The organism is Curtobacterium sp. MMLR14_006 (assembly GCF_001864985.1).
Lineage (GTDB): Bacteria > Actinomycetota > Actinomycetes > Actinomycetales > Microbacteriaceae > Curtobacterium.
In genome coordinates, this window is the sequence record NZ_MJGU01000023.1 from 341,163 (window position 1) to 397,717 (window position 56,555).

54 protein-coding genes and 4 tRNA genes (2 of these 58 cut by a window edge) are annotated in these 56,555 nt (G+C 72.0%); 43 read left to right on the forward strand and 15 right to left on the reverse strand.

Annotation, left to right across the window (positions count from 1 at the left end):
• A protein-coding gene (gene ccsB, locus BIU94_RS13475) for a c-type cytochrome biogenesis protein CcsB (protein ID WP_254783004.1) crosses the window boundary here: on the forward strand, positions 1-47 show its end. The gene continues 985 nt to the left of window position 1, outside the view; 47 of the gene's 1,032 nt are visible here — the last part of the coding sequence; its start codon lies beyond the left edge, outside the window; it ends in the stop codon at positions 45-47.
• Positions 48-514: 467 nt separating this feature from the next.
• Here the strand turns inward: ccsB and BIU94_RS13480 are convergent, their stop codons facing one another.
• On the reverse strand, positions 515-1,495 hold the full coding sequence (locus BIU94_RS13480) for an o-succinylbenzoate synthase (protein WP_254783003.1): 981 nt from the start codon (positions 1,493-1,495) through the stop codon (positions 515-517).
• A gap of 133 nt (positions 1,496-1,628) precedes the next feature.
• On the opposite strand from BIU94_RS13480, the gene BIU94_RS13485 reads away from it, so the two are divergent.
• From BIU94_RS13485 to BIU94_RS13500, 4 genes are read left to right on the forward strand one after another with little or no spacing between them, the layout of a single operon-like run.
• Complete coding sequence (locus BIU94_RS13485; RefSeq protein WP_139196064.1) at positions 1,629-2,165, forward strand: hypothetical protein; 537 nt, start codon at positions 1,629-1,631, stop codon at positions 2,163-2,165.
• A gap of 49 nt (positions 2,166-2,214) precedes the next feature.
• Complete coding sequence (locus tag BIU94_RS13490) at positions 2,215-3,144, forward strand: 1,4-dihydroxy-2-naphthoyl-CoA synthase (protein ID WP_071261151.1); 930 nt, start codon at positions 2,215-2,217, stop codon at positions 3,142-3,144.
• Entirely contained in the window at positions 3,144-4,274 is a 1,131-nt protein-coding gene (locus BIU94_RS13495; protein ID WP_071261153.1) for an AMP-binding protein, read from the forward strand. Before BIU94_RS13490 ends, BIU94_RS13495 begins: the two co-directional genes overlap by 1 nt.
• A gap of 37 nt (positions 4,275-4,311) precedes the next feature.
• Positions 4,312-5,313, forward strand: a complete 1,002-nt coding sequence (locus BIU94_RS13500) for a 1,4-dihydroxy-2-naphthoate polyprenyltransferase (protein WP_071261155.1) — start codon at positions 4,312-4,314, stop codon at positions 5,311-5,313.
• 27 nt (positions 5,314-5,340) lie between these two features.
• Here BIU94_RS13500 and BIU94_RS13505 read toward each other — a convergent pair whose 3' ends face one another.
• Positions 5,341-5,676, reverse strand: a complete 336-nt coding sequence (locus BIU94_RS13505; protein ID WP_071261157.1) for a DUF4229 domain-containing protein — start codon at positions 5,674-5,676, stop codon at positions 5,341-5,343.
• Between the two features lie 64 nt (positions 5,677-5,740).
• On the opposite strand from BIU94_RS13505, the gene BIU94_RS13510 reads away from it, so the two are divergent.
• Together BIU94_RS13510 and menD are read left to right on the forward strand one after the other, a co-directional pair.
• On the forward strand, positions 5,741-6,100 hold the full coding sequence (locus tag BIU94_RS13510) for a PLDc N-terminal domain-containing protein (protein WP_071261159.1): 360 nt from the start codon (positions 5,741-5,743) through the stop codon (positions 6,098-6,100).
• A gap of 49 nt (positions 6,101-6,149) precedes the next feature.
• Positions 6,150-7,841 (forward strand): 2-succinyl-5-enolpyruvyl-6-hydroxy-3-cyclohexene-1-carboxylic-acid synthase, encoded by a 1,692-nt coding sequence (gene menD / locus BIU94_RS13515; protein WP_368086424.1) that lies wholly within the window; start codon positions 6,150-6,152, stop codon positions 7,839-7,841.
• A 240-nt stretch (positions 7,842-8,081) separates the two neighbouring features.
• On the opposite strand, the gene BIU94_RS13520 is transcribed toward menD, so the two are convergent.
• The gene (locus BIU94_RS13520; protein WP_071262098.1) at positions 8,082-9,341 is read right to left on the reverse strand and encodes an isochorismate synthase MenF; all 1,260 of its coding nucleotides are present in this window, start codon (positions 9,339-9,341) and stop codon (positions 8,082-8,084) included.
• Between the two features lie 207 nt (positions 9,342-9,548).
• Between BIU94_RS13520 and BIU94_RS13525 the strand changes: the two genes are divergently transcribed.
• The 4 genes from BIU94_RS13525 (at position 9,549) to BIU94_RS13540 (ending at position 14,016) form a co-directional block, all read left to right on the forward strand.
• A complete protein-coding gene (locus BIU94_RS13525) occupies positions 9,549-10,337 on the forward strand; it encodes a demethylmenaquinone methyltransferase (protein WP_071261161.1) in 789 nt (262 codons plus the stop codon).
• 31 nt (positions 10,338-10,368) lie between these two features.
• Positions 10,369-11,445, forward strand: coding sequence for a polyprenyl synthetase family protein (locus tag BIU94_RS13530; RefSeq protein WP_071261163.1), 1,077 nt, complete (start codon positions 10,369-10,371; stop codon positions 11,443-11,445).
• A gap of 79 nt (positions 11,446-11,524) precedes the next feature.
• Entirely contained in the window at positions 11,525-12,895 is a 1,371-nt protein-coding gene (locus BIU94_RS13535) for an FAD-dependent oxidoreductase (protein WP_071261165.1), read from the forward strand.
• Between the two features lie 5 nt (positions 12,896-12,900).
• Complete coding sequence (locus tag BIU94_RS13540; protein WP_071261167.1) at positions 12,901-14,016, forward strand: heparan-alpha-glucosaminide N-acetyltransferase domain-containing protein; 1,116 nt, start codon at positions 12,901-12,903, stop codon at positions 14,014-14,016.
• A gap of 403 nt (positions 14,017-14,419) precedes the next feature.
• On the opposite strand, the gene cls is transcribed toward BIU94_RS13540, so the two are convergent.
• Complete coding sequence (cls, locus tag BIU94_RS13545; protein WP_071261169.1) at positions 14,420-15,880, reverse strand: cardiolipin synthase; 1,461 nt, start codon at positions 15,878-15,880, stop codon at positions 14,420-14,422.
• A 37-nt stretch (positions 15,881-15,917) separates the two neighbouring features.
• Positions 15,918-16,406: a YajQ family cyclic di-GMP-binding protein gene (locus BIU94_RS13550; RefSeq protein WP_071261171.1), complete on the reverse strand. Its 489-nt coding sequence runs from the start codon at positions 16,404-16,406 to the stop codon at positions 15,918-15,920.
• A gap of 136 nt (positions 16,407-16,542) precedes the next feature.
• Between BIU94_RS13550 and BIU94_RS13555 the strand changes: the two genes are divergently transcribed.
• The 5 genes from BIU94_RS13555 to BIU94_RS13575 all read left to right on the forward strand — a co-directional run bounded on the left by BIU94_RS13555 (position 16,543) and on the right by BIU94_RS13575 (position 19,075).
• Positions 16,543-16,627 (forward strand) — tRNA-Tyr (locus BIU94_RS13555).
• Positions 16,628-16,684: 57 nt separating this feature from the next.
• Positions 16,685-17,506 (forward strand): inositol monophosphatase family protein, encoded by an 822-nt coding sequence (locus BIU94_RS13560; protein WP_071261173.1) that lies wholly within the window; start codon positions 16,685-16,687, stop codon positions 17,504-17,506.
• Positions 17,507-17,649: 143 nt separating this feature from the next.
• On the forward strand, positions 17,650-18,804 hold the full coding sequence (locus BIU94_RS13565; RefSeq protein ID WP_071261175.1) for a M23 family metallopeptidase: 1,155 nt from the start codon (positions 17,650-17,652) through the stop codon (positions 18,802-18,804).
• Positions 18,805-18,897: 93 nt separating this feature from the next.
• A tRNA-Thr gene (locus BIU94_RS13570) sits at positions 18,898-18,969 on the forward strand.
• 32 nt (positions 18,970-19,001) lie between these two features.
• Positions 19,002-19,075 (forward strand) — tRNA-Met (locus BIU94_RS13575).
• A gap of 122 nt (positions 19,076-19,197) precedes the next feature.
• On the opposite strand, the gene BIU94_RS13580 is transcribed toward BIU94_RS13575, so the two are convergent.
• Positions 19,198-19,584 carry a hypothetical protein gene (locus tag BIU94_RS13580; RefSeq protein WP_071261177.1) on the reverse strand — a complete coding sequence of 129 codons (387 nt, stop codon included), beginning with the start codon at positions 19,582-19,584 and terminating at the stop codon, positions 19,198-19,200.
• A gap of 110 nt (positions 19,585-19,694) precedes the next feature.
• Between BIU94_RS13580 and BIU94_RS13585 the strand changes: the two genes are divergently transcribed.
• From BIU94_RS13585 to BIU94_RS13595, 3 genes are read left to right on the forward strand one after another with little or no spacing between them, the layout of a single operon-like run.
• Positions 19,695-20,144 (forward strand): MaoC family dehydratase N-terminal domain-containing protein, encoded by a 450-nt coding sequence (locus BIU94_RS13585; RefSeq protein ID WP_083404835.1) that lies wholly within the window; start codon positions 19,695-19,697, stop codon positions 20,142-20,144.
• Positions 20,141-20,566 (forward strand): MaoC/PaaZ C-terminal domain-containing protein, encoded by a 426-nt coding sequence (locus BIU94_RS13590; protein ID WP_071262101.1) that lies wholly within the window; start codon positions 20,141-20,143, stop codon positions 20,564-20,566. Before BIU94_RS13585 ends, BIU94_RS13590 begins: the two co-directional genes overlap by 4 nt.
• Before the next feature lie 2 nt (positions 20,567-20,568).
• Positions 20,569-21,597, forward strand: coding sequence for a UDP-N-acetylmuramate dehydrogenase (locus BIU94_RS13595; RefSeq protein WP_083404836.1), 1,029 nt, complete (start codon positions 20,569-20,571; stop codon positions 21,595-21,597).
• Positions 21,598-21,700: 103 nt separating this feature from the next.
• On the opposite strand, the gene BIU94_RS13600 is transcribed toward BIU94_RS13595, so the two are convergent.
• Positions 21,701-22,951 carry a pyridoxal phosphate-dependent aminotransferase gene (locus BIU94_RS13600; RefSeq protein WP_175472225.1) on the reverse strand — a complete coding sequence of 417 codons (1,251 nt, stop codon included), beginning with the start codon at positions 22,949-22,951 and terminating at the stop codon, positions 21,701-21,703.
• A gap of 114 nt (positions 22,952-23,065) precedes the next feature.
• On the opposite strand from BIU94_RS13600, the gene BIU94_RS13605 reads away from it, so the two are divergent.
• From BIU94_RS13605 to BIU94_RS13630, 6 genes are all read left to right on the forward strand, one after another.
• Positions 23,066-23,138 (forward strand) — tRNA-Trp (locus tag BIU94_RS13605).
• 21 nt (positions 23,139-23,159) lie between these two features.
• Positions 23,160-23,438 carry a preprotein translocase subunit SecE gene (gene secE / locus BIU94_RS13610; RefSeq protein WP_071261181.1) on the forward strand — a complete coding sequence of 93 codons (279 nt, stop codon included), beginning with the start codon at positions 23,160-23,162 and terminating at the stop codon, positions 23,436-23,438.
• 119 nt (positions 23,439-23,557) lie between these two features.
• Positions 23,558-24,622, forward strand: coding sequence for a transcription termination/antitermination protein NusG (gene nusG / locus BIU94_RS13615; protein WP_071261185.1), 1,065 nt, complete (start codon positions 23,558-23,560; stop codon positions 24,620-24,622).
• Positions 24,623-24,780: 158 nt separating this feature from the next.
• The gene (rplK, locus tag BIU94_RS13620; RefSeq protein WP_017888638.1) at positions 24,781-25,212 is read left to right on the forward strand and encodes a 50S ribosomal protein L11; all 432 of its coding nucleotides are present in this window, start codon (positions 24,781-24,783) and stop codon (positions 25,210-25,212) included.
• A gap of 90 nt (positions 25,213-25,302) precedes the next feature.
• A complete protein-coding gene (gene rplA / locus BIU94_RS13625) occupies positions 25,303-25,992 on the forward strand; it encodes a 50S ribosomal protein L1 (protein ID WP_071261187.1) in 690 nt (229 codons plus the stop codon).
• An 86-nt stretch (positions 25,993-26,078) separates the two neighbouring features.
• A complete protein-coding gene (locus BIU94_RS13630; protein ID WP_083404838.1) occupies positions 26,079-26,687 on the forward strand; it encodes a Pr6Pr family membrane protein in 609 nt (202 codons plus the stop codon).
• Positions 26,688-26,700: 13 nt separating this feature from the next.
• Here the strand turns inward: BIU94_RS13630 and BIU94_RS13635 are convergent, their stop codons facing one another.
• Together BIU94_RS13635 and BIU94_RS13640 are read right to left on the reverse strand one after the other, a co-directional pair.
• Positions 26,701-27,279, reverse strand: a complete 579-nt coding sequence (locus tag BIU94_RS13635; RefSeq protein WP_254783011.1) for a YqaJ viral recombinase family protein — start codon at positions 27,277-27,279, stop codon at positions 26,701-26,703.
• A gap of 252 nt (positions 27,280-27,531) precedes the next feature.
• On the reverse strand, positions 27,532-28,743 hold the full coding sequence (locus tag BIU94_RS13640) for an ROK family transcriptional regulator (RefSeq protein ID WP_175472226.1): 1,212 nt from the start codon (positions 28,741-28,743) through the stop codon (positions 27,532-27,534).
• Positions 28,744-28,885: 142 nt separating this feature from the next.
• Between BIU94_RS13640 and BIU94_RS13645 the strand changes: the two genes are divergently transcribed.
• From BIU94_RS13645 to BIU94_RS13670, 6 genes are all read left to right on the forward strand, one after another.
• Positions 28,886-29,632, forward strand: a complete 747-nt coding sequence (locus BIU94_RS13645) for a sugar phosphate isomerase/epimerase (protein ID WP_071261189.1) — start codon at positions 28,886-28,888, stop codon at positions 29,630-29,632.
• Complete coding sequence (locus tag BIU94_RS13650; protein WP_071261190.1) at positions 29,629-30,786, forward strand: Gfo/Idh/MocA family protein; 1,158 nt, start codon at positions 29,629-29,631, stop codon at positions 30,784-30,786. Before BIU94_RS13645 ends, BIU94_RS13650 begins: the two co-directional genes overlap by 4 nt.
• Positions 30,787-30,920: 134 nt before the next feature.
• Complete coding sequence (locus tag BIU94_RS13655) at positions 30,921-32,219, forward strand: ABC transporter substrate-binding protein (protein WP_071261191.1); 1,299 nt, start codon at positions 30,921-30,923, stop codon at positions 32,217-32,219.
• Positions 32,220-32,397: 178 nt separating this feature from the next.
• A complete protein-coding gene (locus BIU94_RS13660) occupies positions 32,398-33,393 on the forward strand; it encodes a carbohydrate ABC transporter permease (RefSeq protein WP_071261192.1) in 996 nt (331 codons plus the stop codon).
• On the forward strand, positions 33,386-34,225 hold the full coding sequence (locus tag BIU94_RS13665; protein WP_071261195.1) for a carbohydrate ABC transporter permease: 840 nt from the start codon (positions 33,386-33,388) through the stop codon (positions 34,223-34,225). Before BIU94_RS13660 ends, BIU94_RS13665 begins: the two co-directional genes overlap by 8 nt.
• A 107-nt stretch (positions 34,226-34,332) precedes the next feature.
• Positions 34,333-35,259, forward strand: a complete 927-nt coding sequence (locus tag BIU94_RS13670; protein WP_071261202.1) for a hypothetical protein — start codon at positions 34,333-34,335, stop codon at positions 35,257-35,259.
• Positions 35,260-35,292: 33 nt separating this feature from the next.
• Here BIU94_RS13670 and BIU94_RS13675 read toward each other — a convergent pair whose 3' ends face one another.
• Positions 35,293-35,970 carry an ABC transporter ATP-binding protein gene (locus BIU94_RS13675; RefSeq protein WP_071262119.1) on the reverse strand — a complete coding sequence of 226 codons (678 nt, stop codon included), beginning with the start codon at positions 35,968-35,970 and terminating at the stop codon, positions 35,293-35,295.
• Between the two features lie 158 nt (positions 35,971-36,128).
• Positions 36,129-37,667, reverse strand: a complete 1,539-nt coding sequence (locus tag BIU94_RS13680) for an ABC transporter permease (protein WP_071261205.1) — start codon at positions 37,665-37,667, stop codon at positions 36,129-36,131.
• A 160-nt stretch (positions 37,668-37,827) separates the two neighbouring features.
• Here BIU94_RS13680 and BIU94_RS13685 point away from each other — a divergent pair, with 160 nt between their 5' ends.
• Positions 37,828-39,261: an oligosaccharide flippase family protein gene (locus BIU94_RS13685; protein ID WP_175472227.1), complete on the forward strand. Its 1,434-nt coding sequence runs from the start codon at positions 37,828-37,830 to the stop codon at positions 39,259-39,261.
• A complete protein-coding gene (locus BIU94_RS17865; protein WP_071261209.1) occupies positions 39,258-40,148 on the forward strand; it encodes a glycosyltransferase family 2 protein in 891 nt (296 codons plus the stop codon). Before BIU94_RS13685 ends, BIU94_RS17865 begins: the two co-directional genes overlap by 4 nt.
• Positions 40,149-40,182: 34 nt before the next feature.
• On the opposite strand, the gene BIU94_RS13695 is transcribed toward BIU94_RS17865, so the two are convergent.
• From BIU94_RS13695 to BIU94_RS13705, 3 genes are read right to left on the reverse strand one after another with little or no spacing between them, the layout of a single operon-like run.
• Entirely contained in the window at positions 40,183-40,884 is a 702-nt protein-coding gene (locus BIU94_RS13695; protein WP_071261211.1) for a glycosyltransferase, read from the reverse strand.
• The gene (locus BIU94_RS13700) at positions 40,881-42,236 is read right to left on the reverse strand and encodes a bifunctional PIG-L family deacetylase/class I SAM-dependent methyltransferase (RefSeq protein WP_254783001.1); all 1,356 of its coding nucleotides are present in this window, start codon (positions 42,234-42,236) and stop codon (positions 40,881-40,883) included. Before BIU94_RS13700 ends, BIU94_RS13695 begins: the two co-directional genes overlap by 4 nt.
• Entirely contained in the window at positions 42,233-43,273 is a 1,041-nt protein-coding gene (locus tag BIU94_RS13705) for an acyl-CoA dehydrogenase family protein (protein WP_071261218.1), read from the reverse strand. Before BIU94_RS13705 ends, BIU94_RS13700 begins: the two co-directional genes overlap by 4 nt.
• A gap of 96 nt (positions 43,274-43,369) precedes the next feature.
• Here BIU94_RS13705 and BIU94_RS13710 point away from each other — a divergent pair, with 96 nt between their 5' ends.
• The 6 genes from BIU94_RS13710 to BIU94_RS13735 all read left to right on the forward strand — a co-directional run bounded on the left by BIU94_RS13710 (position 43,370) and on the right by BIU94_RS13735 (position 49,607).
• The gene (locus BIU94_RS13710) at positions 43,370-44,803 is read left to right on the forward strand and encodes an oligosaccharide flippase family protein (protein ID WP_071261220.1); all 1,434 of its coding nucleotides are present in this window, start codon (positions 43,370-43,372) and stop codon (positions 44,801-44,803) included.
• Between the two features lie 75 nt (positions 44,804-44,878).
• Entirely contained in the window at positions 44,879-45,613 is a 735-nt protein-coding gene (locus BIU94_RS13715) for a response regulator transcription factor (protein WP_368086425.1), read from the forward strand.
• Positions 45,610-47,094, forward strand: coding sequence for a cell wall metabolism sensor histidine kinase WalK (locus BIU94_RS13720; protein ID WP_071261225.1), 1,485 nt, complete (start codon positions 45,610-45,612; stop codon positions 47,092-47,094). The genes BIU94_RS13715 and BIU94_RS13720 overlap by 4 nt, the downstream gene beginning before the upstream one ends.
• Positions 47,095-47,476: 382 nt before the next feature.
• Positions 47,477-47,992 carry a 50S ribosomal protein L10 gene (gene rplJ / locus BIU94_RS13725; protein WP_070418388.1) on the forward strand — a complete coding sequence of 172 codons (516 nt, stop codon included), beginning with the start codon at positions 47,477-47,479 and terminating at the stop codon, positions 47,990-47,992.
• Positions 47,993-48,043: 51 nt separating this feature from the next.
• The gene (rplL, locus tag BIU94_RS13730; protein WP_071261227.1) at positions 48,044-48,427 is read left to right on the forward strand and encodes a 50S ribosomal protein L7/L12; all 384 of its coding nucleotides are present in this window, start codon (positions 48,044-48,046) and stop codon (positions 48,425-48,427) included.
• Positions 48,428-48,689: 262 nt separating this feature from the next.
• A complete protein-coding gene (locus BIU94_RS13735; protein ID WP_071261232.1) occupies positions 48,690-49,607 on the forward strand; it encodes a hypothetical protein in 918 nt (305 codons plus the stop codon).
• A 344-nt stretch (positions 49,608-49,951) separates the two neighbouring features.
• Here BIU94_RS13735 and BIU94_RS13740 read toward each other — a convergent pair whose 3' ends face one another.
• Entirely contained in the window at positions 49,952-51,376 is a 1,425-nt protein-coding gene (locus BIU94_RS13740; protein WP_071261234.1) for an amino acid permease, read from the reverse strand.
• A gap of 115 nt (positions 51,377-51,491) precedes the next feature.
• On the opposite strand from BIU94_RS13740, the gene BIU94_RS13745 reads away from it, so the two are divergent.
• From BIU94_RS13745 to BIU94_RS13760, 4 genes are all read left to right on the forward strand, one after another.
• Positions 51,492-53,375 (forward strand): ABC transporter ATP-binding protein, encoded by a 1,884-nt coding sequence (locus tag BIU94_RS13745; RefSeq protein WP_071262125.1) that lies wholly within the window; start codon positions 51,492-51,494, stop codon positions 53,373-53,375.
• 93 nt (positions 53,376-53,468) lie between these two features.
• Positions 53,469-54,833, forward strand: a complete 1,365-nt coding sequence (locus BIU94_RS13750; protein ID WP_071261236.1) for a cystathionine beta-synthase — start codon at positions 53,469-53,471, stop codon at positions 54,831-54,833.
• Between the two features lie 82 nt (positions 54,834-54,915).
• Entirely contained in the window at positions 54,916-56,061 is a 1,146-nt protein-coding gene (locus BIU94_RS13755; RefSeq protein ID WP_071261240.1) for a cystathionine gamma-synthase, read from the forward strand.
• 51 nt (positions 56,062-56,112) lie between these two features.
• A protein-coding gene (locus tag BIU94_RS13760) for an MFS transporter (RefSeq protein WP_071261243.1) crosses the window boundary here: on the forward strand, positions 56,113-56,555 show its 5' end (the start). The gene runs 937 nt beyond the window's last position; the window shows 443 of its 1,380 coding nt (coding positions 1-443); its start codon is at positions 56,113-56,115; the stop codon falls past the right edge of the window.

Here is a 56,555-nt window from a genome sequence, read left to right on the forward strand (position 1 = left end):
TGGTCAACGTCTTCTTCAAGGGGCTGCACAGCTACTCCGGTCTGTGAGTCGCCGGGTCCGCTGACGGGGCCGGGTCGCCACCACGACCGGACGGGAGGCACGGTGCCAGCTGGCACCGTGCCTCCCGTCCGTCGTCCGGCCCGATCCGCGCAGGTGCCGGCCCCGTCCGGACCGTTGGCGCGCAGTCGCTCGGCGGAGCGCCGAGGTCGCACGATCTGCCGCTCCGGGCGTCGCCGAGCGGCCGGACGTGCGACCTGGGCGGACGCGAGCGGCGTGTCGTGCGACCGCGGCGCGCGCGATCGGCTCGGTCGGCGGGGCACCGGCCGGCCGGCCGCCCGGCCACCCGCCGGCCGGCCGGCTGCCCCTCGAGGCCGCGCGATCTGCCGCTCCGTCCGCCGCCGAGCGGCCGGACGTGCGACCCCGGCGGACGCGAGCGGCGCGTCGTGCGACCCCGGCCGAGCGCGATCGGCCCGCGCGGCCGCCCGCCCGGCCACCCGCCGCTCGGCTGCCGCGCCTACGCGTCCGCGAGCACCGCGTGCACGCGCTCGAGCCGTGCCTGCCACCACGCCGTGCGCTCGGGCGAGGCCGCGTTCCGCTCGAGCAGGTCACGGGACACCGCGGCGCGGCGCACCGGCACCCGGCCGTCAACGGGCAGCAGGGGCTCGGTCGTGACGTCGGTGTCGAACATCGCGGCCGTGCCGAGCCCGGCGGCGTAGCCCGGCGACATCGCGGCGGCCGCGAGGAACGCCCCCATGCCGAGCCCGACCGACGTGTCGAGTGCACTGGACACCACGCAGGGCAGCCCGGCCTCGGCGACCAGGGAGCGGGCAGCGGTGATGCCGCCGAGCGGTTGCGCCTTGACCACGAGCACGTCCGCGGCACCGGCCCGGGCGACCGCGAGCGGGTCGGAGGCACGGCGGACGCTCTCGTCGGCGGCGATCCGGACGCCGAGCCCGGCGGTGCGGGAGCGGAGTTCGGCGAGCTCCGGCACGGTGCCGCACGGCTGCTCGGCGTACTGCAGGTCGTAGGGGGCGAGCCGCTCCAGGGCGGCGGTGGCCCGGTCGACGCTCCAGAGCCCGTTGGCGTCGACCCGCACCGTGGCCGAGGGACCCATCACCCGGCGGACCTCGGCGACCCGGGCGACGTCGTCGTCGAGCGTGGTGCCGGGTTCGGCGACCTTGACCTTCGCGGTCGTGCAGCCCGGGTAGCGCGCGAGCAGGTCGGCGACGGCACCGGGGGCGATCGCCGGGACGGTCGCGTTCACCGGCACCGACTCGGCGGCGGCGGCGTGGTCGGTCCAGCCGAAGTCGATCGCGGCCCGGAGCCAGGACGCGGCCTCGGCGTCGTCGTACTCGACGAAGGGCGAGAACTCGGTCCAGCCGGCCGGCCCGCGGAGCACCAGGGCCTCGCGGGTGGTGATGCCGCGGAACCGGACGCGCATGGGCAGGGCGACGACGTGCGCATCGGCGAGGAGGTCGGCGAGGTCGGGGAGCACGTCGCCATCATCCCAGTCCGGACGCCGTCCAGCCCACCCGCCGGTTCCTCGGAGCCGACCGCCAGGGCAGGGCACTAGCATGCACCGGTCGGCCCAGGTCGACGGTGGAACGAACCGGAACGAGGGAGGCTCGGTGGCGCCGGATCCGCAGCAGCGTGCGTCGACACCGCGCTCGTCGAACTCGCGCTCGTCGAACCCGCGACCGACCGGCTCGTCGCGACCGGAGACCGGGCGAGCGCCCGCCCCGTCGGTCGCCCGCAACCCCGGCGCCCGCGGAGCCGCCGCGAAGGCCCCGGGCCGCGACCCCGACGAGTTCTCGCGCCTGCTCCAGCAGAACACCGTCGACGTCCGGCACACCGCCGACCGTCGTCGCCGCAACCCGGTCGTCGGCAAGATCGCCCTCGGCCTCGCGGTGGTGTCGGCAGCGGTCGACGCCAGCGCGTTCGCGGTCTTCATGGGCGGCGACACGAACTTCGCGTTCGGCATCTGCTTCGTCGTCGTGTTCCTCACCCTCATCGCCGCCGTGCTCGGCTTCGTCGCCGCCGTCGGGTCCTTCGGCCGGTGGTACGGAGCGGTCGGGGTCGTCGTGGCGTTCTTCGCGAACCCCGTGATCCTCATCGTGATCCTGGTGTTCGTGGCCCCCGAGGTCCTCACCGACATGGGCGGCTGACCCGCACCGACCGCGACGCCCGCCCGTGCCGCGGCGGTACGTTGGGAGCATGGCTGCCCCCGTCTCCGACCTGTTCGATCCCGCCGTCTGGGCCGAGGCCCCGATCGCCGAGCACTTCACGGACATCACGTACCACAAGCACGTCTCGAAGGGCATCGTCCGCGTCGCGTTCGACCGCCCCGAGGTGCGCAACGCGTTCCGCCCGCGCACGGTCGACGAGCTGTACCGGGCCCTCGACGACGCCCGTCAGGACCCCCGCGTCGGCGTCGTCCTGCTCACCGGCAACGGCCCGAGCCCGAAGGACGGCGGCTGGGCGTTCTGCTCCGGCGGCGACCAGCGCATCCGTGGCCGGAGCGGCTACCAGTACGTCGGCGACGAGGGCGCACCGCCCGAGGGCGTCGACCCCGCCGCGGCGCAGGCGTCGATGGGCCGACTGCACATCCTCGAGGTGCAGCGCCTGATCCGCATGATGCCGAAGGTCGTCATCGCCGTGGTCCCCGGGTGGGCGGCGGGCGGCGGGCACTCGCTGCACGCCATCTGCGACCTGACCATCGCGAGCGCCGAGCACGGCAGGTTCAAGCAGACCGACGCCGACGTCGGCTCGTTCGACGGCGGGTACGGCAGCGCGTACTACGCGAAGCAGATCGGTCAGAAGCTCGCGCGCGAGGTCTTCTTCCTCGCCGAGGAGTACTCGGCGCAGCGCGCGTACGAGATGGGCGCGGTGAACAAGGTCGTGCCGCACGCGGACCTCGAACGCGAGGCCGTCCGCTGGGGCGAGACCATCCTCGGCAAGTCACCGACGGCGATCCGGATGCTCAAGTACGCCTTCAACGCGGTCGACGACGGCATGGTCGGCCAGCAGGTCTTCGCCGGCGAGGCGACCCGCCTGGCCTACGGCACCGACGAGGCCGTCGAGGGGCGCGACTCCTTCCTCGAGAAGCGCGCGCCCGAGTGGACCGCGTTCCCCTGGCACTACTGATGCCCCGTCCGCTGGTCGCGCTCGGCACGTCGGATCCGCTGGTCGTGCTCCGCGGCCTGGAGGCTGCCCTCGCCGGCGGCCCCGCACTGCTCCCCGTCGCGCCGGACGCCCCGGCGCTGCCGAGCCCGCCACCGGCCGACGTCCGACAGGGGGTCGCCCTGGTCGTCGAGACGAGCGGGTCCACCGGCACCGGCAAGCGCGTGGCGCTCTCGTCCGAGGCCCTGCTCGCCGGTGCCGCGGCAGCGGACGCCGCACTGGGCGGCCCCGGCGGCTGGGTGCTCGCGCTGCCGACCCACTACATCGCCGGCCTCAACGTGCTGACCCGGTCGATCACCGCCGGGACCGAACCCGCGGTCGTCCCGCCGGGGCACTTCGACGCGGCGGCGTTCGCGGACGCCGCCGACCGGCTCGTCACGGGGCCGGCCGCCCCGCGCCGGTACACGTCGCTCGTGCCCGTCCAGCTCGCCCGGGTGCTCGACGACGAGCGTGCGACGGCGGCCCTCGCCGGCTTCGACGCGGTGCTCGTGGGCGGACAGGCCACCCCGGCGGCGCTCCGGGAACGGGCGCTCGGGGCCGGGGTCCGCGTCGTGACCACGTACGGGGCGAGCGAGACGAGCGGTGGCTGCGTGTACGACGGCACGCCGCTCGGCACCGTGCGGACCGCGCTCGACGACGGCGAGCTGCTGCTGTCCGGTCCGATGCTGGCCGAGGGGTACCTCGACGACGACCGCCGGACGGCCGCGGCCTTCGTCGAGCGCGACAACGCCCGCTGGTACCGGACGGGGGACGCCGCGACGCTCGACGACGGCCGCGTCCAGGTCCTCGGTCGACTCGACGACGTCGTCATCTCCGGCGGCGAGAAGGTCCAGCTCGGCGCGGTGGAACGACTCGTGCGGGACCTGCCCGGGCAGGACGGCGCGGTCGTCACGCGGCGGTCGTCGGGGGAGTGGGGCGAGGTCCCGGTCGTCGTGACGGAGCGCCCGCTCGACCTCGACACCGTGCGCGAGCACGTCGGGTCCGCCCTCGGCCGCGCTGCCCGACCGACCGCCGTCGTCCTGGTGGAGCGGATGCCGATGCTCCCGACCGGCAAACCCGACCGACGCGCGGTCCAGGCCCTCGCGTCCGATTGACGGCGACCCCGGCGCCGCCGGGTCGCGGATAGGATCGATGGTTGTGGCACGAACGAAGAACGCGACCCAGAAGAAGGGCCGGTCCGGCAACCCGGCGAAGGCCGCTGCCCCCCAGCGAGCGAGGGGCGGCGCGACGGCTCGCGACTGGATCGGCGGCGCCCGCCTCCGCACCCTGACGCTCGGCGTGGTGCCGGTGGTGCTCGGCACCACAGTCGCGTTCGTCGACAGCACGACCCCCGGTGACTTCGGCTCGTGGATCGGGCAGGACGGGCACCTCACGATCGCCTTGCTCGCCCTGGCGGTCGCACTGTTCCTGCAGATCGGCGTGAACTACAGCAACGACTACTCGGACGGCGTCCGGGGCACCGACGAGTTCCGCGTCGGACCGGCCCGCCTGACCGGTGCCGGGATGGCGAAGCCGCGGACGGTCCTCACCGTCGCCCTGACCTTCTTCGGGCTCGCGGCCGTCGCCGGACTGGTCATCGTCGTCCTCACCCAGCTGTGGTGGCTGCTGCTCGTCGGTGCCGCCGCGATCGTCGCGGCGTGGTTCTACACCGGCGGCAAGAAGCCCTACGGGTACAACGCCCTCGGTGAGGTCTTCGTGTTCGTCTTCTTCGGACTCGTCGCCGTCCTCGGCACGCAGTTCGTCCTCATCGAGCAGGTGACGGTCAGCGGGTGGGCGGCCGCGGTCGCGGCCGGGTTCTTCGCCTGCGCCGTGCTCATGGTGAACAACATCCGCGACATCGACGAGGACACCGCGGCCGGCAAGCGCACGCTCGCGGTCGTGGTCGGCCGACCGGTCGCCCGCGTGCTCTACGGCCTGTTCCTGATGCTGCCGTACGTGGTGCTGCTCTGGTTCGTGCTGCTCTACTTCCGCAGCGGGTTCACGTACTTCTCGCTGCTGCTGGCCCTGCCGGCACTCGTGATCGGGGTGACCTCGCGCAAGCCCCGGGAACTCATCACGGCGCTGCAGCTCTCATCGTTCGCGTCGCTCGTCTTCGGTGTCGTGCTCGGCATCACCCTGGCCGTCCAGCCCTGAGCGGCGCGGCCGGCCGCGCCTGACGGGTCAGCGCGCGCCGTCGTCCTTGCGCGCCGCGTGCCGGTCGGCGTCGGAGACCGGACGCACCTCGGGCGCGAACCGCTGGTCGGCGGCCGAGGCGTCGACGACGCCGTCCTCGAAGTCGGAGTCCGCGTCGGCGGCCGGCGCGGTGCGGCGGTTCGCCAGGCTCGTCGCGACCTGCGTGCGGAGCCGCGCCAGCGCGATGTAGGAGACGAGCAGCCCGACGAGCGCGGCGACGATCGTCGCCCAGTACCACGGCATCGGGGTCAGCGCGAGGAGCAGCACCAGGGCTGCCGCGAAGATGCCGAGCCGGGCGAGGGTGTACAGGAGCCACGCTTTCACGCGGCAAGTCTACGGACGGTCGGCGGGCAGGACGATCACAGGGTCGGCTCCTAGACTCGCCGGCATGGTCCGACTGTGGTTGATCGTCGCCGTGGCAGCCGTCGCCTTCACGGTGTACGCGGCCATCGACTGCGCCACCATGCCCCGTGAGCGCATCCGCTCCCTGCGGCGCGGCATCTGGATCCTCCTCGTGATCGTCCTCCCCGTGCTCGGCGGACTGCTCTGGTTCCTGCTCGGCCGCGCACCGGCGACCGACCCCGGCACCGGGCGCCGGTACCGTGGACCGGAAGACGACCCGGACTTCCTCGGCGGCACGCCTGCGCCGGGCTCCACCCTCACGGACAAGGACCAGGACGACGCCACCCTCCGAGACCTCGAAGACCAGTTCCACGACCGCGACGACGACGGCCGCGCCGATCGCTGACGGCCCCGTCGGGTCGGGCAGCCCGGCGACCGACGCCGCGCTGGCGCTGCTGCAGGAACTCGCCCGCGCCGGCGTGACCGACGTCGTCGTCAGCCCGGGTTCGCGCTCCCAGGCGCTCGCCCTGGCCGCCGTCGCCCTCGAGCGTGCCGGCGGCATCTCCGTGCACGTGCGGCTCGACGAGCGCACCGCAGGGTTCTTCGCCCTCGGCCTCGCGGTCGAGAGCAACCGGCCGGCCGCGGTCGTGACGACGTCGGGCACGGCCGTCGCGAACCTGCACCCCGCCGTGCTCGAGGCGCACCACTCGGGCGTCCCGATGATCGTGCTCAGCGCCGACCGTCCCGACGAGCTCCGGGGGATCGGCAGCAACCAGACCACCGTCCAGCCCGGGATCTTCGGCCCGGCCGTGCCGTTCGTCCGCGACGTCGAGGCCCCGTCCGCGCACGGACTCGACGAGTCCGCGCGCACCGCGCTGCGCACCCTCGCGCGACAGGCCGTGGCGGCCGCCGCCGGACACACCGGACAGCCGGGTCCGGCGCAGCTCAACGTGGCCTTCCGCGAACCGCTCTCCGCCGGGCTCCCGGACGAGGGCGTCGACGGCGTCCCCGACGACGAGGTCGACCTGGCACACGCCACCCGTCGTGCACACACCGGCCTGCCCGTCGCGGACCTCATGCCCGACGACGAGCCGGCCACCGTGGTGATCGCCGGGCACGACGCCGGCGAGGACGCCGAGCGCATCGCGTGGGAGCTCGGTGCGCCGCTGCTCGCCGAGGTGTCCAGCGGCGCGCGCTTCGGCCGGAACCTCGTCGTCACCTACCGCGAGCTGTTGCGCGACGCGGCGTTCGGCGGCGCGGTGCGCCGCGCCGTGGTGCTCGGGCACCCGACGCTCAGCCGCGAGGTCCCGGCACTCCTGCAGCGCGACGACGTGGAGACGATCGTGGTCCGCGGACACACGGCCGACCCGTTCGACCCGGCCCGTGCCTCCCGTCCGGACGCCGCGACCACCTTCGTGTCCGACGTCCGCGTGACGGGCCGCACCCGGCCGGAGCACCGTGCGTGGGTCGGCCGGTGGGTCGGCGCGAGCCGACGGGTGCTCGGAGACGGCGACGCCGGCCCGGACCTCGACGCGAAGCGCTCGGCCGACCGCGCCGAGCGGAACAAGTTCCTCCGTGACGAGGTCGCACTCCGTCGCCGACCGGTCGACCGGGTGATGCTCGCCGAGGCCGTCTGGGGGGTGACGTGGCCGCACGACCGGCTCGTCCTCGGCGCCTCGCAGCTCATCCGCGAGGCCGACGCCCGCGTGCTCGGCAAGAAGATCCGGGTGCACGCGAACCGCGGCCTCGCCGGCATCGACGGGACCGTCTCGACCGCGCTCGGCATCGCGGCGGCGCTCGAGCGGTCCTCGGTGTCGGTCGGCACCACACGCGTGCTGCTCGGCGACCTGACGCTGCTGCACGATCTCGGCGCGTTCGTCACCGGCACCGAGGAACCGACGCACCGGGTGCAGGTCGTCGTCGGCAACGACCACGGCGGCGCGATCTTCCGCGGGCTCGAGGTCGCGAAGACCACGCCGGACGCCGACATGCGACGGATGATGTCGACGCCGCAGCACGTCGACGTCGAACGGGTCGTCACCGGACTCGGGTGGGAGTACCGCCGGGCAGCGACCTGGGGCGACCTGGAGCGCGTGCTCACCGACCCCGCCGAACGCGTGGTGATCGAGGTCCCGCTGGTCGACTGACCGGCGACGCCCGGCGGAGTGTCGCACCGTCACTGCGCGCCCGGGTGCGCTCCGGCAGCACCGCGCCCGCTCACAGCCGTCGCGCCCCGGTGCGTCGGGGCGCGACGGCCGTACCGGGGCGCGGACCGCACGCGGCCTCTGCCCGAGCGGCGGTCCACGCGGGCCGTGGCGTCTCGCCCGGCCGCACCGCCTCGGGCCGCGGCCGACGTGACGGGCGTGCGCCGCGCCTCCCGGCCGTCGTCAGGCCAGGGCGTCGGCGATCGGGCGGAACTTCAGGGCGGTCTCGGCGACCTCGCGCGCCGGGTCGGACCCGGCGACGATCCCGGCGCCGGCCCACGCGCGCACCGTGCCGTCGTCGTCGATGCGGGCGCTCCGCAGGGCGAGCATCCACTCGCCGTCACCGGTCGCGCTCATCCAGCCGACGGGCCCGGCGTACCGCCCGCGGCCGACGCCCTCGAGCTCGGCGACCAGGCGCACGGCGACGTCGGTCGGCGTGCCGGCGACCGCGGCCGTCGGGTGCAGGGCGTCCGCCACGTCGAGCGAGGTCGTGTCCGGCGGCAGCGTCGCCTGCACGTCGGTCGCCAGGTGCCACAGGTTCGGCAGCTGCAGCCGGAACGGCTCGGCATCGGCCCGGAGGTCGGTCGCGAGCGGCCGGAGCGCCGCGAGCAGGCTGTCGATCGCGAAGGCGTGCTCCTCGACGTCCTTCGCGCTCGACGCGAGGGCCTCGGCCGCGGCGCGGTCGGAGACCTCGTCGTCGCCGCGCGCCGCGCTGCCGGCGAGCACCCGGGCGGTCAGCCGGGTGCCGTCCGTCCGCGCGAGGGTCTCCGGCGTCGCCCCGACGAGCCCGTCGACGGCGAACACGACGCACTGCGGGTAGGACGCCGCGAGGTCGAGGAGCACCGCACGCCGGTCGGCGCCGTCGGGCAGGGTGCCGACCAGGTCGCGCGCGAGCACGACCTTCTGCGCCTCGCCGGCGACGATCCGGTGGACGGCCTCGTCGACGGCGGCGGCGTACGCGGCCTCGTCGGTGTGTCCGGCCCGCAACGCGACGGACACGTGCGGTCCGACGAGGGGGACGGGCACCGAGGTGCGCGAGAACGCGAGCGGCTCGGCGCCGGCGGTCGTGTCGATCGCGGTGAGCCAGGCCTTGCCCCGGCGACGGCCGATGACGACGCGCGGCACGATGAGCACGCTCTCCTCTGCGGAGTCGTCGGCGAAGGCGAACGACCCGAACGCCACCAGGCCGGAGCCGCGCAGCTGCACCGGGTCGTCCACGGTCGCGGACGCGACGACGGCGCGCCAGGCGGCCGCCGCATCGCGCATCCGGTCCGGGCCGGTGAAGGTGAACCGGAGCGCCTCGCCGATGCCGACGATGCCGTCGCCGTTCCGGACGAAGGCGAGCGGACGGTCGCGGAGGGTGTGTCGGAGGACGGCGCCCGGGTCGTCGAGGATCCGGGTCGAGACCGTCAGCGGGGGCGCCGCCGTGGTGGTTCGGGTCACGGGTCCGATGCTACGCGCGGACGGCGACAGGCCCGTGCGCCGTCGGCGACGGGGCCGTGCGCGGTCGGTGACCGGGCCGTACGCGGTCGGTGACGGGGCCGTGCACGGGCGGTGTCCCGGCTCCGCGACCGCCCGACGTCCCGCGCGCACCGCCCGGGTCGCTGCGAGTCCGGTGAACGTCCGGCCGGGACCTCTAGGATCGTTGGTGTGAGCAGAGCGGACCTGAACAAGCGGCCGGACGAGGTGGCGGCGATGTTCGACGACGTCGCGGCCAAGTACGACCTCACGAACGACATCCTGTCGGCGGGCAACGCCCCGCTGTGGCGCGTCGCGACGGTCCGGGCGATCGACCCGCAACCCGGCGAGAAGGTGCTGGACATCGCGGCCGGCACCGGCACGAGCGCCGCTGCCTTCGCGAAGAAGGGTGCCGAGGTCACCGCACTCGACCTGTCGGCCGGCATGATCGCCGTCGGGCGTGAGCGTCACCCCGAGATCACCTTCGTCGAGGGCGACGCCGAGCGCCTGCCGTTCGACGACGACACCTTCGACGCCGTCACGATCTCGTTCGGCCTGCGCAACGTCAACGACCCGAAGCAGGCGCTCGCCGAGATGCTCCGGGTCCTCAAGCCCGGTGGCCGCGTCGTCATCTGCGAGTTCTCGACGCCGCCGCGTGCGCTGCTGCGCGTCGGCTACGGCACCTACCTCAAGCGGGTGCTCCCCGGCATCGCCCGGCTGTCGAGCAGCAACCCGGCCGCCTACCGCTACCTCGCCGAGTCCATCGACGCTTGGCCCGACCAGCAGGTCCTGACCCAGTGGCTGCGCGGCGTCGGGTTCTCCGTGGTCGCCTACCGCAACCTCACCGCCGGCATCGTCGCACTGCACCGTGGGCGGAAGCCCGTGGCCGACACGGTCCGCGAGTCGGCAGCACGACGCGCGAAGGCGCGCCGCGACCACCAGGCCACCGGCGAGCAGCCGCGCGTCGACCCCGCCGACTGACCGGTCCGACCACCCGAAGACGGAGCAGCACTTGAACCCGAGCGTCCCGGTCGCACGTCGTGCACCGAGCCTGCGCGCCTCGCTGGGCATCGGCGAGCGGTTGTTCGCCACGCCCGCCGACCGCCGCTTCATCGCGGCCGTCGACGACGGACTCGAACTCGTCGAACAGGGCCTCGAGGACGCCATGCGCTCCACCGACACCCTGGCAGACACCACCAGCCGTTACCTGTTGTCGGCCGGCGGCAAGCGCATCCGTCCGACGCTGACGCTCCTCATCGCGCAGCTCGGCGACGGCGTGACCGACGCCGTGGTGAAGGCCGCCGTCAGCATCGAGACGACCCACCTCGCGTCGCTCTACCACGACGACGTGATGGACGAGGCACCCGTCCGCCGCGGTGTGCCCGCCGCACAGATCACCTACGGCAACAACGTCGCGATCCTGACCGGCGACCTGCTCTTCGCCCGCGCCAGCCTCATCACGGCCGACCTCGGCACCGAGGGCATCCGGATGCAGGCGGAGACCTTCCAGCGTCTCTGCATGGGCCAGCTGCACGAGACCACGGGGCCGCAGCCCGACGACGACCCGGTGCAGCACTACATCCAGGTGCTCAGCGACAAGACCGGTTCGCTCATCGCCACCGCGGCGCGCGCCGGAGTGATGTTCTCCGGCGCGGACCGCTCGTACCTCGACGCGGTCGGCACCTTCGGCGAGAAGGTCGGCGTCGCCTTCCAGCTCGTCGACGACGTCATCGACCTCGCGCCCGCCACCGACAAGACGGGCAAGATCGCCGGCAACGACCTGCGCGCCGGCGTCGACACGCTGCCGCTGCTGCAGCTCCGCCGGCTCGCCGCCACGGACCCGTCCGCGCACGACCTGGTCGAGCGCATCGACCGTGACGTCAACGGCGCCCCGGACGACGCCGTCGGCTCGGAGCCGTACCAGTCCGCCGTCGCCGCGCTCCGCGAGCACGAGGCCACCGCGGCGACGCGCGCGGTCGCCGTGGCCTGGGCGCACGAAGCCGTCGACGCGCTCGCCCCGCTGCCGGACGGCACGGTGAAGAAGGCGCTGACCCGCTTCGCCGAGTCCGTCGTCGACCGCAGCCGCTGAACACCGTCCGCGTCGGCACCGCACGGTGGCCGAGCGGACGCACCCGGGAACCCCCACCCGAACGAACTGGAGACGAACAGTGCCCACCCTCCGACTCGCCATCGTCGGCGCCGGCCCCGCCGGCATCTACGCCGCGGACATCCTGCTGCGCGAAGCCCGCGGCCACGACGTGTCGATCGACCTGTTCGAGCAGCTCCCCGCCCCCTACGGCCTGGTCCGGTACGGCGTCGCCCCGGACCACCCGCGCATCAAGGGCATCATCAACGCCCTCCGCGACGTGCTGGACAGCGGCGTCGTCCGGCTGTTCGGCAACGTCCGGTACGGCGAGGACATCACCCTCGACGACCTCAAGAAGCACTACAACGCGGTCGTGTTCTCGACGGGTGCGATCAAGGACGCCGACCTCGACATCCCCGGGGTCGACCTCGAGGGCTCGTACGGCGCAGCCGACTTCGTCAGCTGGTTCGACGGCCACCCCGACGTCCCGCGCACCTGGCCCCTGACGGCCGAGAGCGTCGCGGTGATCGGCGTGGGCAACGTGGCCCTCGACGTCTCCCGCATGCTCGCGAAGCACGCCGACGACCTGCTGCCCACCGAGATCCCGGACAACGTCTACCAGGGCCTCAAGGCGAGCCCGGTCACCGACGTGCACGTCTTCGGCCGCCGCGGCCCGGCGCAGGTCAAGTTCACGCCGCTCGAACTCCGCGAGCTCGGCGAGGTCCGCGACGTCGACATGATCGTCTACGACGAGGACTTCGACCACGACGAGGCGTCGAAGACCGCGATCGCGACGAACAAACAGGTCATGGTGATCAACCGCGTGCTCGAGCAGTGGCGCACGCGCGAGACCGGGCAGGCGAGCCGGCGGCTGCACCTGCACTTCTACGCGAAGCCCGTCGAGTTCGTCGGCGAGGACGGCACGCTGACGGCCATCCGGTACGAGCGCACGCGGCCGAACGGCCAGGGCGGCGTCGAGGGCACCGGCGAGATCCGCGAGATCCCGATCCAGGCCGCGTACCGCGCCGTCGGGTACTTCGGTTCCCCGCTGCCCGACGTGCCGTTCGACGAGCGTCACGGCGTCATCCCGAACCACGAGGGCCAGGTCCTCGACGACGACAACCAGCAGATCCCCGGTGTCTACGCGACCGGCTGGATCAAGCGCGGTCCGGTCGGCCTCATCGGGCACACGAAGTCCGACGCGATGGAGACCGTGCAGCACATCGTCACGGACCAGGCGAGCTGGTGGACGCCGGAGGACCCCTCCGACGAGGCGATCCCGGCCCTGCTGCGCTCGCGCGGCGTCGAGTACACGGACCTCGACGGCTGGCACCACCTCGACACCCACGAGCAGGCACTCGGCGCTGCCGAGGGTCGCGAGCGGATCAAGGTCGTGCCGCGCGACGAGATGATCGACGTCTCGCTCGGTCGCGTCGACGTGCCGAGCAACTGACCACGATGACCGACACGCGCCCCGTCCCGCTCCGAGCGGTGCGGGGCGCGTCCGTCTCCGCCGTGCGGCTGCAGGGCGTCGACGTCGCCCGGGCGATCGCCCTGCTCGGCATGATGGCCGCGCACATCGGCGGCATCGCCGACGCGCTCGACTGGACGGACCCGGCCACGTGGTCCGCGGTCGCGCACGGCCGGCCCTCCACCCTGTTCGCGGTCCTCGCCGGGGTGTCGATCGGCCTGACGAGCGGCCGGACCGAACCGCCGGGACCCCCGACCATCGGACGGGTCCGCGCCCGGCTCGCGATCCGTGCGGTCGCGGTCGTCCTCATCGGCTTCGCACTCATGGCGCTCGACACCCCGGTCTACGTGATCCTGCCGACCTACGGTGCGCTGTTCCTGCTGGTGGTGCCGGTGCTCCGCCTCCGTCCGGCGGCACTGCTCGCCATCGCCGCCGTCTGCGCGCTGCTGTCACCCCTCGCCGCGCTGGCGATCGCCCCCGCCTACTCGGGCGCCGACATGATCGGCGTCCAACTCGGTCTGGTCTACCCCGTGGTCACGTTCCTGGCGTACGTCCTGGTCGGTCTCGCGGTCGCGCGCAGCGGCCTGGAGGCCCGGGGCCGGCAGGTCGCGCTCCTCGCGTCCGGCACGGTGGCCGCGGTCGCCGCCTCCGTCGCCGGTGCGCTCCTGGCGCCGCCCCCTCCCGACGCTGCGTGGGCGTTCCCCGGTGTGCCGTACGCGGGGGAGGGCTCCACGCCCGCCGAGGCCCTCGCGCAACTCTTCCTGTCGCCGCGCGACCACTCGTCGTCGATCGTCGACGTGGTCGGGACGACCGGTGTCGCGGTCGCGGTCATCGCCCTCTGCACCCTGGTGTTCGACGGGCACGGCCGTACCGCCGAGCGCATCGCGTTCCCGCTCGCCGCGGTCGGGTCGATGCCGCTGACGATCTACTCGGGGCACCTCGTCGTCATCGCGCTGCTACCCGAGTACCCGGAGTCCGGCGAGGCGTGGGGCTGGTTCGCCCTCGGTTCCGTGGTGTTCGCGATGCTCTGGCGTCGGTTCCTCGGGCGCGGCCCACTCGAGCGTGTGGTGGGTGCCCTGGCCAGCCTGGTCCCGGTGCGCTGACCCACCCGGTCGGCGCGGCAGCGGGCGGTGGACGTGAGCGGCTGCCGCGCTGGTGGTGGTCTGCCGGTCGGGTGCCGCGCCTCCCGGCTGTCCGCACGTTCCGTCCCATCGCGCGCGACGTGGAGAGAAGAATCGCGCATAGGGGGACGGAACTTCCGCCCTCCTACGCGCGGAAGACCTGACCACGCGCGGAACTGCACCCGCGCGCGGAACTGCACCCGCGCGTCACCCGCCCCCGCACGTTCCGTCCCATCGCGCGCGACGTGGAAAGAAGAATCGCGCGTAGGGGGACGGAACTTCCGCCCTCCTACGCGCGAAAGACCTGACCACGCGCGAAAGACCTGACTACGCGCGGAACTGCCACCCACGCGCGGAACTGCAACCACCGCGCGCTCCCGCGCCGCTACTGCAGCGCCGCCGTGAGCCGCGCGACGTTGTCGAGCACCTGCGAGCGGCGCGGCCGGTCGAGCCAGGCGTCGAGCGTCAGCTCGAAGCTGTGCTCCTTGTAGGCCTGCTGCACCTCGCGCAGCGCGTCGACGAAGCGGTGGCCGCGGACCATCACGGAGACCTCGAGGTTCAGGCTGAAGGACCGCATGTCCATGTTGCTCGAGCCGATGACCGAGACCTCGTCGTCGATCGTGAAGTGCTTCGCGTGCAGGATCGTCGGGGCGCGGTACAGCCAGATGCGGACACCGGCGCGCAGGAGCGCCTCGTAGTAGGACCGCTGCGCGTGCCAGGTCATCGCGTGGTCGCCGAGCTCGCCGACGAAGAGCTCGACCTCGACGCCGCGCTGCGCGGTCGTGGTGATCGCGTAGAGCATCGAGTCGTCCGGCACGAAGTACGGCGAGGTGATCGACACCTTCTCCTGCGCCGAGTACAGCAGCGCGTTGAACAGGCGCAGGTTGTTCTCGCCGTCGAAGCCGGGGCCGGACGGCACGACCTGGCAGTCGAGCGCGTCACCGCGGTCGGCGCGCTGCACGGGATCGCTCTCGCGCAGCAGCAGTTCGTCGGTCTCGCTGTACCAGTCGGTGACGAACAGGGCGTTGAGGCCGGCGACGACCGGGCCCTCGAACCGGGCGAACAGGTCCTTGTAGACCATGCCCTTCTCGATGTGCGACTTGAGGTCGTACGAGGCGTCGATCAGGTTCTGCGACCCGGTGAACGCCACCGAGCCGTCGATGACCATGATCTTCCGGTGGTTGCGCAGGTCGGGGCGCTGGAACTTCCCCTGCAGCGGCAGCAGCGGGAGCATGAGGTGCCACGCGATGCCGGCCTGGTCGAGGAACGCGAGCGTGTCCTTGTAGCCCGGGTAGCCGCGGCTGGCCCAGTGGTCGAGCAGGAACCGGACGGTGACGCCGCGGGCCTGCGCCCGGGCGAGGGCGTCGAAGAACGGGCGCGTGGTGTCGTCGAGGGTGGCGATGTAGAACTCGACGTGCACGAACCGTCGGGACTGGTCGATCGCCCGGGTCATCTCGGCGATGGACTCCACCGAGTCCGGGTAGAGCTCCGCGGAGTTGCCGCCGACGAGCGGCATGGCACCGAGCTCCCGGTTCAGCCGGGTGACCCCTTCGAGCCAACCCGGCCACGGGTGGTCACGGCGGACCCGCTCGATGCCCTCGGTCTGCTCGAGGATGTACGCGTTGATCTCGGTCTGCTTCTCGCGGCGGGCGCGGGGCAGTTTCGTCGACCCGATGACGAGGAAGACGATGAAGCCGATGTAGGGGATGAGGAAGATCGCGAGCAGCCATGCGGTCGCGGTCTGCGGCTTGCGGTTGATCGGGACGTAGATGATCGAGAAGACGCGGATCGCCAGGTCCAGCAGGACGAGCAGGACGGTGATCGCGACGGTGAGCCAGTGCTCCACGGGGTGCCGGTGTCGGTCGTCGTTCGGGCGCTGCGCGTCAGCGGAAGTTGATGTACTGCAGCGGCACGTCGAACTCTTCGCCCTTGAGGAGCTGGATCGTGTTCTGCAGGTCGTCGCGGCTCTTCGAGGAGACCCGGAGCTCGTCGCCCTGGATCTGGCTCTTCACGGTCTTCGGGGCGTTGGCCCGCAGGAACGCGCCGATCTTCTTCGCGACGTCCTGCTCGATGCCGTTCTTGAACTTCACCTCGATGCGGTACTCCTTGCCCGAGGGGTAGGGGTCGCCGGCGTCGAGGCTCTTCAGGCTGATGTTGCGCTTGATCGCCTTGCTCTGCAGGACGTCGAGGACGGCCTTCGCGCGCTCTTCCGAGTTCGCCTTGATGAGGACGTCCTCGCCGCTGAACGCGATCGACGCGTCGGCACCCTTGAAGTCGTACCGCTGTTCGATCTCCTTGGCGGCCTGGTTGAGGGCGTTCTCCGCCTCCATCTTGTCGACCTTGCTGACCACGTCGAAGGAACTGTCTGCCATGCGGGACAGCCTATCTGCGGACAGGAGGCCCGGTTCCAGCCCGTCGGATCGGCTCACGTGGTCACGACCACCGTCTCGGATCGGCTATGCTCTTGTGCGCGCCTTCGGTTGGTGATCACACCGGCTGGGTGCGCATGGCAAGTTACCCAAGCGGCCAAAGGGATCTGACTGTAAATCAGCCGGCGTAGCCTTCGGGGGTTCGAATCCCTCACTTGCCACCATCGGAACGGCCCCGTCCACTGCGGACGGGGCCGTTCGTGTTCCGGGAGGATGGGGGCATGTCCTCCGATCCCACACCGTCCTGGTTCGCCGACCTCGCCGAGTCGATCGCCGTCGAAGCGGCGAAGCTCGCTGCCCGACGACGCGCCGAGGGGGTGGAGGTCGCCGACCGGAAGTCGAGCATCGTCGACGTCGTCACCGCCGCGGACCGCGAGGTCGAGGCCCTCATCCGGGCGCGCATCGCCGCCGAGCGTCCGGACGACGCCTTCCACGGTGAGGAGTCCGGCTCCGCCACCGGGTCCTCGGGGTACACGTGGGTGGTCGACCCGATCGACGGCACCGTCAACTACCTCTACGGCAGCGCCGACCACGGCGTGAGCATCGGGGTGGTGCGCGGCGACCCGGACCCCACGACGTGGGAGCCGGTGGCCGGCGTCGTCGTCATGCCCGCGACCGGCACCGTGTTCCGCGCGGCCGTCGGCAGCGGCGCGACCCGCGACGGGGAGCGGCTGACCGTCGCCTCGCCCGCGTCCCTGGCCGAGACCCTCGTCGCGACGGGGTTCGGGTACACGGCCGACCGCCGCCGCGAGCAGGTCCGGGTCCTCGCCGGCCTCATCGGCGAGGTCCGGGACATCCGACGCGGGGGAGCGGCGTCGCTCGACTGCTGTGCGGTCGGCGAGGGTCGGGTGGACGCCTACTACGAGCGCGGCATCAACCCGTGGGACATGGCGGGCGGATCCGTCGTCGCGGCCGAGGCCGGCGCCGTGGTCCGGATCTGGGAGGCCGGCGACACGCGGTCCTTCCTCTTCGCGAGCCCCGCGGTCGCCGACGACCTCGAGGTCCTCCTCCGCCGTCTGGAGGCCGACGCCCTGGCCGACTGAGCCCGGGTCCCCAGGTCTGGGGGGCCGTCCTGGTCGTCCGGGTGATTGGCGGCGTGCGACGTCCTTTGCTAGCGTGCTCAGGTCCCGTTATCTGCTCGTTACCTCCGAGCGCATCTGCCCCGATCAGGATCGCCACCGCACACATGCCGCACTCCCCGCTCTCGCCCGCCGTCACCCCCGGTCCCGTCGACGCCGCCACCCCGGTCGTCCACCTGACCCGACGAGCCCGGATCGAGGCGGAGCGGGCAGCCGCGAAGGGAGCGGTCGCGATCGCCGACGACACGACGGCGCGGCCCGCGCACACCGTGTCCGATCGGCCTGCGGTGCAGGGCGCCGCCGCACCGACCACGCCGGCGGCCCCGGTGTCGCCGGTCGACCTGGCTCCGACCTCCCCGGCCGCGCCGGCACGTCCGGCGTCCCGGATCGCGACGCCGCCGGCACCCTCGTCGCCCGTCGTGGCCCCGGTGTCGTCGCCGTCGCGCCGTGGCACGGCGTCGCCCTCGGCCGCCCGGGGTGCCGGTCGCCGCGGGACCCGCCCCGTGCAGGTGGACCGTGCCACGCGGCACATCGCCGCGACCGCACCGTCGAACCGACTGGCGACAACCGGCTCGTCCTTCCGCCGGACCGCGTCGCGCGTGACCGCCGTCGGCGCCCTGCTCTTCGCCGCCGGGCTCGTCGTCTCCACCTCGCTGCCGGCGCAGGCACTGTGGGTGCCGGAGAGCGGTTCGACCGCGGCCCGGGCCAGCGCCGGTGCGACCCAGTCGCTCAACGTGGGCGACACCGCGGCCGGTTCGACGTCACGCGACCAGTACACGGTGTCGGACGTCACGCAGTACCAGCACGTCGACGCGTCGAGCTTCACGAACGACCCGGCCGGCTCCATCCAGTGGCCCTTCCTGACCGGCGTGCCGATCACCTCGGGCTTCGGCGGACGCCAGGTCGCGGGCTGCTCGTTCTGCTCGACGAACCACATGGGCGTCGACTTCGCGCCGGGAGAGGGCACCCCGATCCGGGTGATCGCCTCCGGCACGGTCATCAAGGTGCAGGCGAACGACGGCGGCTTCGGCAACGACGTCTGGGTGCAGCACGACGTCGACGGCAAGCAGTTCGTCAGCGTCTACGGCCACATGGAGGACAACTCCTTCCAGGTGGTCACGGGTCAGCAGGTCACCGTCGGTGACGTCCTCGGTCTCGTCGGCAGCACCGGCAACTCGACCGGCCCGCACCTGCACCTCGAGGTGCACGTCGACGGGGTCCCGGTGGACCCGCTGGCGTGGCTCGAGGCCAACGCGGACTAGGGGTCGCCGGCGCGGCACGCCCGGGCGTCACGCCCGGTTCCGGACCAGCGTCGGAGGTCTGCTATCCTCGTGTGGTGCCGTTCGCGGCACATCGCCCCGATAGCTCAGTGGTAGAGCACTTCCATGGTAAGGAAGGGGTCGTCAGTTCAATCCTGACTCGGGGCTCCGACCCGGTGCGCGTGTCGCTCCGGATCTCTGGCGGGGTAGCTCAGTTGGTTAGAGCACACGACTCATAATCGTGGGGTCGCGGGTTCAAGTCCCGCCCTCGCTACCGCAAGCCCGGCGATCTGCTCGCCGGGCTTTCGTCGTTCCCGGGGCGTGAGCGCAGCCGGAGCCGGTGCCGGTGTCTGGGCCCGGATGGCTGGCCTGGCTCGGGTCGGGGTCGCGCCGGCGTCAGTGGCGGCGGTCCGTCCGCCCGAGCAGGATCCCGGCGGCCCGCAGCGCGCGCTCGAGCCCGGTGGCCACCTCGTGCCACGCAGCCTGGCGTCGGCTCGCGCCGATGCTCCCGCCCGAGACGGCGGTCCCGTGCGCGGCACGGCGCAGCGTGATCGTCGTGGCGGTGCCCGTCACCGTGGTCGACACCTCGTACCGACGGAACTCGCGGGACGGGTGCACGAAGACGCCGAGCAGGATCGTCAGCAGACGGTTCCCGGTCGTCGCGGTGATCGTCCCGCCGGTGCGTTCGACCTGGTGGCCGGACCGCCGCAGCACGGCTCCGGCGACCTCCATCGCGGTGCTCCGGTCGCCCGTGTGCACGGCGAACTCGGTGACGGCGTCCATCGTCCCTCCCCATCCCCGGAAGATCGGTGCCGGTTCCCCCCGAACCGACTCACCCCACAGTAACCGATCGCACCGGGGACTCGTCGGCGGCGCTCGGTAGACTGCCCTGCGTGTCAGTGAACCCCGAGCTCGTCGGCAGGACGTTCCCGCCGGCCCAGCCCTACCTGGTCGGCCGCGAGAAGGTACGCGAGTTCTCGCGTGCGGTGTTCGCGACCAACCCCGTCCACCACGACCCCGAGGCCGCGCGCGCCGCCGGCTACGACGACGTCGTGGCCCCGCCGACCTTCGCCGTCGTCGTGCAGGAAGCCACCCTCGCGCAGCTCCTGGCCGAGCCCGACGCCGGCATCGACTTCTCCCGCGTCGTCCACGGTGAGCAGTCGTTCACCTACGACCGGCCTATCGTCGCCGGCGACGAACTCACCGCCACGCTCACCGTCACGAGCGTCAAGACCCTCGGCGGCAACGCCATGGTCACCGCCCGGAGCACCATGAACGACGCCGCGGGGGAGCACGTCGTCACGGCGACCTCCACCCTCGTGGTCCGAGGAGACGACGCATGACCGCCGCACCCGCCACCACGCTCGAGGTCGGCACGGTCGTCGCCGAGCGCGACGTGCACCTGACCCGCGACTCCCTGGTCCGCTACGCCGGCGCCTCCGGCGACTTCAACCCGATCCACTACCGCGACGACGTCGCGACCTCGGTCGGTCTGCCCGGTGTCCTCGCCCACGGCATGCTCACGATGGGCCTCGCCGTGCAGCCGGTGGCCGAGTGGCTCGGCGACAGCGGTTGGGTGTCGGGCTACGGCGTGCGGTTCACCCGTCCCGTCGTCGTCGACCCGGAGCAGGGCGCCACGGTCGGGATCGTCGCCAAGGTCGGCACCGTCGACGACGACGGCCGTCCCGCCCGCATCGACCTCACCGTGACTGCCGCCGGGCAGACCGTGCTCGGCAAGGCGCAGGTCACGGTGGTGTTCCGCTGACCGTGACCGAGCCGGCGCTCGCCGACCTCACGACGCTCCGCGTCGGTGGGGCGGCAGCACGGCTGCTCACGGCGACGACCACCGACGAACTCGTCGAGCACGCCCTCGACGCCTTCGACGACCACGAGTGGCTCGTCCTCGGCGGCGGCAGCAACCTGCTCGTCGCCGACGGCGGCTTCGACGGCACCGTCGTCCTCGTCCGCACCACCGGCGTGGACGCCGACCGCGACGCCGACGGCGTCACCGTCCGCGTCGCCGCCGGCGAGCCGTGGGACCCGTTCGTCGCCACGACCGTCGCGAACGGCTGGACCGGGCTCGAGGCGCTGAGCGGCATCCCGGGCACCGTCGGGGCGTCGCCCGTGCAGAACATCGGGGCCTACGGGGTCGAGCTCTCCGACGTGCTCACCCGCGTCGAGTTCCTCGACGCGGCCACGGGGGAGCGCGCCTGGGTGCCGGCGGCCGAACTGGCGCTCGGGTACCGCACGTCGACCCTCAAGCACGGTCGGCGCGGCGTCGTGCTGACCGTCGAGTTCCGACTCGGCCTCGCCGGTCAGGACGGCGTGGCCGTCCGGTACGCCCAGCTGGCCGGCTCGCTCGGGGTGGAGCTCGGCGCACCCGTGCCGCCCGCGACCGTCCGCGACGAGGTCCTGCGACTGCGCGCGTCGAAGGGCATGGTGCTCGACGGGGACGACCACGACACCTGGAGTGCCGGGTCCTTCTTCACGAACCCGATCGTGTCCCCGTCCTTCGCCGAGACGCTGCCCGCCGAGGCACCGCGGTGGGCCGCCGGCGACGACGTCAAGCTCAGCGCCGCCTGGCTCATCGAGCACGCCGGCGTGCACCGTGGCTACGCGGTCCCGGGGTCGCGTGCGGGGATCTCGTCGAAGCACACCCTCGCGCTGACGAACCGCGGCGGCGCCACCGCGGCGCAGGTCGCCGAGCTCGCGCGCTACGTCCAGGTGACGGTCCTCAACCGGTTCGGGGTCGCGCTCGCCCCGGAACCCGTCGTGGTCGGCGACCTGCTCGACTGACGCGCCCGCCGGACCGGACGGACGCGCACGACGCTCCACGGGCCTCCCGGGAACCAGGAACGGGCCACCTCGACGAGGTGGCCCGTTCCGGTGTGCGGGGGGACTACGCGAAGAAGCGCGCCAGGCGCGCGACGCCCTCGGCGATGTCCTCGTCGCTCAGGGCGTAGGAGAGCCGCAGGTAGCCGGAGGGGCCGAACGCCTCGCCGGGGACGACCGCGACCTCGGCGTGCTCGAGGATCAGGTCGGCGAGCTCGAGCGTCGTGGTCGGGGTGGAGCCGGCCCACTCGCGGCCGAGCAGTGCCGTGACGTCCGGGTAGACGTAGAAGGCGCCCTGCGGCGTCGGCGTGACGAACCCGGGGATCGCGTTCAGCCCGGCGACGATCGCCTGGCGGCGACGGTCGAAGGCCTCGCGCATGTCGGCGACGGGTCCCTGCGGGCCGGTCAGCGCGGCGATCGCGGCGCGCTGCGACACGTTCGACACGTTCGACGACAGGTGCGACTGCAGGTTCGACGCCGCCTTGACCGCGTCGGCCGGACCGATGAACCAACCCACGCGCCAGCCGGTCATCGCGTAGGTCTTCGCGACGCCGTTCACCAGGATGGTGGTGTCGGCGAGGGCCGGGACCTCGGCGAGGACGCCGGAGAAGCGGACGCCGTCGTACACGAGGTCCTGGTAGATCTCGTCGCTGATCACCCAGATGCCGTGCTCGAGCGCCCACTCGCCGATGGCACGGGTCTGCTCGGCGCTGTACACCGCGCCGGTCGGGTTCGAGGGCGAGCAGAACAGCAGCGCCTTCGTCCTCGGGGTGCGCGCCGCCTCGAGCTGCTCGACCGTGACGAGGTAGTCCTGGTCGCTCCCGGCGAAGACCTCGACCGGTTCGCCGCCCGCGAGCCGGATCGCCTCCGGGTAGGTGGTCCAGTACGGGGCGGGGAGCAGGACCTCGTCGCCGGCGTCCACGATGGTCTGGAACGCCTGGTAGACGGCCTGCTTGCCGCCGTTCGTCACGATCACCTGCGACGGGTCGACGGTCGTGCCGGACTCGCGCGCGGTCTTGTCGGCGATCGCCTGCTTGAGCTCGGGGAGGCCGGTCGCGGGCGTGTACCGGTGGTTCTTCGGGTCCTGCGCGGCCTGGACGGCGGCGTCGACGACGTGCTGGGGCGTCGCGAAGTCGGGCTCGCCGGCGGCGAAGGAGATGACCGGGCGGCCGGCCGCCTTGAGGGCCTTCGCCTTCGCATCGACCTTGAGCGTCGCGGACTCGGCGATCGCGGCGATGCGGGACGCGATGCGCGGCCGATCCGTCGGCGCGGCAGCGGAGGTGGTGGTGGACTCGGGGCCGGGGGCTGCGGTGCTCACGACGTCGAGCCTACCGGCGCGGCACGCCGTGGAGGCGGCCGAGTGGACACCGTGTGACGGACTCCCGTACACTCGACCACCGGAACGCGCATCGGTGACGAGCGTGCGTTCCGAAGGGCGGTGGCTCAATTGGTAGAGCAGCGGTCTCCAAAACCGCAGGTTGCAGGTTCGAGTCCTGTCCGCCCTGCACATCTGGAAGGTTGAGAAGTTGGCGAGCAAAGACATGGAGACGACGGCGGACGACGTCGTCGCCAAGGCGAAGCAGGACCGGGCCGAGCGCCGCGGTCCGATCGCCGCCATCGTGCTCTTCATCCGTCAGGTCATCGGCGAACTGCGCAAGGTCGTCACCCCGACCCGCAAGGAACTCTTCAGCTACACGGGCGTCGTCCTCGTCTTCGTCGTCGTGATGATGGTGCTGGTGTCGATCCTCGACTTCGCGTTCGGTCTCGGCGTCGGCTACGTCTTCGGCAACGGTCCGACGGCCTGACCCGGACGTCGGCCGCCGAGTGCGGCAGACCCGAGGAGTACGGTCGCCCGAGACGGGTTCGATCCTGATCCGGACCGCCTGCCACCCCGACCCGCACCACCGAACGGAAAGAATCGACTGTGTCTGACTACTCCCGCGACGACATCGACCTCGCGACGGCTGCCGAGCAGTCCTCCGAGGTCGAGGAGAACCAGGAAGGCGACGTCGAGACCGCCGAGGGGCGCTCTGTCGAGTCCGCTGAAGAGCGTGCGATCTCGATCGAGGACGAGGACGACGAGTCCCTCGGGTTCGGCTCCGAGCCCGACGACGGCACCGTCGACACCGGGCTCGACGAGGCGCTGACCGCGCTGCAGGAGTCCCGCGACCCCGAGGCCGACGCGGTCGTCGACGACGCACTCGAGGTGGACACCGCCGACGAGGCCGAGGCCGCGGTGGAGGCCGTCGAGGACGAGGAAGAGGTCGAACTCGAGACCGAGGCCGCCGAGGCCGCGAACGAGACGCTCGCCGCCGACGAGGCCCTCGAGACCGAGGACGCCGAGACCGACGAGGACGCCGACGCGCCCGAGGCCGACCCGTACGACGCCTTCAAGGCCGAGCTCCGGATGAAGCCGGGCAAGTGGTACGTCATCCACTCCTACGCGGGCTTCGAGCGCCGCGTGAAGTCGAACATCGAGAACCGCATGGTCTCGATGTCGATGGAGGACTCGATCTACCAGGTCGAGGTCCCGATGGAGGACGTCGTCGAGATCAAGAACGGCCAGCGCAAGCTGGTCACGCGCGTCCGCATCCCCTCGTACGTGCTCGTCCGCATGGACCTCAACGAGGACTCGTGGTCGGTCGTGCGTCACACCCCGGGCGTCACCGGCTTCGTGGGCAACGCCCACAACCCGACGCCGCTGCGCTTCGACGAGGCGTTCGGCATGCTCAAGTCCCTCGTGCAGGTCGCCGAGGCCGCCCCGACCAAGGGCGGCACGAAGGGCAGCGGCTCGCTGCAGGCGCAGCCCGCCGCCGAGGTCGACTTCGAGATCGGCGAGACGATCACCATCAAGGAAGGCTCGTTCGCGGGCCTGCCGGGTTCGATCTCCGAGATCAAGCCGGAGAGCGGCAAGCTCACGGTCCTCGTCTCGCTGTTCGAGCGCGAGACCCCGGTCGAGCTCAGCTTCGATCAGGTCACCAAGCTCTAGCGACCACCATCCTGTAGCGATCACCGAGATCGACTACACTGAACGGGTTTGGGCCCGCGCGCCTCGTGCGAGCGGGCCTTCACCGCTGTCCGGATCCGCCGGACCAGCGGGAGAGTGCACGGGTCCCCGTGCGTTCGATTCCAGGAGGAAGACAAGTCATGGCACCGAAGAAGAAGGTCACGGGCCTGATCAAGCTGCAGATCAACGCGGGAGCCGCCAACCCGGCCCCCCCGATCGGTCCGGCGCTCGGTCAGCACGGCGTCAACATCATGGAGTTCTGCAAGGCGTACAACGCGGCGACCGAGTCGCAGCGTGGCAACGTCGTGCCGGTCGAGATCACCGTCTACGAGGACCGTTCGTTCACGTTCGTCCTGAAGACCCCGCCGGCCGCCGAGCTCATCAAGAAGGCTGCTGGTGTGCAGAAGGGGTCGTCGACCCCGCACACGGTCAAGGTCGCGAAGATCTCGATGGACCAGGTCCGTCAGATCGCCGAGACCAAGCAGGCCGACCTCAACGCCAACGACATCGAGCAGGCCGCGAAGATCATCGCCGGCACCGCGCGCTCGATGGGCATCACGGTCGAGGCCTAAGCACCGATCGGGCTCCGGCCCACCACCAGACACCTTTCCGTGGGAGAGCCTCGCCGGCTCGCCAACCACGTATCTCGCAAGGAGACCACCATGGCGAAGAAGTCCAAGGCCTACCAGGCCGCGGCCGCGAAGATCGAGGCCGACAAGTTCTACACCCCGACCGAGGCCGTCGCCCTGGCCAAGGAGACCGGTTCCTCGAAGACCGACTCCACGGTCGAGGTCGCGCTGAAGCTCGGCGTCGACCCCCGCAAGGCCGACCAGATGGTCCGCGGCACGGTCATCCTGCCGCACGGCACGGGCAAGACCGCCCGCGTCATCGTGTTCGCGACGGGTGCGGCTGCTGAGGCCGCCATCGCCGCCGGTGCCGACGAGGTCGGTGGCGACGAGCTCATCGCGAAGGTCGCCGAGGGCTACACCGCCTTCGACTCCGCCGTCTCGACCCCGGAGCTCATGGGCAAGGTCGGTCGTCTCGGCAAGGTGCTCGGCCCGCGTGGCCTCATGCCGAACCCGAAGACCGGCACCGTGACCCCGAACGTCGCGCAGGCCGTCAACGACATCAAGGGCGGCAAGATCGAGTTCCGCGTCGACAAGCACGCCAACGTGCACTTCGTCGTCGGCAAGGCCTCGTTCACGCCGGAGCAGCTCGACGAGAACATCTCGACCGCGCTCGAGGAGATCAACCGCCTCAAGCCGTCGTCCTCGAAGGGCCGCTACGTCATGAAGGGCGCCGTCTCGACGACCTTCGGCCCCGGCATCCCGCTGGACGTCAACAGCATCTGATCCCCGATCAGTCCCAGGAGGACCCGCACCGGTTTCGGTGCGGGTCCTTCTGCGTCCGGCACCCGAGCGCCCGCTAGCGTGGAGCCGTGCGCACCCTCGTGAACTCGTTGCGGCTCATCGCCGTCATCGCAGCCATCGCCGCCGTCGTCGGACAGTGGCTCGCCAGCTCGGAGGTCGCCGGCTACAGCCCGTGGAACTTCTTCGGCTACTTCACCATCCAGTCGAACATCATCGTGGCGGTCGCCTTCGCGGTGACCCTCGTCGTGGCGGCGCGGCGGAAGCGCGCGCAGCTCGGGGTCAGCCTGCTCCGTGGTGCGGCGACGGTCTACATCGCGACGACGGGGATCGTGTACAACACGCTCCTGTCGAACGTCGTGGCGGCCGACACCGTGCCGTGGTCGAACGAGCTGCTCCACCGGGTCATCCCCGCGTACGTGGTGCTCGACTGGCTGCTGTTCTCGGACCGGTCGCGCCTGCTGTTCCGGCACATCTGGTGGTTCGTGCTCTACCCGGTCGTGTGGTCCGTGGTGGTGCTGATCCGTGGCGCCACGGACGGGTGGGTGCCGTACCCGTTCCTCGACCCGGCGCAGGGCTACGGCATCGTGACGATCTACTGCATCGGCATCGCGGTGTCGATCGCGCTGCTCGGTGTGCTCGTCGTCGGGATGAGCCGGCTGCGGCTGGTGAAGCTCTGACGCGGGTGCAGGGCTAGGAGCGGAAGCCGCGCAGCTTGTCGAGCACGAGGTCGGCCAGCTGCACGAGCCCGCGGATCTGGTCGTCGTCGCGGTCGACCCAACGGCACTCCGGCTCGTCGGCGACGGGGACGAAGCCGTCGTGGCGTTCCCACACGAACAGGGTGCGGTCGGCGCCGAGGACGTACTGCTGCCACCAGACCTGCCGCAGGTAGTGGCGGGGGATGCTCCGCCAACCCTTGCCGGTCGTCTTGATCTCGGCGAGCACGACGCGCGAGGACCCGTCGACACCGACGCCGTCGGGGGTGGCGAGGTGCGCGCGGTTCGTGGCGGCGTGGAACAGGTGCGCCGAGGGCTGGATGCCGTGGGTGGCGGCCACCCACGCGGCGATGTGCGGCTCGCGGTCCTTGCCGTGCTCCGTGAACGCGTTCCCGGAGAACCGTGAGCCGTAGCGCTTCTCGGTGACGACGGACTCGACCGCGTGGAGCGACGCGAGCCGTGCGACGTCGGTCGCCGTGATGCCCGCGGCACGCGCGCGCAGCCAGGCGACGCGGTCGGAGGAGTGCGCGACGATGCGGTCGGTGTGCCCGCGCAGGGCGGTGAACGCGTCGTGCCCGGGCGCCGCGGTCGGCGCGGCGGAGACGGACTCCACCTCGAGCCCCGGGTCCGGGTCGCCCCACAGGGTGGGCTGCACGATCTTCACCACACGATTGTCCCCCCGTGCACCGACGTCACGAAACCGACGCACCGAGCGGACGCGGCCCTCCGCTCTGCCGTGCGCCACGCACTGCCGTGCCGGAGCCGCCAGAGCTGCCAGCGACGCCGGGCGCTGCACCGTCCCCGTCCGTCAGGACACCAGCTGTCGGCCGTCGGTAACGGTCACCAGGGCGTCGACACCCGTGGGGGAGAGCGCGTACCCGATGGCGAGGGCCGCCGCGCCCTGCAGCGCCGCGAGCGACCCGGACCGCGACTGCGCGATCACCAGGTGCTCGGTGGCGAGCGGCATCGAGCGGGAGTACACGACCTCGCGGACCCCGGCGAGCAGGTGCTCGCCGGCTTGCGTGATCGACCCGCCGAGGGCGATCACGGACGGGTTGATGAGCGAGACGCAGGTGGCGAGTACCTCGCCGATGTCCCGCCCGGCCTGCCGCACGGCCGCGATGGCGTCGAGGTCGGCCCGGTTCACCAGGTCGAGCACGTCCGCGCTCGAGTGGACGTCGTGGCCTGCGGCGCGCAGGCCCCGGGCGATCGCCGGCCCGGAGGCCACGGCCTCGAGGCACCCGGTGTTGCCGCAGCGGCAGGGGGCGTCGCCGGCGCGGGCGACGCGGACGTGTCCGATGTCCCCGGCGGTGCCCTGCGCGCCCCGTTGCAGCCGTCCCTCGGACACGATGCCGGACCCGATCCCGGTGGCGACCTTCACGAAGAGCAGGTGGTCGACGTCCGGCCAGCCGTGCTGCCGTTCGCCGAGCGCGGCGATGTTGACGTCGTTGTCGAGCAGGACGTGGGCGGCGATGTGCTGGCGCAGCCACGAGGGGACGTCGAAGCCGTCCCACCCGGGCATGATCGGCGGGTTCGCCGGGCGGCCGGTGGAGAACTCGACCGGGCCGGGCACGCCGATGCCGATGGCGACGACGTCGTGGCGGGAGTGGCCGACCTCGCCGAGCAGCTCGTCGATGGTGGACACCAGCCAGGTCAGCGTGGGGACGGGGCCGGCGGCGATGTCGATCCGCGCCTGGCGGGTGGCGAGCGGCGCGCCGACGAGGTCGGTCACGGCGACGCGGCCGTGCGAGGCGCCGAGGTCGGCGGCGACGACGAGTCGAGCGCGCGGTCGCAGCGCCACCTGTGCCGGGGGACGGCCGCCCGTCGAGACCGCGGTGTCGACCGGGCCGACGAGTCCGACGTCGACGAGCGCGTCGAGGCGCACGCCGATGGTGGAGCGTGCGAGTCCCGTCAGGCTCGCGAGCTCGGCCCGGGTCCGCGGCACACCGTCGCGGAGGATCTGGAAGAGCTCGCTCGTCCCGACCGGAGGCGACGCTGCCGTCCGAGTCAGATCGACCATGGGGCGAGTGAAACACAATCGAACGGGCCACGCAACGAAGTCCGTCGAGATCACGCCGACTTCTGCTTGACCGCCGACAGAAGCGGTCATAGTGTGACGCTCGGTCAGTGACGACCGCACCATCTCGACGAGGAGAACCCTGGTGACCCAACCGATCTCGGTCCAGCTCTACACCGTCCGCGATGCCCTCTCGGCCGATCTGCCCGGCACGCTCCGGCGCCTCGCCGACATCGGCTTCACGGACGTCGAGGCCTTCGGGTTCGTCGACGACGCCGACGGACTGGCCGCGGCACTGCGCGACGCCGGGCTCACCGCCCCGAGCGGGCACGCACGCCTGCTGGACGCCGGCGAGCAGGACCTCGAGCGCATCTTCCACGCGAGCGTCACGGTCGGGCTCGGCACGCTCATCGACCCGCACATCGACGAGTCGCGCTGGACCACCCGCGAGGACGTCGAGGCCATCGCCCGCGAACTCAGCGCCCTCGCACCGCGCGCCGCCGACCACGGCCTCGTGCTCGGGTACCACAACCACGCGTTCGAGTTCTCGAACCGCATCGACGGCGTGAGCGCCTACGAGGTGTTCGCCGACGCCCTGTCCGACGACGTCGTGCTCGAGCTCGACACCTACTGGGTGCAGGTCGGCGGGGACGACCCGGTCGCGATCATCGGCAAGTACGGCGACAAGGTGCAGTTCCTGCACGTCAAGGACGGCGACGGGTCGCACGACGACAAGCGGCAGGTCGCGGTCGGCAACGGCATCATGCCGGTGCGCGAGATCGTCGCCGCGGCTCCGGACGCGCAGCACGTCGTCGAGCTCGACGACCACGACGGCGACGTCTTCCAGGCCGTGGCCGACTCGTACACGTTCCTCGAGGGGGTCCGCGCATGACCGACACCACCACCGCGGCCGGCACGCAGCCCGCCGCCGCCGAGACCAACCGCACCGGCCCGGTCGGCGTCGGCGTCATCGGCGCCGGGGTCATCTCCGACCAGTACCTCTCGAACCTCACGGTCTTCCCGGACGTCGCGGTCCGGTTCATCGCGGACATCGACCTGCCGCGCGCCGCCGCGCAGGCCGAGAAGTGGGGCGTCCCGGCATCGGGCACGGTCGAGGAGCTCCTCGCCGACGACGACATCGAGATCGTCGTGAACCTGACGATCCCCGCCGCGCACGTCGAGGTCGCCCTGCAGGCGCTCGCAGCCGGCAAGCACGTCTGGGGCGAGAAGCCCTACGCCCTCGACCGCGAGAGCGCCGCCGCGCTCCGCGACGCCGCCCGAGCCGCGGGCCGGACGGTCAGCGTCGCCCCCGACACGTTCCTCGGCGCCGGTCTGCAGACCGCCCTCCGCACCGTCCGCGAGGGCCGCATCGGCCGTCCGCTCAACGGCCTGACGCTGTTCCAGAGCCCCGGTCCGGAGTCGTGGCACCCGAGCCCCGAGTTCCTGTTCGCGTACGGCGCCGGTCCGCTGTTCGACATCGGCCCGTACTACATCACGACCCTCGTGCAGGCGTTCGGCCCGGTGCAGAAGGTCACCGCGACCGCGTCGAAGTCCCGAGCGACCCGCACGATCGGTTCCGGACCGAAGGCCGGCACGGAGTTCCCCGTCGATGTCCCGACGAACCACTCGGCGCTCATCGAGTTCGAGGACGGCGGCAGCGCCCAGAGCGTCTTCTCGTTCGAGTCGGACCGCGGTCGCACCGGCTTCGTCGAGATCGCGGGGGAGACCGGCACCGTCGTCTTCCCCGACCCGAACGACTTCGACGGCGACACCGAGCTGTACGCGCTCGGCGCCGAGGAGCCCGAGTCGATCCCCGCGGTCGGCTCGACGTACACGCGCGGAACCGGCGTGGTCGACCTGGCCCGCTCCCTCCGTGCCGGCGAGGAGAACCGGGTCCCCGGCGCCCTCGCCTTCCACGTCCTCGACGTGATGGTCTCCATCGCCGAGGCGGCAGAACGTGGTGAGGCGGTGCTCGTCGAGAGCACCGTCACACCCTCCCCGACCCTCCCGGAGGGTTGGGACCCCGCGGCGTCCACCCTGGCCTGACCGCCGGTCCGGCCGGAGCCCGTCCGACGACGGGCGGGCGCCGCCGGGACGACCCGCACGCACCACCGCAGCACCACCGACAGCACGACACCACCACCTCCTGCACCATCTCAACGACGAGAAAGTAGAGAGTCATGCGCACTGTCATCCGCGCACTGGCCATCACGGCGGCCGCCGCCCTCACGGTGACCGGCCTCACAGCCTGCTCCTCCGGGTCGTCCGGAGCCAGCGACCCCAAGACGCTGACGTACTGGGCGTCCAACCAGGGCACGTCGCTCCAGAACGACAAGGAGGTGCTCACCCCCGTCCTCGAGAAGTTCACCAAGGAGACCGGGATCAAGGTGAACCTGCAGGTCATCGGCTGGAACGACCTGCAGACCAAGATCCAGACCGCCGTGTCCTCGAGCCAGGGCCCCGACGTCGTCAACATCGGCAACACCTGGGCGACGTCGCTGCAGGCGACCGGCGCGTTCCAGGAGTTCGGTGACTCCGAGATGAAGGCCATCGGCGGGGCGGACAAGTTCGGCAAGGTGGCGCTCTCCACCGGCGGCGCCCCGGGCAAGACCGTCACGAGCGTCCCGCTCTACGGCCTCGCCTACGGCCTGTACTACAACAAGGCGATGTTCAAGGACGCCGGCCTCGAGGCCCCCACCACGTGGGAGGACCTGACCGCCGACGCGAAGAAGCTCACCACCGGCGGCAAGTACGGCTTCACCATCGCCGGCGGCTCGTACACCGAGAACGCGCACTTCGCGTTCATCACCTCGGCGCAGAACGGCGGCGAGTGGTTCGACAAGGACGGCAAGCCGACCTTCACCGACCCGGCGAACGTCGACGGCATCAAGCGCTACCTCGACCTGATGCAGACCGACAAGGCCGTCAACACGTCGAACGCGCAGTACGACAACGGCACCCAGGCCGTGTCCGACTTCGCCAACGGCAAGGCCGCGATGATGCTCACGCAGAACAACGCGAACGCCACGATCACCTCGCAGGGCATGCAGTCGGACGAGTTCGGCGTCGTGCCGTTCCCGACCACCGCCGACGGCCAGGACATCGCGTCGTTCCCGGCTGGCATCAACCTGTCGGTCTTCAAGAACACGAAGAACAAGGACGGCGCGCTGAAGTTCGTCAAGTACATGACGAGCGCCGACACGCAGGCCACGCTCGACAAGCCGTACTCGGCCCTGCCGGTGCTCGCCGCCGCAGCCGACTCGGTCACCGACGAGCAGACCAAGACGTTCCTCGACATCTACAACAACAAGGCCAAGCCGCTCCCGCTGGTGCCCGCCGAGGACCAGTTCGAGTCCACGGTCGGCAAGGCGATGAACGACATGTTCGCCAAGATCGCCACCGGCGGCACCGTGTCCGACAGCGACATCAAGTCGGCGCTGCAGACCGCCCAGGACCAGGTCTCCCAGTCGATCGGCTGACCCGGCCAGGAGGCCCGGGGCGCGTCCGCAGGACCGCCCCGGGCCTCCGCCCCCCACCTCCAGAGCCGACCACCAGTCGGCAGTGAGCCATCGGTCTCACGCATGCCGTGCCTCCCGTCCGCCCGTTCCGGCCGGGGGTGCGAAGCACCCGGATCCCTCCTGCCGAAAGGCCCTGCCCATGTCCACGACGGTCCTGCCCGACTCCGAGCAGATCGACCTGACCCACACGAAGGCCCCGACAGCGTCGGGCCGTCCGCCGGGTCGCAAGCGCACGTTCCAGTGGCTGCCGTACGCGCTCGTCGCGCCGGCGATCCTGTTCGAGCTGCTCATCCACATCGTGCCGATGCTCACCGGCATCTGGATCTCCTTCATCCAGCTCACGAAGTACTTCATCGCCAACTGGGGTGCCGCACCCTTCGCCGGGCTGCGCAACTACCAGCTCGTCGTCGACTTCGACCAGGCCGTCGGCAAGGGCGTGCTGCACTCGTTCCTCATCACGTGCGCCTTCACCGTGCTCGTGGTCGGCCTGTCGTGGTCGTTCGGGATGGCCGCCGCGGTCGCGCTGCAGAAGCCGTTCCGCGGCCGCGGGCTCTTCCGCACGCTGTTCCTCGTGCCCTACGCACTGCCGATGTACGCCGGCATCATCACGTGGAAGTTCATGTTCCAGCGGGACTCCGGGGCGATCAACCACCTGCTGGTCGACCAGCTCGGGCTGTTCGGCGGCACCGGGCCGTTCTGGCTCATCGGCTCGAACGCGTTCGTCTCCGTCGTGGTCGTCGCCATCTGGAAGACCTGGCCGTTCGCCTTCCTCATGCTCATGGCCGGTCTGCAGTCCGTGCCGAACGACGTGTACGAGGCCGCCTCGGTCGACGGCGCGAAGCCGTTCCGGCAGTGGCGCTCGATCACGCTGCCGATGGTGCGCCCGGTCAACGTGACGCTCGTGCTCGTGATGTTCCTCTGGACGTTCAACGACTTCAACACCCCGTTCGTCCTGTTCGGCTCGACCGCGCAGCCCCCGGCCGCGGACCTGCTGAGCTTCCACATCTACAACGCGTCGTTCATCACCTGGAACTTCGGTTCCGGAGCCGCGATGAGCGTGTTGCTCCTGCTCTTCCTGCTCGTCGTCACCGGCATCTACCTCGCCGTGACCAACCGGAGGTCCGTCCGTGCGTGAGACAGTCGGCGCCAAGTCCTTCAAGATCGTGACCCTGGTCGTCCTGACCCTGTTCACGGTCGTGCCCCTCTACGTGATGATCACCACGGCCATCAAGCCGCTCGGCGACGTGCAGAACGACTTCACGTGGATCCCGACGAACGTCACCATCCAGCCGTTCATCGACATGTGGACGACCGTGCCCCTGGCGAAGTACTTCGTGAACTCGCTCGTCGTCTGCACCGTCGCCACGGTGTTCTCGCTGATCATCGCGACGTTCGCGGCCTACGGTGTCTCGCGCTGGAACTTCAAGGGCAAGAGCACCTTCACCACCGCGGTGCTCTCCACCCAGATGTTCCCGGGTGTGCTGTTCCTGCTCCCGCTGTTCCTCATCTTCACGAACCTCGGGAACTCGCTCGGCATCCAGCTCGTCGGCAGCTGGACCGGTCTCATCATCACCTACCTGACCTTCACGCTGCCGTTCTCGATCTGGATGCTGGCGGGCTACTTCGAGACCATCCCGCGGGAGCTCGACGAGGCCGCGATGGTCGACGGCTCGGGGCCGATGGGTGCGCTGTTCCGGGTGATCCTGCCGTCGGCGCGACCGGGTCTGGTCGCGGTCGGCATCTACTCGTTCATGACGGCGTGGGGCGAGGTGCTGTTCGCCTCGGTCATGACGAACGGCGACGGGCAGACCCTGGCGGTCGGCCTGCAGCAGTACTCGACGCAGACGAACGTGTACTGGAACCAGATCATGGCGGCCTCGCTCGTCGTGTCGATCCCGGTCGTCATCGCGTTCCTCGTGGTCCAGCGCCAGTTCGTCGCCGGCCTGACCGCCGGTGCCGTGAAGTAGACCGGACCACCTGACGGGAGGCACGATGCGGGTCGGACCCGCATCGTGCCTCCCGTCCGTCCGTGCGGCGGCGCGCACGCGGCCCGCACCACGACAGGATGGGACCCATGAACGAAGCGCGCGGACGACAGCTGCTGCCGGGACAGACCAGCCGGGTGCACGTGTACGACCTCGAGAGCCGGACGAGTCGGCTCGTGTTCGAGTCGAGCACGCTGCTCGTCGAGGCGCCGAACGTGCTGCCGGACGGCAGGCTCCTGCTGAACGGGGGCGGCGACCTCTGGCTGCTCGAGCACGGCGGGACGGTCGTCGACGAGTCGGCGCTCGTGCCGGTCCCGATGCCGGGCGTCCCGGAGATCAACAACGACCACGTGCTCGACCCCTCGGGCAACTCCGTCGTGGTGAGCGGTCGCGACGGCGACCTGTACCGGGTCCCGGTCCCGCTCGGCGGAGCCGCAGCGACGCTCACCGACGTCACCACCGCGCTGCCGGTCGTCCGGAAGTTCTACCTGCACGGCATCGCGCCGGACGGCGAGACCCTGGCGGCGATCGTCGGGGAGCACTCCGAGCAGGGCGTCTGGACCACCGACGTCGCACTCGTCGACCCCGCCACCGGAGACCCGACGTTCCTGACCCGCGACGAGCACCCGGACGACGGCGTCTCGTTCGCCGGCGACCAGCTCGTGTGGAACTCGGAGCGCTTCACCCCCGGCACCGCCCAGCTCGTCGCCCTGCGGCCGGGAGCGACCGACCCGGTGCGGATCACGAACGACGACCGGGTGAACTGGTTCCCGCACGTCTCGCCCGACGGCGCGCACCTGCTCTACCTGTCGTACGAGCCCGGCGTGCAGGGCCACCCCGCCGACCACCGGGTGGAACTCCGGCTGCTGCCCGGCGCGCTCGTCCGCGGCGCCCGGATGGCGGTGCTGCCGGAGACCCTCGTGACGCTCGACGGCGGGCAGGGCACGGTCAACGTCCCGCCGTGGTCGCCGGACTCGCGGTGGTTCGCGTACTGCGACTACCCGATCGGCGGCTGAGGCGGGTCCGAGGCCCGGTCCCGCCCGCCGGCGCTACACCTCGCGCACCTGCCCCTGCTCGAGGCGCAGGCGACGCTCGGCCCGCTTCGCCACCCACGAGTCGTGCGTGACGATGACGACCGTCAGCCCGCGATCCGCCCACTGCTTCTCGATGAGGCCCATGATCTCGTCGCGGGTGCCCTCGTCGAGCGCACCGGTCGGCTCGTCCGCCAGCAGCACGCTGGGGTTCTTCACCAGGGCGCGGGCGATCGCGACGCGCTGCTGCTGCCCGCCGGAGAGCTCGGCCGGCAGGTGCTCCATCCGCTCGCCGAGCCCGACCTCGCGGAGCGCAGCCGTGGCCCGCTCGCGGATCTCCGGACGTGCTCGGTTCGCGAGCGACCCCGCGAACGCCGTCTCGACGTTCTCGAGCGCCGTCAGCGTCGGGATGAGGTTGAAGCTCTGGAACACGAAGCCGATCTCCGTCGCCCGCAGGTCGGTCAGCGCACGGTCGCCGAGCTTCGCCACGTCGCGGTCGCCGCCGAGGTGGATCGACCCGGCCGTCGGTCGGTCGAGCGCCCCGAGCATCTGCAGCAGCGTCGACTTGCCGCCGCCGGTCGGCCCCTGGACCGCCACGAGCTGTCCCTGCGGGATCGTCAGGTCCACGTTCGTCAGGGCGGTGACCGTCCGGTTCTTCTGCTGGTACGTCTTGCTGACGTTCGTCAACCGGTACATCGGACCGGAGGCGCGGTTCGCCTCCGCCTGGCCGGGTGCGGTGTCGGTGCTGGTCACGGTGACTCCTTCTGGTCGCGTGCTCGGTGTCGGTGTCGGTGTCGGTGCGTGTGCGGCGTGCGGGCCGGCGGTCGGTGTCGTGCCGGTCGCGGGGCCGGGCATCAGGCCACGCTCCGCAGTGCCTCGGCCGGACGGAGCCGGCTCGCACGCCAGCCGCCGAGTGCGCCGGCGATGAGACCACCGAGGATCGAGAGGCCGATCGCCAGCAGGACGACCTCGACGGTCACCGGGGCGTGCAGGACCACGTCGGTCGTCGACGCGGTGGCCGTGCCGCCGCCGAATCCGCCGGCCGGAGCGCCGCCCGTCGTGCCGCTGCCCGCGGCCGCGGTCGCCGCGCCGCCGGGCACGCCGCCGCCTGCGCCGCCACCACCGGTCGTGCTCGAGGCGCTCGCCGAGATGGTCGGGCTGATGACGTTCACCACGAGGATGCCGATCAGGCCGACCGCTGCGCCGACGACACCGCCGATCAGGCCCTGCACGAGCGACTCCCCGGCGACCTGCCGGGTGATTCGGCCGTTCGACCAGCCGATGGCCTTGAGGGTGCCGAACTCGCGGGTGCGCCTCGTGACGCCGGAGATCGTGAAGAGGATCGCGAGGAGGAACGCCGCCGCCAGCACCACGATCGACAGCCAGGTGCCGAGGTTCGAGACGAGGCTCGACGCGGTGCCCAGCGAACCGGAGACGCTCGACGCCAGGTCGGACTCGGTGGAGACCGTGGCGGTGGTGAGCTCCTGCTGCAGGGCGGTCTTGATCGCGCTGACGTCCGACGAGGACTCGGCGGACACGTAGATCGCGGTGACCTTGCCGTCGAGGTCGGCGAGCGCCTGCGCGGTGTCGAGGGGGATGTAGGTGTTCGAGCCCGTGGTGGACGACGAGCCCGTCGAGGTGACGATGCCGATGACCTCGAAGTCGGTGCCGCCGATGTCGACGGTGTCGCCGACCGCCTTCGACTCGCTCTTCGCGTAGGACGCGTCCAGCACGACGACGTCCTTGCCGGCGTCCTTCGCGGTGAAGGTCCGGCCCTTCGTGAGCTCGGTGCTCGTCAACGGCCCGACGGCGTCGCCGGAGACCGGGATGCCGGTCACGGAGAACGAGTCGACGTCGAACGAGCCGCCGCCGAAGCCGCCGCCGCTCGGCGGCCCCTGCTGGGTGGAGCTGTCCGTGCTGCTGCTGTCGGAGCTGCTGCTGTCCGTGCTGCTGCCGTCGGTGGACTGCTTGACCTGACCGGAGAACGTGCTGTTCTCGAGGGTCAGCACACCGGTCGCGGCCTCGACGCCGTCGGTGCCCGTCACGGTCGTGAGGTTGGCGGCGCTGAGCGTGCTCGTGCCGCGCGCGACGGCGAGCCGTGACTGCGACAGGTCGGTCGACCCGCTGCTGTCGCCGTCGTCACCGCTCCGGCTGCCGAAGTCGAAGCTCGGTCGACCGGAGCCCGACGCGCTCGGGGTCGTCGTCTTCGTGACGGTGATGTCGGTGCCGACGCCGTACACGGACTGCAGCACGCTCGACTGCGCGGCCTGCACGCCGCCGGCGATCGAGGACACGACGACCACGAGGGCGATGGCCAACGCCATCCCGATCGCGACGATGACGGTCTGCTTCTTGCGGTTCGTGAGTTCGCGCCTGAGGTACGTCAGGAACATGGTTCTCCTCGGTGGTGGTCGGCTGCGGGTCACCGGCCGCACGACGTGCACGGGCGGGGCCGACGAGAGGGAACGTAGGGAGCGGGCCTGTGGCGATCGCTGCCGCTTCCGATGAACCAGCCAAGGAAGTCTCTCGCGAATGTGATATGCTGCATTCGTGGTGACGGTTCGGGGTGGGGTGATCAGCCTGACGGGCACGGCCTTCCGTGCCTGCGTCCAGATCAGCGCGAACATCGTCACCGCTCGCATCCTCGGACCGGATGCCTACGGCGTGGCCGCCGTCGTGCTCGCACTCGCCGTGCTCGTCGAACTCGTCCGCACCAACGGCTTCGCCTCGGTCGTCCTGCGCTCCGGTGACCTCGCGGCGCCGGTCCTCGTGGCGCTGCACCGGATGAGCGCCCGCCTCGGATGGGTCCTCGCCGCTGCCGTCGGGTGCACGGGCGGGGTGCTGCTCATCGCGGTCCCGCACGGGCCCTACGGCCCGTTGCTCGTCGTGATCGCGATCGCGTTCCCCCTCGCCGGTCGCGTCGCCGTCCCGGTCGCGAGCCTGGTCCGTCGCCAGCAGGTCGGGCGAGTCGTCGCGGTCGAGTCCGTCGCGGTCGTGCTCGGCGCGGTCACCGCGATCACGCTGGCCGCGGCCGGTGCCGGTCCCTTCGCGATGATCGCGCAGGTGGTCGTCCTGTGGGCTGCGACGGCGACCGGCATCGCCGCGCTGCGGGGGACTCCGACAGGTCGTGCGGCACCCTGGGCCGCAGTCCGGTCGATGACCGGTGCCGCGCGCGACCTCTCCCTCGTCCAGGTCGTCTCGCTCGCTGCCCGGACCGGTGACCGCGTGCTCGTCGCCGCGGTGTTCTCACCCGCCGTCGCCGGGCTCTGGGTGCAGGCGATGCAGCTGATGACGCTGCCGCTCGACCAGATCGGCGCAGCGGTGCAGCGGGTGGCCGTGCCGGCGTTCACCGCTGCCGGCCCCGATGGTGTCCGCCGCCGCTACCGGCGGATCGTCCAGACGGTGACCCTCATGGCCTGGCCGGTCCTCGCACTGCTCGGGGCGCTCGCCGGGCCGGTGGTCGGCCTGCTGTTCGGAGCGGCGTGGGCGGGCTCCGCCGAGATCCTGCCCTTCCTCGCCGCTGCTGGGGGCGCACAGGCGCTCGGGTTCGCAGCGGTCTGGTACTTCGTCGCGAGTGGTCGGTCCGGGCGGCAGGTCCGGTGGGCGTTCGTCTCTCAGCCGGTGCTCCTCGGCGCCCTCGTCGTCGCACTGCCCTGGGGCGTGCACGGCATGGCCGCTGCCTACGCGGTGGTCTGCGCCGGCCTGGTGGTGCCGTCGTTCCTCGTCGCCACGCGCGGTTCGGGCATCCGACTCCGCGACCTCGGCTCCTCCGCCGTACCGGGAGCGCTCGCCGCGGCGGCAGCCGTCCTGGTCGCCCTCGCCGTCCGGTCCGCCGCACCGTCCGGGGCGGTCGCCGCTGTGTTCCTGCCCGCGGGCACCGGGATGGTCGCGGCCGTCCTCGTCGCCGCGGCGTTCCCGGCGGTCCGTGCCGTCGCGACCGGTCTCCGACCCGGCGGCGTCACGGTCGAGGGCGGGACGGCTCGGTGACCGCCGTCGAGCCGGGATCCCGGGCCCGGACGGGGGCTCCCGACGCGCACGACCGGCCCTCGGTGGGCGTCGTGGTCCCCGTCGGACCAGGAGGGACGACGGAGCTCGCCGCGCAGCTCGACGCCCTCGTCCGGCAGACCTGGCGGGGGCTGGTCTCCGTCGTGCTGAGTTGCAACGGGGCTCCGGTCGCGGACGTCGAGGCGATCGTCGACGCCACCGCGTGGCCCTCGGGTTGGCGGACGTCGGTCGTCGACTCCTCCGTCGTCCGCGGACCGGCCGCCGCGCGGAACGCCGGCTGGCGGTCCCTCGACACCGAAGTCGTGCTGTTCTGTGATGCGGACGACGTGGTGTCCGCCACCTGGATCGAGGCGATGGTCGCTGGTCTCGCGATCGCCGGAGTGTGCACCGGACCCTTGCGGCACGACGGACTCAACGAGCCTTGGATGTGGCGCAGCGTGCAGCAGCCCTGGCCGAGCGTGCGCTTCGGGCACCTCCCGCACACGACGTCTGCCAACCTGGGCATGCGGCGGAGCGTGCTCGAGCAGACGGGCGGCTTCGATCCGGCGTTCCTCGCAGCAGAGGACATCGACCTGGCATGGCGCGCCACGTACCTCGGGTACCCGACGCGCTTCGAGCCGGCTGCGGTCGTCCAGTACCGGCTCCGACGGTCGGTCCGTGCGCTCTTCCGGAACCACCGGCACTACGCCCGGTGGGACCACCTCCTGGTGGAGAAGCACCGCGTGCACGGGGCGTCCTGGCAACGCGGCGCGGTGCTGCGGCACGTGGTCGCGACCTGCTGGTCGGTCGTCTGCGCACCGTTCGGCCGCCGCCGTCTCCGGATCGCGGCAGTCCGGCTCGGGACGCTCGCCGGGTGGCTCGTCCGGTAGCCGGGTACGCCGGCGACTCGGCCGGACGACCCGGTCAGCTCGCGTCGCCGTACTGTTGCCGCAGGTGCTCCGCGTACCCACCAGGGGTGCGACCGGCGAACCGGCCGCTCGTCACCACGGGCAGGTCGACCGTCGCGTCGACGCGGAAGCCCGTCGCGCGCGCGCGTTCGACGAGCCGGACGTCCTCGTGCTCGGGGACGGGGTCGAACCCGCCGAGCGCCAGGTAGGCCGCCGCGAGCACGCCGAGGTTCGCACCGTGCACGTGTCCGAGCGCGGCTCCGGGCGGGTGCGCCCGGGTCCAGCGGGCGAGCACGACGGGATCGAGGTCGTCCGGGTCCGGGACGACGGCGCCGACCAGCACGTGCGCCCCGGAGCGCAGTGCGTCGGCCTGCTGCACGAGCCAGCCGGTCGGCACCCGGGAGTCGGCATCGGTGTGCGCGAGCCACCGCCGCCCGGCGTCGGCGGGGTGGTCCCGGACGGCCTGCGCGGCGCCGAGCGCCCGCGCACGACCCACCCCGACGTGCGCGGTCGTGACGACGTCGACGGCGAAGCCGTCCACCACAGCGGCGGTGCCGTCGGTGCAGCCGTCGAGCACGACCGTGACGGAGACCTCGACGTCCGGCCGCTCGGCCGCGAGCCGGGCGCGAGCGGCGCCGAGCGCGGCGAGGCAGGCGGCGATCCGGTCCTGTTCGTCGTGCGCCGGGACCACGACGTCGATCCGTGCGGGCGTGGTCACCGGACCAGCCCTTCGTCCCGCGCGACGGAACGGACGGCCGGACCCGGCAGCACGCTCAGCACGAAGTCCTCCTCGACGTGGCGGACCAGTGCGGGGCGGGGCCACCGTTCGGCGAGGCGGGCGTCGACGGCGTCGCCGCTCGAGACCGCTTCGTCGTCCGGGTGGCGCCAGTGGCAGGCGACGAGGACCCCGTCGTCGTCCAGGGACGCGAGCACGCGGTCGATCGTCGCGTCGAGGTCCGAGGGGGACAGGTAGTAGCCGACCTCGGACATGACGACGAGGTCCCAGCGCCCCGCCGGCCACTCGGCGGGCAGTGCGGCCTGGACGAACCGGGCGTCCGGTGCCCTGCGCGCGGCCTGCTCGAGGGGTGCGGCGGAGATGTCGGTCCCGAGCACGGCATCGGCACGCTCGGTCAGCGCCGCCGTCAGGACCCCGGTCGCGCAGCCGATCTCGATCGCCGACCGGAACCGCGGTCGGGGGAGTGCGGCCAGCGTCACTGCGCGCTTCCGGCGTTCGTACCAGGACCCGTCGAAGTCCCACCCCTCGGGCTTCCGTTCGTAGTGCGCGTCGAAGGAGGCCTGGGAGCGGGAGGGCACCTGCTCCGACGCGAAGAACCACTCCGTCGTGCGCAGGTGGTGCTCGGCGTGCCGGTCGTCGACGATCGCCTCGTCCCCGACGGCCGGCGACAGCGGGCTGACCTGGGAGCGGTAGGTCGCGAGCGCGCTGCGCTTCCGCTCCAGCTGGTCCTCGGTGAGTCGGAGTGTCCGGGCACGTCCCCACGGCGCCTCGGACGCGGTCGGGTCGTCCCAGTGCCAGGTCCAGATCGGGTAGGCGAGCAGGGACGTCCCCGGGACGGCACGCGCTGCGTCCTCGGCGACCTCTCCGGCGATGCGGTGGTCGCGGTGCCCGTCGCCGCGCCAGGGCGCGACGAGCAGCGTCGGCCCGGCTCCCAGGGCGAGGGCGTCGGCCACGGCGCCGACGACGCGGTCGCGGTGCTCGCGGGTCGCGCCGTCGGGGATGCCGACCGAGGTGACCGTGGCGTCCGGGTGCAGGAGCCGCACGGCGGCGGCGAACTCGGCGTCGCGCACCGTGGCCAGGTCCGTGGCGGTGGTCGTGGGGGAGTCCGGGTGCGAGTGCTCTCCCCGGGTCAGGAGCAGCACGTGGACGGGCATGCCGTCGTCCGCGGCCCGGGCGATGAGACCGCCGGCACCGAGGGTCTCGTCGTCGGGGTGCGGCGCGAGGACGACGACGGACCCGATGCCGTCCAGTTCGACGGCGCCGGACGGCACGGTGTCGAGGAAGGCCGTCCACGCCGCCGGATCGGTCCCGGGCTCCCGGTGGTCGAAGCTCACCACGCGACACCGCCGCGCTCGACGACGATCCGGCCGATGCGTGCGAGGTCCCGGGCGCCGTGGTCCTGCAGGACGTACAGCTCGAGGTCGGCGACCCGCGCCGCGACCGCCGCGTCCGCGGTCAGTGGAGCGGGACCGATCGTGGACACGACCCGCTCGCGCACGGCGTCGACCGCCCTGCGGACCCTGGAGCGGACGGACTGCGCGAGCAACGGCCAGTCCGGTGCGGAACCCTCCGGTCCCGCCGTCTCGTCGTCGATCGCGCACGCCGCTTCCGCGAGCGCACTCTCGGCGTCGGCGAGGTCGAGCACGGTCGCGCCGAGCGCCGCCTGCAGCAGTTCGGACGCCGGGCGCTCCTCGGCGAGTGCACGGAGCCTCCTGCCGAGGCCGACCGCTCCGCCCCACCAACACGCAGCGACCCCGATCCCGCCCCACGCGAAGCCGGGCCGGGTCAGGTACCAGCCGGGGTCGCCGACGGGCTGCGCCCGGACGCCGTCGAAGTCGACCGGGCCGCTCGGGACGTCCGGCATCCCCCGCGCCACCCAGGCGTCGTCGTGCGCCGAGACGCCGTCCTGCCGGAGGTCCACGGCGACGAGGCGTCGCTCGTCACCGGAGTGTGCGGTCACGAGGGCGTGGGAGAGCGTCGAGGCCAGGGAGCACCACGGCTTCGTGCCGTGCAGGAGCACGGTGCCGTCCTGCTGTTCGGTGGCGTCGAGACGGAGTCCGGGTGCCTCGGCCGCGAACACGCCCCACGTCGTCCCGGCCGGCGCGTCGACTCCCGCCTGCGCGAGGATGCCGAGCGCGTCGAGGTGTGGCTCGACGGTCCGTGCCAGGGCGACGTCCGCGGCCGCCACGGCGGCCAGGGTGCCGAAGAACCGTCCGGCGGTCCCCGAGGCCAGCGGCGGGGTCGTGGACGCGACCGCCCGCGCGAACGCGAGCCGGTCCGCGTGGGTCCCGCTGAGCCTCCCGGCCGAGCGTTCCAACGCCGGAGCGTCGACGTCCGTCGCGGACGGGGGCCAGGCGGCGGTGCGCAACATGGGGCCAACGCTACGGTGTCGCGACCAGGGACGCTCACGGCTGCCAACCGGCACGTAGCGGATACGTATGTACACATGTGATATTTTCTATGCGTGATGTTCTTCCGCAGCGGGCTCCTGAGCCTCGGCGGGACGCTCATCCGGTCATCCGTGCAGATCCTGGCGAACGTCGTCGTCGCGCGGATCCTCGGCCCCGAGCACTACGGCGCGGCCGCCGTCGTCCTCGGCCTGTCGATCGTCCTCGAACTCGTGCGCAGCGGCGGGTTCGCAGCGGTGGTGCTGCGGTCCGGCGCCCAGCCCGAGGCGGTCCTCGTGGCGCTGCACCGGATGAGTGCGCTCCTCGGGCTCGTGCTCGGGGTCGCCGTCGCGACGGCCGGAGCACTCGCGGCGTGGCTCGCGCCCGACGCGCCCTACGGGGTCCTCCTGCTCGCGATCGCCGTGGCGTTCCCCGTGTCCGGAGCCGTCGCGGTCCCGATCGCCACGATGGCCCGACGCGCCGAGATGGGGCGGGTCGTCGCGGTCGAGTCGGCCGGTGCCGTGCTCGGGGCCTCGACGGCCGTCCTCCTGGCGCTCGCCGGAGTCGGGCCGATCGCGGTCATCGCGCAGGTCGTCGTCCTGTGGACCGTCGTCGGCACCGGGGTCGCCGTCCTCCGGCGCGCGCCTCGTGGCGAGGCGGCTCCGTGGCCGGTGGTCCGCGAGATGGTCGGCATCGCCCGTGACGTGTCGATCGTGCAGGTGGTCATGCTCGTCTTCCGGACCGGAGACCGGGTCCTCGTCGCCGCGCTCTTCGGATCTGCCGCCTCCGGGGTGTACGTGCAGGCCGTGCAGCTCATGACACTGCCGCTCGAACAGATCGGAGCGGCGGTGCAGCGCGTCGCACTGCCCGCGCTCGCCGAAGCGGGCCCGACGCTCCTGACGGAACGGCTCCGACAGTTCACGGCGGCGGTGACCCTGCTGGCCTGGCCGGTCCTCGCACTGCTCGGCGTCCTGGCCGGTCCGGTCGTCGAGCTGCTGTTCGGGTCGGCGTGGTCGGGGTCGGCCGACCTCCTGCCGTTCCTCGTGGTCGGCGGCGCGGCGCGGGCGCTCGGCTGTGTCCCCGAGTGGTGGTTCGTCGCGAGCGGGCACGTCCGTCGCCAGATCCGGTGGGTGCTCGTGTCGCAGCCGCTCACGATCGCGGCGTTCGTCGCGGGGTCGCCCTGGGGTGTCCGCGGGATGGTCGTGGCGTACGCGGCCGCCTGTGCGGCACTCGTGCTGCCGTCCTACGTCATCGCCTTGCGGGGGACCGGTGTCCGGTTGCGCACCGTCCTCGGAGCGGCGTTGCCGGCTGCGACCGTCGCATCCGCCGCGGCGGTGTCGGCCTGCATCGTCCGTTCCGCCCTGCCGGAGGGGGCCGTGACCGCCGTGTTCGTCCCCGCGGTGTGCGGCGTGCTCGTCGCCGTGGTGACGACGACGGCGTTCCCCGCCACCCGTGCACCGGTCCGCGCCTGGTTCGTCGCCCGCCGCGCGACCGGCTCGGGGCCGATCGTCTGATCGCAGACCCACAGCCGGGTGACGGCACCCCCACAGAGCGCTCATAGGAACGTCTCGATACTCGAAGACGTGACCATCTCCCAGCCCGCAGCAGCCCCGCGTCTCACCCGTGCCGACGGCACCCCGTTGCGCATCCTCGTCGTCGACGACGAGGCCAGCCTCACCGACCTGCTGTCCATGGCGCTCCGCTACGAGGGCTGGGACGTGAAGAGCGCGAACGGCGGGCAGGACGCCCTGACGACGGCGCGGGAGTTCAAGCCCGATGCGATGGTGCTCGACGTGATGATGCCGGACCTCGACGGGCTGCAGGTGCTGAGCCGGTTGCGGCAGAACAACGACGACACCCCGGTACTGTTCCTCACCGCCAAGGACAGCGTGGAGGACCGCGTCACCGGCCTCACCGCGGGTGGCGACGACTACGTCACGAAGCCGTTCTCCCTCGAGGAGGTCGTGGCGCGGCTGCGCGGCCTCATCCGTCGCTCGCAGATCTCGATCTCCGAGGCGGGGGACTCCCGCATCGTGGTCGGCGACCTGGTGCTCGACGAGGAGTCGTACGAGGTGTCCCGTGCCGGCCGGTCGATCGAGCTGACCGCCACCGAGTTCGAGCTGCTCCGGTTCCTCATGCGGAACCCGCGACGCGTGCTGTCGAAGGCGCAGATCCTGGACCGCGTGTGGTCGTACGACTTCGGGGGCAAGTCCTCGGTCGTCGAGATCTACATCTCCTACCTGCGCAAGAAGATCGACGCCGGTGAGACCCCGATGATCCACACGGTGCGTGGCGTCGGGTACGTCATCAAGCCGACCTCGTGACGCTGCGGCGCCGGCTCGTCCTGAGCATCGTCGCCCTGGTCGTCGCCGTGAGCGCGGTCATCGGGGCGGGCAGCATCATCGCGCTGTCCTCGATCCAGACCAGTGCGATCGACAAGCAGATCACGGGTGCCACGAACCGTGCGCAGCGGTACCTGCAACAGAACCCGTCCGGACAGCCGAGCATCGACCTGTCGCGGCCGTCCGGGCAGGCGGTCGGCACGTTGACCGCCTACTTCGTCGACGGCCAGGTGGTCATCGCGAACGTGCTCGACGACTACGGCCGACCGAGCGCGATCACCCGGTCGAGCGCCGCGGCGCTCGGTACCGTCCGGGTCGGCGCGCCGCCGGCGACGGTCGACCTCGGCTCGACCCTCGGTGCCTACCGGATCGCCGCGGTGACGGTCGGGCCGGCGGTCCTCGTCGTCGGGCTGCCGATGGCGCCGGTCTACGACAGCGTGTGGCAGTTGTTCTGGGTGGTGGTGGCGGTCGTCGCGGCCGCGTTGGTCGCGGGGTCCGTCGTCGCCGCGGTCGTCGTCCGCCGGTCGCTCCGCCCGCTCGAACGGGTCGCCGAGGCCGCCTCGACGGTCACCCGGCTGCCGCTCGACCGCAGCGACGCGCTGGACGGCGTCCGCGTGCCCGACACCGACCCCCGCACCGAGGTGGGCCGCGTCGGCGCCGCGTTCAACCGGATGCTCGGGCACATCGGGAACGCCATGCAGGCCCGTGAACGCTCCGAGCAGAAGGTGCGGCAGTTCGTCGCGGACGCTTCGCACGAACTCCGCACGCCGCTCGCCTCGGTCCGCGGCTACGCCGAGCTCACCCGGCGGATGGGCGGCGACCTGCCGCAGGACGTCGTCTACGCGATGGGACGGATCGAGTCCGAGTCGATCCGGATGACCTCGATGGTCGAGGACCTGCTGCTGCTCGCCCGCCTCGACGAGGGCCGCGAGATCCAGTTCGCCGAGGTCGACCTGACCGGGCTGGTGCTCGACGCCGTGAACGACGCGCACGCGGCGTCGCCCGACCACGTCATCGAGGTCGACGTGCCCCCGGAGCCGGTCTCGGTCGTCGGCGACGCCGCCCGGCTGCACCAGGTCATCGTGAACCTGGTGACGAACGCCAGGACCCACACCCCCGAGGGCACCCGCATCACGGTCGGCATCACACCGGGCGACGGCGGGGTCGACCTGACCGTGCGGGACACCGGGCAGGGGATCGACCCGGAGTTCCTGCCGAAGCTGTTCGAACGGTTCGCCCGCGCCGACAGCTCGCGGTCGCGGTCCGTCGGCTCGACGGGCCTCGGGCTCGCCATCGTCGACGCGGTGGTGCAGGCCCACGGCGGCACCGTCGCGGTGACGAGCGAGCCCGGCGACACGGTCTTCACGGTGCACCTGCCGACCGAGCAGGCGGTGGCGCCGACCCGGGTCGAGCAAACGGCAGAGTGGGCCGAGACGCCCGCCGCGGTGGACGCAACCCGCTGACCGACCGGGCCCACGCCGCCGGTCCGGCGCGACGCGCCAGCGGTGTGCCGGCCGTGTCGGTCGGGAGGCGCGGGGCGGGCCTGCCCCGTCCTCCCTCGCAGGCTCGGTCGGCGTGCCCAGCGCAACGCTTCGCATCGCCGCCCAGCTGGGCACGCCCGTCCGCCGTTTGGTCTCGTCCACCGCATCTGGTACTGTTCTCGAAGCCAAAGACCGCCGGATGTTGCTGCGCTTGCGCCGCAACCGAAGGTCCTCACACGTGAGGCATCCCGCGCAGGTGTTCCGAACCACTCCCACCATCTGGTGTGAGCAGCTCCGAGCCTCTGCGCCGGAGCTTTTTTCGTTCGTGGACCCGGGGCTGCCGGCAAGACCCCCAAGGAGAACCATGGCGAACAAGGAAGCTGCGGTCGCCGAGCTCACGGAGTCCTTCCGTAGCTCGAACGCCGTTCTGCTCACCGAGTACCGCGGTCTCACGGTCGCGCAGCTCAAGGAGCTCCGCAACTCGATCCGTGAGCACGCCACGTACGCCGTGGTGAAGAACACGCTGACCAAGATCGCGGCGAACAACGCCGGCATCTCGTCGTTCGACGACGAGCTCGCCGGTCCGTCCGCTCTCGCCTTCGTCCACGGTGACACCGTCGCCGTCGCGAAGTCGCTGCGTGCATTCGCCAAGGCGAACCCCGAGCTCGTGGTGAAGGGTGGTTACTTCGACGGTAACCCGCTCTCCGCGACCGAGGTGGACAAGCTCGCCGACCTCGAGTCCCGTGAAGTCCTGCTCGGCAAGCTCGCCGGCGCCTTCAAGGCCTCGCTGTTCGGTGCTGCGTACCTGTTCCAGGCCCCCCTCTCGCAGGCCGTCCGCACCGTGGACGCCCTCCGCGAGAAGCAGGAGTCCGCGGCCTGATCAGGCTCGCGTTCCACAACCACACGTTTTACTGAGTAGTAGGAGAAAATCATGGCGAAGCTTTCGCAGGACGAGCTCATCGAGGCCTTCAAGGAGCTCACGCTCATCGAGCTCTCGGACTTCGTGAAGAAGTTCGAAGAGGTCTTCGAGGTCACCGCGGCCGCCCCGGTCGCCGCTGCCGCCGCCCCCGGCGCTGCTGCCCCGGCCGAGGCCGTCGAGGAGAAGACCGAGTTCGACGTCATCCTCAAGTCCGCTGGTGACAAGAAGATCCAGGTCATCAAGGAGGTCCGTGGCCTGACGTCGCTCGGCCTCGGTGAGGCCAAGGCGCTCGTCGAGACCGCCGACGCCAAGATCCTCGAGGGTGTCAACAAGGAGACCGCCGACAAGGCCAAGGAGACGCTCGAGGGCGCCGGCGCCACGATCGAGCTCGCGTAGTCTCGACCGTTTCGGTCACGAAGGCCGCTGCCCCCTCGGGGGCGGCGGCCTTCGTCGTGTTCGGGGCGGTGGAGTGTTCCGCGAAAGCGACAGTCTGCCGCCAACTGTTCGCGGCAGAGTGTCGCGTCGGCGGGATGAACGGTGCGCCGGGGCCGAGCAGCGTCGCGATGGCGGCACCATCGGGGCTTCCGGTCGAGCAGGAGTTCTCCACAGATCAGTGACCGGGCCCGCGCACCGCGGCACTCGGCGACAGGGTGCTGGCATGCATCCTGCCAACGCGATCGACCTCCTCCGCACGAACCCGCTCGACCGCGCTGCGGCACGCTTCCTCCAGCGACGGCAGCGCGCCGGCGAGCTGGTCCGGGTGCGACACGGCGTGTACGTCGAACGGTCCGCCTGGGACGTGCTCGACCGGCGGTCGCAGTACCTCGTCCGGATGCGTGCAGTCGTCCCGTTGCTCCGGCCGGGTGCCGTCTTCGTGCTCGACTCCGCCGCGGCCGTCCACGGTTGTCCTCGCCTCGGCCCCTGGCCGGAACGGGTGCACGTGACCGTGCCGGGGCTCGACCACGACCTGCACCGGGTCGGGTTGACCGTCCACAGCGGAGGGGTCATCCAGACCGACCGGTCCTTCCAGGGCGTGCGGGTCGCCGACCTCGCTCACACCGCGGTCGAGACGGCGCGGCGCGACTCGCTCGCCGGTGCCGTCGTCGCGCTCGACCACGCGCTCCGGAGGGGCGTCGAACACCAGGTCCTCGAGGACCTCGCAGCGAGCGTGGGACCCTGGGGATCGGTCCGGCTCGAGCAGGCCCTCGCGACCTGCGACGTCCGTCACGAGTCCGTGGGCGAGTCGTACCTCGCGGTCCGGGCGGCCGAGTTCGGATGCCCGGACATGGAACCGCAGCACGAGTTCCGCTTCGCGGACGGCCGCGTGGCCCGTGTCGACTTCTGGCTGCCACGCGAGGGCATCGTCGTCGAGTTCGACGGTCGGCAGAAGTACGAGGACCCGGCGATGCTGCACGGGCGAACCCCGGAGGACACCGCCTGGGACGAGAAGCGCCGCGAGGACCGGATCCGAGCCCGCCCCGAGGTGAACGGCTTCGTGCGGGTGTACTGGGAGCACGTGCACCACCCGGAGCGGCTTCGGGCGCTGTTCCGCGAGCACGGGGTGCCGTGCCGGTGAGCCGGGGGGGGCGGACGAGCTCGCCGAGTGGCTGTGCTGCCAGGGCGACACGTCTCGCGGAAGGTGGGGCGGGCCTCCCGGCAGAGCGACAGAGCGGCGCGGAACGTTCGCGGAGAACTGTCGCTTTCGCGGATCGGACCAACCGGACCGACTGGACCGACCGGACCGGCGCGAACCGGATCGGACCAACCGGACCGACCGGACCAACCGAACCGATCGGACCGGCGCGGACCGGAAAGCGACAGCGCGGCGCGGAACGTTCGCGGAGAACTGTCGCTTTCGCGGATCGGACCGGAACGGACGGGACCGGGCGTGGACCGGACCGCGGGCCCCCGCCTCGCGCGTCAGCGCAGGGTGCTGTGGCGGCGGCCGTAGACCAGGTAGAGCGCGGCGCCGGCGAGCATCCAGATGCCGAAGGCGATCCACGTCGTGGCGCCGAGGAACACCGCGAGGAGGACGCAGCTGAGCGCGCCGAGGACCGGGACGACGGGGAAGAGCGGCACGCGGTACGAGCGCTCGAGGTCCGGCCGGGAGCGTCGGAGCACGATCACCGAGACGTTCACCAGGGCGAAGGCGACGAGGGTCCCGATGCTCGTGGCGTCGGCGAGCTCGCCGAGGGGGACGAGCGCGGCGACGATCGTCACGGCGATGCCGATGATGAGGGTGTTCGCGATCGGGGTACCGGTGCGCGGGGACACCCGGCCGAACACCTTCGGCACCAGCCCGTCGCGGGACATCGTCAGCAGGATGCGGGTCTGCCCGTAGAGCACGGTCAGCACGACGCTGGCGATGGCGACGACGGCGCCGACGGAGAACACGAGCGCGACGAGCGGCTGGCCGGTGACGTCGACGACGATGCGGACGAGCGAGGCCTCGGTCGACGAGAAGTCGGTCCACGAGCGGGCGCCGATCGCAGCCACGGCGACCAGGATGTAGAGCGCCGTGATGAGGACGATCGAGCCGATGATGGCGCGGGGGAGGTCGCGGCGGGGGTTCTTCGCTTCTTCACCGGCGGTCGAGGCGGCGTCGAAGCCGATGTACGAGAAGAACAGGCGGGACGCGGCAGCCGTCACGCCGGCGGCGCCCATGGGGGCGAGCGGCTCGAAGTTCCGGGCCTGGAACGCGGTGAAGGCCACGACGACGAAGAACACGAGCAGGGCGATCTTCACGACGACCATGACCGTGTTCACCCAGGCGCTCTCGCGGGCGCCCGGGAGCAGCACCACGGTCGCCAGCAGCACCAGGACGGCTGCGGGCAGGTTGACCAGACCGCCCTCGCCGGGAGGCGCCGACAGCGCGGCGGGCAGGTGCGTGCCGAACACGCGGAGGGTCTCGTCGACGTACTCGCTCGCCCCGACGGCCACGGCCGCGACCGAGACGGCGTACTCGAGCACGAGGCACCAGCCGCAGACCCAGGCGATGCCCTCGCCCATGGTCGCGTAGGTGTACGAGTAGCTCGAGCCCGAGGTCGGCACGGCGCCGGCCATCTCGGCGTACGACAGCGCCGACAGCAGCGCCGCGATGCCCGCGACCACGAACGAGATCCACACCGCGGGGCCGGCGAGCGGCACGGCGGTGCCGAGCACCACGAGGATGCCGGTGCCGAGCGTCGCGCCGACGCTGATCATCGTGAGGTGCCACACGCCGAGGGACCGGCGCAGCGGGGTGCCGTCGACCCCCGCCGCGGCTTCGGCCTGGAGCTGCTCGATCGGCTTGCGGCGGGCGAGCTGCGCCCGCAGGGACGTGGGACGGGAGGGCGCGGACGACATGGGACCTCGGTGGTGCGGGGACGGGGACGGCACATGCTCGCACGCCCCCTGAGAGGGGTCAAATGCACCGGCGACACCGATGTCACGGGACGGGGATAGCGTTGGCCCCATGAGCATGGGCCACGGGATGCGCGGCGGCGGGGGCGGCGGACCGCGCGGTGGCGGCCGCATCTCGAGCGGCGACTTCCGCGCGCAGAAGGCCGCCAACGCCGAGGCGCCGAAGATCCCGCACCTGCTGCACCGCATCGCCGGGCTCTTCGTGCCGCACCGCCGGGCGATCGTCCTGACGGTCGTGCTCGTGCTCGTGGGGGCCGCGATCTCGGTCGTGCCGCCCCTGCTCACGCAGAAGGCCTTCGACGTCGGACTCTTCCCGCCGTCGGGCCGGCCGAACGTTCCGGTGCTCGTCGAGCTCGTCTCCGCGATGGTCTTCCTCTGGATCGCGAGCGCCGGGGTGGGCGTCTGGCAGACGTACCTGACCGCGACGGTCGGCAACAAGGTGATGGGCGCGATGCGGATGCGCCTGTTCGGGCACCTGCAGCGCATGGAGCTCGCCTTCTTCACCCGCACGAAGACCGGCGTGATCCAGTCCCGGTTGCAGAACGACGTCGGCGGCGTGGCGAGCGTCCTCAACAACACGATCTCGTCGGTGCTCGGCAACACCGTCACCGTCATCGCCGCGCTCGTCGCCATGCTGCTGCTCAGCTGGCAGATGACGCTGGTGGCGGTGGTCCTGCTGCCGCTGCTCGTCATCGCCCAGCGCCGGGTGGGCCAGGTCCGGGCGCGCATCGCCTCGGCGACGCAGGAGTCGCTCTCCGACATGACCGCGATCACGCAGGAGGCCCTCAGCGTCTCCGGCATCCTGCTCGCCAAGAGCTTCAACCAGCAGCGCAGCGAGACCAAGCGCTACGGCGACGAGAACCGCAACCAGATCAGCCTGCAGGTCCGCCAGCAGATGTCCGGCCAGTGGTTCTTCGCGATCGTGCAGATCTTCCTGTCGATCATCCCGGCGATCATCTACCTGGTCGCCGCGTGGCTGATCATCGGGGACGTCCCGATCACCGCCGGCACGATCGTCGCCTTCACGACCGTGCAGTCGCGGCTGCTGTTCCCGACCGTCGGCCTGCTCCGGGTCGTGCTCGACCTGCAGACCTCCGGTGCGTTGTTCGCCCGCATCTTCGAGTACTTCGACCTCGAGCCGGCGATCACCGACTCGCCGACGGCGAAGCCGATCGACCAGGCCGCCGTCGGGCACGTGGCCTTCGAGGACGTCACCTTCACCTACCCCGACGGCGAGGCCGACAAGCCGACCCTGCGCGGGGTGTCCTTCGCGCTCCGGCCCGGGCAGTTCGCTGCGTTCGTCGGACCCTCGGGGGCAGGCAAGACGACCGTGTCGTACCTGGTGCCCCGCCTGTACGAGGCGACGACCGGTTCGGTCCGCTTCGCGGGGCAGGACGTCCGTGACCTCGAGCACGAGGACCTGATGCGCCACATCGGCATCGTCAGCCAGGAGACCTACCTGTTCCACGCGACGATCGCCGACAACCTGCGGTACGCGAAGCCGGACGCCACCGACGACGAGGTCGAACGGGCGGCGCGGGCGGCGAACATCCACGAGACCATCGCGTCGTTCCCGGACGGGTACGACACGGTGGTGGGGGAGCGCGGGTACCGGCTGTCGGGCGGCGAGAAGCAGCGGATCGCGATCGCGCGCGTGCTGCTGAAGGACCCGCCGGTGCTCGTGCTCGACGAGGCCACCAGTGCGCTCGACTCGATCTCGGAGCGGGTGGTGCAGACCGCGCTCGACACGGCAGCGGCCGGGCGCACGACGATCTCGATCGCCCACCGGCTGTCGACGGTGCGGGACGCCGACGTCATCTTCGTGCTCGACCACGGGCAGATCGTCGAGCAGGGGTCGCACGACGAACTCCTGGCGCTGGACGGCACGTACGCCGAGCTGCACCGGCAGCAGAACGCCCCCGCCGAGTCCGTCGGCAGCTGACCGCGTCGCGTCGCCGGGCCGAGGGCTCCGCGGCGATGTCCGCGCACGTCACGAGCCGACAGCACGCGGTCAGCGCGACGTAGACTCGCGGGCGTGCGTTACGCGAACTCCGTCGTCGACCTCGTCGGCAACACCCCGCTCGTCAAGCTGAACCGCGTCACCGAGGGGGTGCGGGCGACCGTCCTGGTGAAGGTCGAGTACCTGAACCCCGGAGGGTCCTCGAAGGACCGCATCGCCACGCGGATCATCGACGCCGCCGAGGCCTCCGGCGACCTGCGGCCCGGCGGCACGATCGTCGAGCCGACCTCCGGCAACACCGGCGTCGGGCTCGCGCTCGTCGCGCAGCAGCGCGGGTACCGGTGCGTGTTCGTGCTGCCGGACAAGGTGGGCGAGGACAAGCGCAACGTGCTCACCGCCTACGGCGCCGAGATCGTCGTCACGCCGACCGCGGTCGCGCCGGAGCACCCCGAGTCCTACTACTCGGTGTCCGACCGGCTGGTGCAGGAGATCCCCGGCGCCTACAAGCCGAACCAGTACGCAAACCCGAACGGGCCGCGCAGCCACTACGAGACCACCGGCCCGGAGATCTGGCGCGACACCGAGGAGCAGCTCACCCACTTCGTGGCGGGCGTCGGCACCGGGGGCACCATCTCCGGCACCGGCAAGTACCTCAAGGAGGCCTCCGGCGGTCGCGTCCGGATCATCGGCGCCGACCCCGAGGGCTCCGTGTACTCCGGCGGCACCGGCCGTCCGTACCTGGTCGAGGGCGTCGGCGAGGACTTCTGGCCGGGCGCCTACGACCCGGACATCGCCGACGAGGTCATCGCCGTGTCCGACGCGGACGCGTTCGCGATGACCCGACGCCTCGCCCGCGAGGAGGGCCTGCTCGTCGGCGGTTCGAGCGGCATGGCGGTCGTCGCCGCGCTCCGGGCGGCCCGTGACCTCACCGAGGACGACGTCGTCGTGGTGCTCCTGCCCGACGGCGGCCGCGGGTACCTCGGCAAGATCTTCAACGACCGCTGGATGCGCTCCTACGGTTTCGCCGAGACCGACGACGCCCGCACCGTCGGGTCGCTCATCGCCGGCAAGGACGGACGCCTGCCCGACCTCGTGCACGCCCACCCGGCCGACACCGTGCGCGACGTCGTCGACATCATGTCGAAGTACGGCGTCTCGCAGATGCCCGTGCTCACCGCCGAGCCGCCCGTCGTCATCGGCGAGGTCATCGGCGCCGTCGCCGAGAAGGACCTGCTCGAGCAGGTCTTCACCGGTGCCGCGGGGATGACCGACGCCCTGAGCGGGTTCGTCGGCGACCCGCTGCCGCTCATCGGCGTGGGGGAGTCCGTCTCCGCCGCACGCCGGGCGCTCGAGACGGTGGACGCGCTCCTCGTCGTCGAGGACGGCAAGCCCGTCACGGTGCTGACGCGACACGACCTGCTCACCTACCTGTCCGAGTAGACCCGGCGGCGTCCGCGACGCACCGCCCGTGACGGGCGCGACCCGCGCCTCCCGTCCGACCCGACCTGGAGAACGAACACCCATGACCGAGTTCAGCACCCGAGCCATCCACGCCGGCCAGGAGCCCGACGGCGCCACCGGCGCCGTCATCCCGCCCATCCACGTGACCTCGACGTACGTGCAGGACGGCATCGGCGGCATGCGGAACGGCTACGAGTACTCCCGTTCCGGCAACCCGACGCGCGACGGCCTGCAGGCCCTGCTCGCCGACCTCGACGGCGGCGTCGCCGCGTACTCGTTCTCCTCCGGCCTCGCCGCCGAGGACGCCCTGCTCCGATCGGTCCTGTCGCCCGGCGCACGCGTGGTGATGGGCAACGACGTCTACGGCGGCACGCACCGCCTGGTCAGCCGCCTGCACGTGCCGTGGGGCGTCGAGCTCGTCGTCGTCGACATGAGCGAGCTCGACCAGGTGCGCGCCGCGCTGCAGGACGCGCCGGACGCGACCGTGCTCTGGGTCGAGACGCCGACGAACCCGCTCATGAAGATCGCCGACATCGCAGCCCTCGCCACCCTGGGGCACGAGGCCGGCGCGGTCGTCGTCGTGGACAACACCTTCGCGTCGCCGTACCTGCAGCAGCCGCTGTCGCTCGGCGCGGACGTCGTCGTGTACTCGGCGACGAAGTACCTCGGCGGCCACTCCGACGTCGTCGGCGGCGCCGTCGTGCTCGCCGACGAGGAGCTCGCGGCGAAGGTGCAGTTCCTGCAGTTCGGTGCCGGCGCGATCTCGTCGCCGTTCGACGCGTTCCTGACCACGCGTGGCATCAAGACGCTCGCCGTCCGGATGGAACGGCACTCCGCGAACGCGCAGGCCGTGGCCGAGGCGCTCGTGGCCGCGCCCGGTGTCGAGCGCGTCTACTACCCGGGCCTGTCCGACCACCCGGGGCACGACGTCGCCGCCCGGCAGATGCGCGGGTTCGGCGGGATGCTGTCCGTGGCGCTCGCCGGCGGGCCGGCCGCGGCGAAGCGGTTCGCGGAGTCGACCGAGCTGTTCGCGCTGGCGGAGTCGCTCGGCGGCGTCGAGTCGCTCATCGGCTACCCGAGCGAGATGACGCACGCATCGGTGCGGGGCACCGAGCTCGCCGTTCCGGAGAACGTCGTGCGGCTGTCCGTCGGCATCGAGGACGCCGGTGACCTCATCGCGGACGTGCAGCAGGCGCTCGCGCGCTGACCGTCGCCGGTCCCGGCCGGCGGCGTCGCCGGGCACCCCTACGATGAAACCGTGAGCACCACGGCGACGAGGACGGGCCTGTTCAGCGGGGGACACGCCCTCGCGACGATCGGCATGGTCGCGATCGTCGGCGTCGCCGCCTTCCAGAACCTGGCGATGACGACGATCATGCCGGTGATCAGCCGCGACCTCGACGGCGAGGCCCTGTACGCGCTCGCGTTCGCCGCACCGCTGGCCGCCGGTGTGCCGGGCATGGTGCTGGCGGGCAACTGGGCGGACCGCGCGGGCGGTCGCGTCGTCGCGTGGGTGTCGGCGCTGCTCTTCGCGGCCGGCACCGCAGTGGTGATGACCGCCCCGACGATGACGGTCTTCCTGGTCGGCCGGCTCATCGAGGGCTTCGGCGCGGGCGCGATCGACGTCGTGCTCTACGTGCTCGTGGCCCGGATCTTCCCCGCCGAGCTGCACGGCCCGGTGTTCGCCGGGTTCGCCGCCGC

What these genes read in the sequence shown, in the direction of transcription:
- BIU94_RS13710 (WP_071261220.1), top strand. Translation starts at nt 43,370, where the DNA reads ATGTTCTTCCGCAGCGGGCTCCTGAGCCTCGGCGGGACGCTCATCCGG.
- BIU94_RS13755 (WP_071261240.1), top strand. Translation starts at nt 54,916, where the DNA reads ATGACCGAGTTCAGCACCCGAGCCATCCACGCCGGCCAGGAGCCCGAC.
- BIU94_RS13745 (WP_071262125.1), top strand. Translation starts at nt 51,492, where the DNA reads ATGGGCCACGGGATGCGCGGCGGCGGGGGCGGCGGACCGCGCGGTGGC.
- BIU94_RS13670 (WP_071261202.1), top strand. Translation starts at nt 34,333, where the DNA reads ATGAACGAAGCGCGCGGACGACAGCTGCTGCCGGGACAGACCAGCCGG.
- BIU94_RS13650 (WP_071261190.1), top strand. Translation starts at nt 29,629, where the DNA reads ATGACCGACACCACCACCGCGGCCGGCACGCAGCCCGCCGCCGCCGAG.
- BIU94_RS13500 (WP_071261155.1), top strand. Translation starts at nt 4,312, where the DNA reads ATGGTTGTGGCACGAACGAAGAACGCGACCCAGAAGAAGGGCCGGTCC.
- BIU94_RS13675 (WP_071262119.1), bottom strand. Translation starts at nt 35,970, where the DNA reads ATGTACCGGTTGACGAACGTCAGCAAGACGTACCAGCAGAAGAACCGG.
- BIU94_RS13735 (WP_071261232.1), top strand. Translation starts at nt 48,690, where the DNA reads ATGCATCCTGCCAACGCGATCGACCTCCTCCGCACGAACCCGCTCGAC.
- BIU94_RS13655 (WP_071261191.1), top strand. Translation starts at nt 30,921, where the DNA reads ATGCGCACTGTCATCCGCGCACTGGCCATCACGGCGGCCGCCGCCCTC.
- BIU94_RS13495 (WP_071261153.1), top strand. Translation starts at nt 3,144, where the DNA reads ATGCCCCGTCCGCTGGTCGCGCTCGGCACGTCGGATCCGCTGGTCGTG.
- BIU94_RS13740 (WP_071261234.1), bottom strand. Translation starts at nt 51,376, where the DNA reads ATGTCGTCCGCGCCCTCCCGTCCCACGTCCCTGCGGGCGCAGCTCGCC.
- BIU94_RS13590 (WP_071262101.1), top strand. Translation starts at nt 20,141, where the DNA reads ATGACCGCCGCACCCGCCACCACGCTCGAGGTCGGCACGGTCGTCGCC.
- BIU94_RS13540 (WP_071261167.1), top strand. Translation starts at nt 12,901, where the DNA reads ATGACCGACACGCGCCCCGTCCCGCTCCGAGCGGTGCGGGGCGCGTCC.
- BIU94_RS13660 (WP_071261192.1), top strand. Translation starts at nt 32,398, where the DNA reads ATGTCCACGACGGTCCTGCCCGACTCCGAGCAGATCGACCTGACCCAC.
- rplJ (WP_070418388.1), top strand. Translation starts at nt 47,477, where the DNA reads ATGGCGAACAAGGAAGCTGCGGTCGCCGAGCTCACGGAGTCCTTCCGT.
- BIU94_RS13490 (WP_071261151.1), top strand. Translation starts at nt 2,215, where the DNA reads ATGGCTGCCCCCGTCTCCGACCTGTTCGATCCCGCCGTCTGGGCCGAG.
- BIU94_RS13680 (WP_071261205.1), bottom strand. Translation starts at nt 37,667, where the DNA reads ATGTTCCTGACGTACCTCAGGCGCGAACTCACGAACCGCAAGAAGCAG.
- BIU94_RS13560 (WP_071261173.1), top strand. Translation starts at nt 16,685, where the DNA reads ATGTCCTCCGATCCCACACCGTCCTGGTTCGCCGACCTCGCCGAGTCG.
- BIU94_RS13640 (WP_175472226.1), bottom strand. Translation starts at nt 28,743, where the DNA reads ATGGTCGATCTGACTCGGACGGCAGCGTCGCCTCCGGTCGGGACGAGC.
- BIU94_RS13510 (WP_071261159.1), top strand. Translation starts at nt 5,741, where the DNA reads ATGGTCCGACTGTGGTTGATCGTCGCCGTGGCAGCCGTCGCCTTCACG.
- rplK (WP_017888638.1), top strand. Translation starts at nt 24,781, where the DNA reads ATGGCACCGAAGAAGAAGGTCACGGGCCTGATCAAGCTGCAGATCAAC.
- BIU94_RS13580 (WP_071261177.1), bottom strand. Translation starts at nt 19,584, where the DNA reads ATGGACGCCGTCACCGAGTTCGCCGTGCACACGGGCGACCGGAGCACC.
- rplL (WP_071261227.1), top strand. Translation starts at nt 48,044, where the DNA reads ATGGCGAAGCTTTCGCAGGACGAGCTCATCGAGGCCTTCAAGGAGCTC.
- BIU94_RS13705 (WP_071261218.1), bottom strand. Translation starts at nt 43,273, where the DNA reads ATGTTGCGCACCGCCGCCTGGCCCCCGTCCGCGACGGACGTCGACGCT.
- BIU94_RS13565 (WP_071261175.1), top strand. Translation starts at nt 17,650, where the DNA reads ATGCCGCACTCCCCGCTCTCGCCCGCCGTCACCCCCGGTCCCGTCGAC.
- rplA (WP_071261187.1), top strand. Translation starts at nt 25,303, where the DNA reads ATGGCGAAGAAGTCCAAGGCCTACCAGGCCGCGGCCGCGAAGATCGAG.
- BIU94_RS13550 (WP_071261171.1), bottom strand. Translation starts at nt 16,406, where the DNA reads ATGGCAGACAGTTCCTTCGACGTGGTCAGCAAGGTCGACAAGATGGAG.